Genomic DNA, 41387 nt, shown 5'->3' with positions numbered 1-41387 from the left:
CATATTGGTGAAGCAATGGGGATTGGGGTGAAATTGTATCGGTTTTTTGTATATTTACTGGCGAGCTTGTTAATTACAAATGCACTTGCTGTGTCCAGGTTTTATTTGGGTGATGGTAAAAGTGCCATTATGCTTTTGGGTCATGATACTTATGCTTACTCAGGTTATGGTCAAAGGCAAACATCGTTGCGTATTGATAGGGAAAAAAGAGGTAATGCGCTTGTTTTTGGTTATGATAAGGAGTATCTAGATCCTTTAACTTTGCAGATTTATTTGCGGGCACGTGATTATAATGTTTTTCTATCACGCTTTAATGTCAGAGACAGTAAGACGAATGAATGGAATAAGTATAACTTTGCCAATGCAAACCCTGTTTTAAACATTGATCCAAGCGGGCATAAGGCTTTAAAAAAATGGGCTAAAGGTCTTATAATTACGGGTGCTACATTGGCTGCTTTAGCGTTTATGGGTATATCTTTTGGACTCGAATATTACTACTTTGGTAAGAGCCTTTATAGAGAAGCAGAAGATTTAAAGCTTTCTCTGGTAAATGTTTCAGAAAGACTACAAGGGACAGAACAAATAGAGGTAGAACAACAATATTACGCACAAGGAGGGTTATATGAAAGGCTAGCACGTTATAAAAGAGTGAGTAATAGGGTGGGTATTGTGAAAATAATAACTTCTGCACTTGGATTTGGAATTACTGGCACAACAGTTGGGCTTAATCTAACTAAAACACATGATATGCTAAGTGCTGAATTTTTATTAAGTTCTATAGGGTTGTCCTCCAGCCTTGGATCAATTGCGTTTTTGTACTATGTCGGTTGCAGAGATATTCCTATGATGCTTAGGGTTTATGGTGCTTTAAATATGTTAAGCGCGCCACTACTTGCTTCAACCTTGATTAAACGTTATAGCGAGGATGGCACAAGTTAAAACTTAATTGTATAACGCCTATAAAGCTGTTTTGTGAATTATTGGACAATAGTTAGATTTAAATATCTACATCCAATAATTATTTGTTGTAACAACAATTGATATATTAAAAGAGGAGTTTATATCTATGAAAAAACTATCGGCAATTTTATTGTCATCCGTGTGTCTACCGTTTTCTGCACAGGCTTCAACACGTCACTTGGAATATATACATAACTATCTGGCAGTACCTATTAAAATAGGTCATGGTCCTGCTTGTACGTATAAAGATGTGAATAATTTTGATTTTGGCAGTAATCGGACGCCTTTAGATGATATACAACCAAACACATCAGGCTATACTTGGGGAGATTCAGAAAGTGATATGCCTGATTTCTCTGTAAATCATAGTGGAAGTGGCTCAAAAGAGATTGTCTGTCCTGTTAGTATTGCAATGGGAGATAAGGTTGACTATAAACGTTTCCAGTTTGGGAAAATTGCTTTTGATATGATTGATGGCGATCATTTAGATGTTGGTTATGCTAATAAAGATGATTCACTAGGATTTTACCTTGCGGATGAGAAAAAAATGTCTGGTGGGCATAACAATGGTCATTTTCTTATTAACAAGGTAAATGCTGAGGTTTATCACTTCTATGTATGTGTTTATGAGCCAAATGGTTCTATGGGAGATGAAAACTACTCAGTAACGGTTAACTCTAGTAGTGGTTTCTCTGACAAATTTACGCGCGAAGAATACACCCCGATAATTAAAAGTAACCAAACAGTATCTAATTTTGTGCACTTTTATGCAGGTGATAGTAAAACGATTGCATGTACGCCAACTTTGGGAAGTTTTGCAACAGGTAGTGACGCTTACAATGGAAATGTGAAATTAACAGTCACCATAAAAGACCTCTTAGATGGTTCTGCATACGCGGTTGATGTTGGAGAGCTTAAAATGGCAAGTCCACCAAGTGATGGCACCCCAAGAGATGGTTCTGTCAATTATGTTGATACGGGAACGCCAAAATTTGGTGTTATTAGTAGTGAATCAGATCCAACAGAGTGGACCATTAGTGGATACAATGCAGGGATGAGCAATCAGTCAAGTATTGACTGTCCTTCAGGGTTCTGCCCAAGTGGTTCCCCAATGGGTGATAATGATATTTACTTGATGTTTGAGCGTCCAGGGAGTTAGCTTCAAGAATATATTATTTGCTTTGTTAACAATCAAAACCAACGGGGAAATAAATGAAAAAAAAGCAATACAAGCGCAACTCTGTCTTGCTAGCACTTACCTTGATTGGGTTGTGTAACAGCACAATACTTATGGCACAAGAGAGGGCTTTGACAACGCCAGTAAGCACTGGTGATGCCAAATACTATGTAGCTGGAATAAAAGGTGTGAAACTGCTATTATCGCCATCTGGCCAGTATCAAAGTGTTAGTTATTTGGCTTTTGGGAAAGATAAATCTTCTGGGAGTCAGTTACAAGGGAAAACGGGCGATTTTTTATACAACGGTGAATATCAAGACGCTGCTACGCATTTACAGTATTTAAAGTCGCGGAATTACAATCTACAAACACTGCAACGTTTTCAAACGCGTGACACTAAAGTTAATGAATGGAATAAATATAGTTATACACTGGGAGATCCAAATGACTTTAGTGATCCAAGTGGCCATAGCTTTGGACTTTATGATGGCGTTAATATCGCTTTTGGGCTTGGTACCGCGAAATCAATTTATGGCACAGTTCGAGGTTTGCTTACATTGAGTGTAACAGGCCTTGGAGTATTTGGCCTGGTAATGGATGCAACAGCTTTAGCTGCTATTGGTTTAAGTGAATATGCAGAACATAGCAAAAATGACCCCTACTCAAATGCACAAGCAGCATCACTGGCTGCTAATATTCTATTTGGTGTGAATATGGTAGGTCACCTGTCCGATAGAATTGCATTTAGGCCAAGACTAACAACAGATGGTCAACAAATATATCGAAAATCATGGTTGTTTGGTAATAAGACGAAGATAGGGGATATACTTGGTCTGGATGAAGAAGAGTATGAATATAAATATGACAAATTTGGTCAGGTAGATGAAGGTAATCTAAATGAAGATGTGCAGGAGGATGAGGCTAAAGAAGAGGTAGATAATTCACCACCGAAAAATGATGATCAAGCGGATGAGCAATGGCGGGAGAATTTATTAACACAAATGATTAGCGGATTCGAGAGAAATCTAGGAAAATTTAGCTTGAAATCTACTGAATATGGAGAGTGGATTACTCAGGAAGATAGCATGAGAATGACGGTAAAAACGCAATATGTTGGTGGTAATACTCAATATGAGAATTTTAAGTTCACGAAAAAATACGTTCTACGTGTGGTTAAGGAAAACGGTGATTGGACGAGCTATTTAACAGAATCATACAGCACGTGATGTTTGGCAAATTTTTAAACGAGGGTAGTGATATGAGAAATAAAAAAATTAAGCTATTATATATAGCTATATTAGCGACATTTAGTGTTAATATGGCTAGTGCAGCATCCACAAAAGTGGAGCAAAATGCCAGCACAAGCCAAGAGAAATCAGCCTATAAAGGTTCTGAAGCAGATAAGAAATCAATTAACTTTTTATCCGAGTCAGTTAACCCAGCGACAAGAACTTTTAATATGTCTTTGCCTATTGTTACCTTGCAAGGCTATATTTCGCAAACAATTAATATCAGCTTTAATGCTTATAGTCAAAATGGAATGTTAGGTCTGCCAGATGGTTGGCAATATAATATTGATTATATTGTCCCTGGGAAATCAGTCACTATAGATGGCAATGCCTATAGCATGGACTTTAACTGGTCTGATAATGAGAATTATAAGTCGGGTTTGCGATATATGAATCAACATGGGATAAAGTTTTCTGAAGGAAATACTAACCAGAAATTGCCTGATTTTGTTAACAATGACTTGCGTACTTATCGCTATATATTAGCATTGCCTGATGGTTCAAAAGAATATTTTGATGCAACAGGGAAACTTTTAATTAAAGCAGATCGCTTTAATAATTATATTTCTTTTTACTATACAAATCCACAAATTGGTGTCACTGGTAACAGGCTTGATTATATTATTGATTCTTTAGGACAGAAGTATCAGTTTGATTATAAATCTAATGCTATTATGCTGACATTAGTAGACAGCCAGGGCGTAATGCATAGGCAAACACTAAATTATTCACCAGATATGGGCTCAGGTTCTTATCTGACTAGTTACGTTGATGCGCTTGGAAAGATAACATCGCTTGACTATCAAACCATAAATAATATCAGGATGGTGAGTAAAATAGATTACCCAACGGGGCTAGAAACCCAAATTAGTTACGAGAACTTGCCATACTATGTGCTGAATAACGCAACTCATCAAAAAGTACGTCAATATTTAAACGTTGTTCAATCATTAAAGCATGTTGATGCAAATACGAAAAAGCTTATCTATGCTCAGTATTATGAGGGGGTGAGTGATCGAAATTATACAGGTTATCCAAGCTATGCATTAAGCAGCAATGGAAATGATAATTTAATGGACAGTAACAGCAGCAGTTTCAGTTATGGTGTGTTGTCTTATCAATCAGGAAATAACCCAGTAACAGGCCAGTTAGAAAAGCACCAGGTTCGTGTGCTTTATGATGCAATGAGCCGACCAAAAGAGTCAGACATCTATCTTGCCTCTGATACACAAAATCCAATAAGCAAAACGCTTTATACTTACCCTGACACAAAAAACTATCATGCCAGAACAGTAAATTATTCTCAGCCTATAGAAACGGACCATTATTTAAAACTAAGTGCAAATAATACTTACCGCTTAATGGCAAAAGAAATTAATAGTTATGATGATTATGGCAATAAAATTTCTGTAGAAAATTATGAGTATGATCCTTTATCAAAATCACTTGTTCAGGTGGAAAAATCAACAACAAACTATGATTATCATTATAATTTGCCAGTTAAAACGGTAACACAAAGCTACAACCCATTAACTAATAGTTATGATGTTAAGGAAGTTGATAATAGCCTGTCTTCAGATAATAAAAATATTGTTCAACAAGCCACATATTACAACAGCGCCCCATGGAAATTAGAGCGTATGAGCTATGATAGCCACGGACTTGAGAGTTCTACAGTCCTTAGTTGGCTTGGAGATGTGAAGCATAATGGTATTAAAAGTGTTACTACCAAAACGAATTATAGTTTTGATCCAGAGACTAAAAAGCTTACTGTTCTTACTACTGATGCCAATGGTGGTGTTAGTAAGAAAGTGATGGACAGTATAACAGGAGTAACGCTCAGTGAAACAACTGCTATGGGCTATACGACTAACTACACTTACGATCAGGATGGCAGAGAGGTTTCACAAAAGCTGCCAGATGGAAGTATAATTAAAACAGAGTATCTTGATAATCTCAATGATGCCAACACTGTAATTCGCACAACGCCAATGGGGTATAAATCAAAAACAGTTTATGATGTTTCTGGGCGAGAAGTGGCTGATTATGCAACAACCGATCCAGATGATAGTAGTAAATATGTTTTACAAGGCACTAAAGCTTATGATGCATTTGGTAATGAAGTGAAAGATACTGATAAGTTTGGTAATGTTACGACTACACAATATAATAGTTTGAAGTTGCCAATTGCTAAGACTGATCAAAATAATAATAAAACAACAATCAGCTATGATTATGCTAACTTATCTGCATCAAGTGCGGTCAATGGTGATTTGACGACACGGGTTTTATATAATTTTGAGCAAAAACCACTTATTAGCATCCATTATCCAGATCCAAATAATGTCAGGGGAAATGATTATGCATTAGCGCAACAAAACCTTTATGATGGTGCAGGAAACACGGTTAAGACTATCAATTACCAGGTTAGTACAGCAGCGTTACCCGTGGCACTCGGGGACAGTAAGAAAGTTCTAAATGTGCAAGAAACAAGTTACGATGCAGATGGCAAGGTTAGTTTAGCCAAGATGCAGCAAGATGGTGTAACAGAAAGTATTAGCTTTGAAAGAGACTTATCTGGTCATTCCATGCTGGCTACAAAAGATATCGACAATGGAGGAAACCGTTATAGCACGCAAAGAGATAAATTTGCTTATGACGCGATGGGAAGCTTAATCAGTGATACTGATTTTGGGACAGTTACTGAAAGTGATGGCAGCTCTCATGCTGGCGTGATTAAATTTGCCTATGATAAAGATGGCAATATGATTGCTAAAACTAGGCGTGATGGGACCGTAATTCATGATGTATATGATAATGTTGGTAATAAGGTAAAAGAGTATTGGCAAGATAAAATGGGCAAAACCCATACGATTACCTATCAATATGACCAAGATGCTAATTTAATTCAAAGCACACTTGATGGTGCTGTTATGAAAATGAGTTATGATTTAGCTGGTAACCAAACCTCAAAGAGCTACCCAGATGGAAAAGTAAGTACCACCCATTATAATGCACAAGGTTTGATTACCTCACTTACTGATGTTAATGGCCAAACAACTAACTTTGTATACGATAAACAAGGCCGCTTAACGCAAGCTTCAGCAGGGGATAACAAGGTGACTTATTCATATGGCGATGATGATAATGGTATTCACGGCGCTGCCGTAACAAAAACAGTAGTAGGTCAGTATGTAGAGAAAACGCATATTGATGGATTAGGCAATGCTGTTGAGCTAGTGCGTACAACTCCTGATGGTAGCAGTTTACTTGATATTACACGTAGGTTTAATGCGCTTGGTATGTTAACGGAAATTACCAGCACCTCTGGGCTTTCTCCGAATGATCTAAATTTGAACCAAATTAAAGACTATACCTATGATGGGTTAAATCAGTTAACAAAAGAAGCGACCTATGCCAATACATCAACCTCAGGCAACAAACAGGCACTGATTACCTCAACGACCTACAGTTATGATGGCAATGGTAATATTTTAACTAAGGATGAAGACGGTAATATTACCACCTATAAATATAATAATATGGATCAATTACTAAGTATGGTGAATAATGGTAAAACATATAATTTCACTTATAACGTTAATGGTGATGAGATAAATGATGGCAATGGCACACAGTATCAATATAATGAGTTAAGCCAATTGATTGGTGTTCAGAAAGATCAACAGAATATGAAAGTGGCTTATAGTTATTACCCAGATGGGCTAAGAGCAACTCGCCAAGTAGATGAGAGTAATCAGAATCCATTAGAAAATACCTACTATTATAGAGATAGTGATATTAGTGCTATTGATGATGATAATGATAAAAATAAAAATATAAGTTATCTGATGATAGGGAAGGATAGAATTGCTGCGTTATCTAATACATAAAATATGCCTTACACTCAGGGGGGAGTGTATGCTAGGCCTGATTTTACATCAGACTTTTTGACAAAATTAGGCTTAGTATTGGTTGGACAGTGTATTAAAACCAGATCGTGTTTTGCATGTTTTATCCCGTGTGAACTATGAATGGAAAGTAGAGCAAATAATGATGTTAGATTATTTGATGTTTTTGCCCATGAAACGGGCATTTGTCTTAACAAATTAATAAATATGGGGAAAAAATTGAGAATAATAATTTATGCCTTAACGTTGGGAGCGACTATTAGTAGTGCTATAGCGCATAACTCAAGCTTGTGCTTATATAATGCAACACAGCAGAGCATACATGTAAACTGGGGGGGGAGTACAGTAGAAATTGCATCGCTATCAAGTTACTGTAAGGATAATATATCTACAGATAAAAAGGAGACGTTGAATATACTTTCTCCATACAAGGGGATAATAGAAGTAGATCAAAGCCAAAGCAATCACAAAAAAAGGTTAACCAGTCTTGTCCTACCTGAATCAAATGGAGTGCTTATGTATGATCAGGAGTCTGGTAATTATACGAATAGCTACACTATTTACCAGACTGCTAAACCATTGATTCTATCAATGAGTAATTGGATGTCTAAACTTTCTAATACATTGATGCTAAATCAAATTGTTATACCAGGCGCTCATGATGCAGGAATGAGTGAAACAAGAAACTGCACTTTTTTTGTTAAACCAAGTTGGACAAAAGCGCAGCGTTTAAACATATACGACCAAGCTGCGGCTGGGGTGCGCTATTTTGATATACGTGTTGATTATGATCATGGAAAATTAACAACTTTTCATAGAGATAGCATGGGTGATGGTTGCTCAGGGGAATCATTAAAAGATGTACTAGATCAGGCCATTCAGTTTTTACATGATTACCCAAGTGAGTTCTTAATCTTAAAATTTTCACATACAAGAAGCAATGAAGGACATAATGCGGCTGACATTGATACAAAAGTTGTGAATTTACTTAAAGCCAAGCCATACGACAACTATCTATATAAACCAGTAGTGTCAGAAAATCTGGCCTATACTGATATTAGCAAACTACGTGGGAAATTAGTCGCTGTATTTAAACATACGGACGATAAGCATAATCGTGGTTTTGATGATAAAGGTTATGCTAAGTATATTAACTTTGCTTTAGGTATTTTGCCTTATCAAGATTCTGAAAGCAATATTCAAGGTATTGATATTAGTGATAACTATGCAGACAAAGCTGATTATGATGAAATGCTAGCGGATCAAATAAAAAAGTGGAAGCAGTTTGCAAGCTTAGGATTGCCTTATCAGTTTTTACTGTCGTTTACTTTAACAGGTGAAGCTGGAAAAGCTGACATTGAGCAACTTGCAAACACAGCAGATGCACATTTACCAGGTGTATTATATCAGATGATAGAAAATGAAAGTTATAATAAGCCGAATATTATTTACTATGATTTTGTTGATGCGAAGCTATCACAAAGTATTGTTCAATATAATTTTTTATAACCTATATCATTATAAATTGCTGTTGCTTTTAATTCTTGGTATGTAAAATTAAGGATAAGTACTATGCTCTTGAACAAAAAGATATTTTTAGCTGTAAATATAATATTATGTATTTTATTTTCTATTGATCTATATGCTGAACAGGTAAGCTATTTCTTTACTAAAGGTAAGAGCAATAGTATGGTAATAAACTACTCTAATAACCATCTTCAAACAGTTGAAAGCCAGGACTATACTCCGTATGGTATGGTAAAAAATAGACCAATGAATAGCGTGGGGTTAAATTTTAATTACAACCAAGAGTATCAAGATAATAAAACAAGCCTAATCTACATGCGCTCACGTTCATACAACCCGGCTCAAGAGAGATTTGTTGAGCGTGATGGAAAACTCAATGAGTTTAATAAATACGCATTTGTAAATGCCAATCCAGTTAACTATGAGGATCCATTAGGGCGTGCTTCGATAAATAGCACTATCTTAGCAGGAGGTATTGGAATCGATGCTTTTATTTTAGCTAGCTTATTTAAAGCTATTCATACGCCTGTGACAGATAAGATTTCCATCGGGTTTCAAGTTATTTCAACACTAAGTATTGGCGCTTTATCCGTCGCTAGCGATGGGGGTGAAGAGACAGGTGACGCTCTCTATAATGACCTTGGGATGAGAAATATTTTTGGCATTTTTACGTCGACAACGCTTGCATCCAATGCAGTGCAAATTGCGACGGATAAGAGTTATAGAAGTAGTCGTGGTATATTATCTATGGGGTTGTCTGATATTGCCTCACTTGCTGGGACTATCGGTTTTATTAAGCCTGGTCAAGCGGCATTTTTTGGGGCAGTCGACAATGGTATCGAAGGTGCTGCTAATGAAGTGCTAAATGATCCTGACGGTATTAGCACTCAATCTGTTATTGCAGGCATATTATCAGGTAGTATATCTGGCTATATAGGAGGATATCTTTATGGGAATATAATCTCTCCGATGTTAGCAAATTCTGCAGTAAATGCTATAGGATATTTAAAATCAATGGGGCTATTTGCTGCAAGAGGTGCTTTAATGGAGGCAAGCAGAACGCTTTCTTATAATTTGTTGACTTCGGGGCAGGTAAATCCTGGTCGTCTAGGAAATAATATCGCTGTTGGCGCAGCAGGAACGGCGCTTGAAGGTCCTGGTGTATTGATGATGCAAACAGACAACCCTTTAAATGGCTATATTGTATTTAATATAGGTGCAAGTGTTTTTCAGCTAGGTATCCCATGGGTGGAAAGTGTTATAAATAAGGATCAAAATTAGGCATATTGCAGCTTTGACAGGATAGAAACATTATGAGATTGTATATTGAATTGATTTTTTTACTACTGCTTATGCTTGTAGCACAAGGTTATGCACAAGCAGCAAGCAGTATATATTATTTTTCTGATGGCAAAAGTAATATTGCAGTAGAGCACTTAAGCAAAAAAGATATTAAGGGGATGAATTACAACGCCTATGGCAAGGCGTATGCTAAGCATACTTTTTTTGGTTATAATCAGGAGTATTGGGACAATTTTAGCTTGTCAGTTTACTTAAGGGCACGTAGTTATAAGCCAGATACTCAGCACTTTCTTTCTCGTGATAGCTTTCCGGTATGGAATAAATATAATTTTGCTAATGCAAACCCTGTTTTAAACATTGATCCAAGTGGACATATATCAGCTTTGCAGACATATAACTTAATAGGGAACGGTGCTATGTTTGTACTTCTTCCCGTACATGCTTCTTTGAATATTCCTGAATTTCTTTTTTCCCTGCAGGCGTTTTCCAGTGTATCCGGCATATTGACAGGGGCGCTTCAAATTACAGATTCAGATACAAAGGCCTTTACCATTACATCTTTAGGCGCCAATACAGCAGCTACTGCTGCATTTCTATTGGGCCTTTACAAACAACACGTTCTCATCTCTAAAAGGTTTTTGCTGTGGGTAAATAGAAAAGACCCTGAGCTAAGATATAATCCTGGGTTGAGAAGCCATATACTATATAGTGATCGAGTATCTGCTGGTATTTTCAAGACAAAACGTCGTTTTATTCAGTTATTTGATGCTCAAAGACTCGAAAATTTTGATGCTCAAAGACTCGAAAATTTTGATGCTCAAAGACTCGAAAATTTTGAGATTCTAAGACCCGAAAATTTTGAGGCTCTAAGAGTCCAATATAAACTAATTCTAGAAGATAAAATACAACAAAATACAGCATTAGCCGAGCAACAGCTTATTCCGCAGATCCTAGAAATGATAGGAGAAGGTAGGCAGGTACAGTTAGAAAAATCTATGGAAGAAATATCTAGAGGTTTTTTCAAACATACGTTAAATCATCTAGGTGTTTTATCGGATGAGCCAACAGGTCCGGTGTTTGGTGAGATATTAGAATTTTTAGAAATGGAAACATTATGAGATTGTATATTGAATTGATTTTTTTACTACTGCTTATGCTTGTAGCACAAGGTTATGCACAAGCAGCAAGCAGTATATATTATTTTTCTGATGGCAAAAGTAATATTGCAGTAGAGCATTTAAGCAAAAAAGGTATTAAGGGGATGAATTACAACGCCTATGGCAAGGCGTATGATAAGCATACTTTTTTTGGTTATAATCAGGAGTATTGGGATAATTTTAGCTTGTCAGTTTACTTAAGGGCGCGTAGTTATAAGCCAGATACTCAGCACTTTCTTTCTCGTGATAGCTTTCCGGTATGGAATAAATATAATTTTGCTAATGCAAACCCTGTTTTAAACATTGATCCAAGTGGACATATGAGTGCAGTGGTAAAATGGAGTATTATAGGTGGAGCGATTGTAGGAGCTACGCTTGCAGGGTTTGCCGCTCTAAGGTATCGTCCTGCCTCTTATCAGGAGACAGTCAAAGAGATGCTTACCATAGAAGATGATAAAGGGACACTACATGATGCCTTAGAGCAGTATAAAAAAGACGTCAAGAGAATGTCAAGTCGTCAATATCAAAGAGTTAATGATCAAAATCTTGAGGGTATTTCAGATAAGGAGATGGCGTTTGTCAACCAAGGGATGGCACGGGTAACTTGGGTTTTAGCAGAGCAAAAATCTGATCATCTTCTCATTGATGCTTCAATGCTATATGACGGTGAAAAAGCATATGCTATTTTTTCTTTTATGAGTGATGATGGCAAAATGATAGGAGGTGAGATAGAATCACTCAGTTCCGAGTTAGGGGATAGCAGATTTGAAGGAATATCTATTAAAGAAAAAATAAGGTTTCTCAAGAAAGTTGCAAGAAAACGTAAGATAGGGTTTTCAGAAATGGAATTGCTTGATGCCAACGGAGAGAAGGATCAAAGTCAGTCTGCTTATATCCGTTTTTCATATACACTCAAGGTGTCTATTGTTGATTATTCGCGAAGTCAATTAGGATATTACTGGGGAAAATTTGCGAACTTCTGGCGTTAATCAATTAATTGTTTATTTAACCATGTAAATTTTCATCGAAAATCAAATTAGTGCTTGACAGTTTTTGAAAAGCTCTCTACAATGCACCGAGTTTCTGGCGATTACTAAGTAAAAGCTTTAAAACATTATTTTGTTTTACTTTGCGTCCCCATCGTCTAGAGGCCTAGGACATCGCCCTTTCACGGCGGTAACAGGGGTTCGAATCCCCTTGGGGACGCCAAGATTCAAAGGCCGCAGTCTGCGGCCTTTTTTATTTTTCTTAAGTATCGTACTGGTTGTTTTAGGTTTATGGTATACTGGCAAGATCAATTTTTGTAGATAATTTTAAGTAGGATAAACCTTCATGCTGACGAATAAGAAAGTCATTATTTTGCTGATGGATTCCTTTGGTATCGGTGAGGCAGAAGATGCTGCAGATTTTGGCGATCAAGGCGCTGATACTTTAGGGCATATTGTGGATTATAAGGCAAAAACAAAGCATAAGCTGTTGTTGCCAAATTTGGCTAAAAGAGGTCTGCAAAAAGCGGCTGAGCTAAGCCGTGGTCGTGCTTTAAATGAAAATCTAGCCGATGAAGAAATCAATATTGATGCGCAATATGGTTATTGTGTGGAACAAAGCCTTGGTAAGGATACACCAAGTGGGCATTGGGAAATTGCTGGGGTTCCGGTTGATTTCCATTGGCATTATTTCGATAACAAGGATGATGCTGGTTCAGTATTTCCATCCTCATTTCTCACAGAGTGGGTGAAGCGATCTGGTTTGTCTCAAGGGTATTTAGATGCAGGTCATGCCTCAGGCACAGAAGTTTTAAAAGAGCTGGGTGTTGAGCATTGTCTCACTGAAAAACCAATTATTTATACCTCTGCAGATAGTGTTTTCCAGGTGGCTGCACATGAAGAATACTTTGGCTTAACGCGTTTGTATGAAATATGCCAGATTGCCAGGGAACTGCTAGATGAGATGGGGTTGGTTGTTGGACGTGTTATTGCTCGGCCATTTGTTGGCGAATCAGCAAACCAATACACTCGCACAGGTAATCGCCGTGATTATTCTGTATTACCGCCACATAAAACCTTGCTGGATAAAATAAAATCCCAAGGTGGTGAGGTGGTCTCCATCGGTAAAATTGCTGATATCTATGCCGATCAAGGGATTACGCAAAAAATCAAGGCAACCGGTATTGATAAGCTTTTTGATGCGACGATTGACGCCTATAAAAAAGCAAAGCCTAATACGCTTATCTTTACAAATTTTGTTGATTTTGATTCAAGTTTCGGACATCGCCGTGATGTTAAAGGCTATGCCGAGGCTTTAGCCTATTTTGACTCGCGCTTGCCTGAATTAGATCATGTTTTGGATGATGATACGATTGTTATCATTACTGCTGATCATGGCTGTGACCCAACCTGGGAAGGAACGGATCATACACGTGAGCATATTCCGTTTTTACTTTGGGGGAAGGGGATTAAAACAAACGCATTTGGTAGGTGTGATACTTTTGCCGATATTGGGCAGACGATTGCTGATTATATGGGGATATCCCCTTTATCGTATGGGCGATCTGTTTTTAAAGAGGTAACATCGGCATGATATTTGATAAAAGCCTTATCGTCTCGCTAATGGATTTAACTTCATTAAATGATACCGACACAAATCAGACGATTACAACGCTTATCGATAAGGTGAAAACGCCTTTTGGGCCAGTGGCAGCTATTTGTGTTTATCCGCAATTTATTGCTTATGCCAGGCAGCATTTATCTAAAGATATAAAGCTTGCAACTGTGGTGAATTTTCCATTTGCTGATCATACACATGAAGAAGTTTTAATGCAGACCAGGCAAGCGATTAATGATGGTGCTGATGAAATTGATCTTGTAATCCCTTATCAAGATTACTTGAAAAAGGGACAATCACAAGATGCATGTACTTTAATTAAGCTGTGCAAGCAGGTTTGTGGTAATAGGAAGCTTAAAGTCATTATTGAATCAGGGAGTCTGTTAAAATCAGCGCTTATTGAAAAGGCAAGCTGTGATGCCATCGCTAATGGTGCGGATTTTGTAAAAACTTCAACGGGGAAAGTGCCAACAGGCGCAACAATAAAAGCGGCACGCGTAATACTTAATGTGATAAAGGATTCAGGCAGAGATGTTGGTTTTAAGGCTTCAGGTGGCATTAAAACGCAAGCGCAGGCTACTGAATATTTAACTTTGGCCAAAGAAATCTGTGGTGAGAGTTTTATCAATCCAGAAACTTTTCGTTTTGGTGTCAGCGGCCTTTTGGATAATTTATGTAGTGATGTAATAACAAAAAGTGTGTACTGACATGGCAAAATTTATCGCAATTGAAGGCTTAGAGGGTGCAGGTAAGAGTACGGCAATACAAATAATCAAAACATATCTTACAGATAAAGTGGCAGATGTAGTGTATACACGCGAGCCAGGCGGTACTTTTTTAGCTGAGAAAATTCGCCGAATTCTAATCACCCCATACAAAGAAGAAGCACTTTGTGCTGAAGCAGAGCTTTTGCTGATGTATGCCTCAAGAATGCAGCATGTCAACACACTGATAAAACCTGCGCTTTTGCAAGGAAAATGGGTGGTCAGTGATCGATTTAACTGGTCAAGCCTTTCCTATCAAGGTGGTGGGCGAGATTTGCCCTTTGAGCAGGTCAAACAGTTAAATGATTTACTGTTGGGTGAATTTACACCTGATCTAACCATATATTTGGATATCCCGCCTGAAATTGGTTTAAAGCGAGCACGTCAGCGTAATACGTTAGATCGTATTGAGCAAGAAGAACTCAGTTTTTTTGAACGCGCTCGTGATATTTTTCTCTCATTAACAAAGAATACATCCACAGCATTTTTAATTGATGCATCACAGCCACTTGATAAAGTGAAAAAAGATATAGAGGGGGTTTTAGGTAACTGCTTTCACAAATAAGCCAAGTGCGAAACAACACCTTTATCTAATATAAAGTGGTGATGACAATTACAGGTTGCTTACTCAGGTGCGATCCTCATTAATTTGAGTAAGGTACTTTTCAAGTAGTTGATAGTTTGTGCTCTTGTAGGATAGGTCTGTAAATACAGAGAGTTTAGTGCCTTCCTTATTTTCCCCTTGATGATTAATACAAAAGTTATACGACCAGTAACCATTGTAGCCATTGGAGATTGTTAAGCCCCAGCTGGTATCACCGATGAGGATGTAGTCCCCATTATTTTTTTGATAGAATATAGGGCCTCCGCTATCACCATGATCGGTTGGTTGTGCAGAGCAAGTAGCAAACATATTAGATTGATCATAAAGACTTGTAGCAGAGCCAAGGTAAACCTGATAGTTTGATTGCTTATATAGCCAGTTAACACCATTATTAACCGTTGCTAAAGCATTACTATCACTTGTTGGAATTACATGGCCGTACTGAAGGTTACTTTTGTAATTATACCCATCCTTATTTAAGTCAATACCATAACCTGTTGTTAGTAATTTATTCTGGTCGGTAACAATGCTATTACGATAGAGGGTGGATGGTGCCAATTTAATAGTAGGAACATCTTGTTTGGTGTTGTCAATTTGAAGGACTGAGAAGTCATGGCTTTTACCATCATAATCAGTAAAGACCTTAGTTACTTTATATTTAGACTTTCCATTGGAGCTGATGATAGTATAAACACTAGGGTCCAGTTTTGCATTGTATTAAAGTCAATGGCACAGTGCCCTGCTGTGATAATTGCATTATATTGAATCATTGTCCCTGTACACAAACTACCATTAAATAATACTTTTACAACACTGTTATACGGTGCAATTTCAACATTACTGACCAGTTGACCATTGTCAATAAAAGCAACAGGGGAAGTCGCAGTAGTTAATAAGCTTGGCGATGCGGCATATAGTGCTGCACTTGATCCTGTTACACCTAAAAAAATAGCTGAAATTATTTTTTTCACTTGATTTTCTCCTGTTTTTGATGATGTTAAGTCATTGAAGTAATCTTCATTTCTGTGGTAAAGTTTTTTTAAGTAAAAGTACTATGCCGTTTCGCACCGAGCGTTTGGAGGTTGTGCTGTATGCGTGTGCTTAGAAAAATACCGCAACCTACAGCAATGGCCACTAATACCCAAGAGGCAATAAACATAATCTTTAATATTGTTTTTCTCATCATTTCCTCCTGTATGCTCACCAGTGCAACAAAGCAATAATTTGACTTGTATATAATCAATATAAGGATTGTTTGTTTCATTAATATTTCATTAATGTAACTTTTTGTAACAATATAAGCGTGTTGAAGTACGTGTTAAAGGGAAATGTTTTATCTACTGGGGTGATTGATATTTTTCTTATTGTGAAAAAACAAATAGTCATGCATTAATTTGCACACAATCAAGGCATTTTTTGTTAAAATGCCTGTGCAATTAAGCAAAGAGTAAAAAATTATGTGTGGTGTTGTCGGTATTATTGGTGAAGATTTCGTAAATCAGAAATTATTTGATGCATTAACGATGTTACAGCATCGTGGCCAGGATGCTGCAGGTATTTTAACCTGTGATGGTTATCATATGTCATTAAGAAAAGCCAAGGGGCTGGTGGTTGAGGCAATCCGTACAAGACATATGGAGCGCTTATCAGGAAACCTGGGTATTGCCCATGTACGCTACCCTACAGCAGGATCAGACAGTGAATTTGAAGCACAGCCTTTTTATGTAAACTCACCTTATGGTATCGCATTGGTACATAATGGTAATCTGGTCAACACGGATATAATCAAAAAAGATCTTGTAGAAAAAGACTACCGCCATATTAATACGACATCAGATTCGGAGTTATTACTTAATGTGCTAGCTGCTGAAATGCATAAAGCACAAGTATCCTTAAAAGATTTTTCTGTTGAAATTTTCTTTGATGCGATGACAAATTTATATCAGCGTTGTATTGGTGGTTATGCTGTTGTAGGTGTTATTGCGGGTGTTGGGCTTTTTGCCTTTCGTGATCCTAACGGTATTCGCCCATTAGTGATTGGTCAAAAAACGATTGCAGGTAAAGTTGAGTATATGATTGCCTCTGAAAGTGTCGCCTTAGATTGCGATGGTTATGAGGTTATGGGTGATATTGGTGCTGGAGAAGCTATTTTTATTGGTCTTGATGGTGTTTTGCACCGACAGGTTTGTGCACCGAATGCCGTGTTGACACCTTGTATTTTTGAGTATGTTTATTTAGCAAGACCGGATTCTGTGATTGATGGGGCTTCTGTTTATGCAACACGCTTAGAGATGGGGCGTAAGGTTGCAAAGAAAATCCTGCAAAGCTTGCCTGATCATGATATTGATGTCGTCATTCCAGTGCCTGATTCTGGTCGACATGCAGCTTTGCCTGTCTCACGCGTTCTAAATGTGCCTTATCGTGAAGGGTTTGTTAAAAACCGTTATGTTGGCCGGACATTTATTATGCCTGATCAGCAACAGCGCACCAAATCTATCCGAAAGAAGCTTAATACGATCGATCATGAATTTGCTGGGAAACATGTTTTGCTTGTTGATGATTCAATTGTCAGAGGAAACACTTCTAAACAAATCGTGCAAATGGCAAGAAATGCAGGTGCTAGAAAAGTTTCAATTGTATCAACAGCGCCACCCATCCGTTACCCAAATGTTTATGGTATTGATATGCCAACCCATGGGGAGCTTGTTGCTTATGGCCGGCACAATCAGGAAATTGCAGATTGGATTGGTGTGGATCACTTATTTTATCAAACACTAGATGACTTAATTGCATCAGTAAGTTCTCAAGCAGCAGGCTTAACGCAATTTGATACATCTGTTTTTGACGGGCAATACGTTACAGGGGAAATCAGTGAGGCCTATTTTGCCGCTTTACAACAAACACGCCATGACGGTGTGCGATCTACAGTTAAAAAGCAAGGCAATGTTGACCTGCATAACCAGGAGTAAGCAGTTCAATGTATTATGATTACCAGACTATAGAATCTTTTTTACCCTGTAAAACGCCACAAGCCTGGATTGATAAAGCATTGCTAAATCAGGAGGTTTTACTTTTAGATCATGCCCATTGTGAGAAAAAAGCCGCCTCTGCTGCAATAAGTTTTATGTATAAAAAGGCAACGGAATATCCTGATTTATTGCTACGAATGTCTAAGATTGCACGTGAAGAGCTGGTGCACTTTGAGCAAGTTTTGACAATTCTTAAAAAGCGTAACATCGCTTACCGGTTACTAAGTGAGTCTCGTTATGCGAAAGCATTGCGTCAACATATGCGCACCTGTGAACAAGGAAGGCTTGTTGATACGTTAATCATTGGCGCTTTTATTGAAGCACGTTCTTGTGAGCGTTTTGGTGCGATTGCCCCATTTTTAGATGATGAGCTGTGTAAGTTTTACCAAGGGTTACTGGCATCGGAAAAACGCCATTTTACCCTTTACCTGGACTTTGCAAGAAAATATTCATCACAGGATATCGCTATACATATTGCGCGATTTGCAGAAGTAGAACAAGACTTGATTGAAAGCCCAGATAAGCAGTTTCGTTTTCATAGCGGCATTTAGCGCTGTATATGTTGGCATAAGCGTCTTAATCTTCTGTTTTTAACTGGGAGAATTACCCCCCAAGATAAAAAACTTCCACAATTGATGCACTTTGTTACAATGGTAAAACATATATTTTAGGCTAAAGAGAATAAATGAGCACAGGTGTTGGGAATTTCTTTGTATCTGCCAGTTATATCCCAGTGATTTTTATGGCGATTTTAATGCTTGGCTTTATATGCCAGTGGTTGGCGTGGCGGTTAAAGTTGCCTGCGATTTTATTTCTACTATTGGTTGGTATTTTGTTAGGTCCTGTGTCACAAATGCTATTCGGGGCTAAAATGCAGCTTTTAGATCCTACATCATTGTTTGGACCAATTTTATATCCGATGGTATCTTTATGCGTCTCTATCATCCTATTTGAAGGATGTATGAGTCTGAAATTCCGTGAAATAAAAGGCTTGGGTGGAACTGTTCGCAACATTATTACGATTGGCTTATTGATTACCGCCATATTAACCGCACTTTTTGTGCATTATCTGTTTGATATTTCTTGGAAGGTATCGGCATTAATTGGTGCGATATCATCAGTCAGTGGCCCGACGGTTGTTGTACCAATATTACGAAGTGTGCGTCCAACAACTAAGCTTGCGAATATTATTCGTTGGGAAGGCATGTTGGTTGATCCAATTGGTGCGCTTTTGGCTGTAATTGTATTTACGGCAATTACAGCTTCGCAATATGAGGCGTTTTGGCATATCAGTGTCCATATTTTATTTGTTTTAACCATCGGGGGTGGCGGCGGCATATTGGCTGGGTTTATTTTGGGGACAATTTTAAAGAAGCAATGGGTTCCTAGCTATCTAAATAATATGTTTGTCTTATCTTTTGTCGTGACGATGTTTGTGATTGCTGAGCACATCGTAGAAGGTGGTGGGTTATTGATTGTTACAGTCATGGGTATTCTTGTTGGTAATATGCCTAATGCACATATTGAAGAAATCCTGGATTTTAAAGAATCGTTAAGCCTTATTTTAATCTCAAGTCTGTTTATTATTCTTGGTGCGAATGTGAGCTTTGCTTATTTATCTGAAATATGGTGGAAAGCAATTATTCTTATTTTGCTTTTGCAATTTCTGATACGTCCATTGGCAGCAAGCATTTCGACGATAAACAGTGATTTAAACTGGCGAGAAAGGCTTATGTTTGCATGGATTGCACCACGAGGTATTGTAGCGGCAGCTGTGGCAGCACTTTTTTCTATCAAGGTCATTGAAACGCTTAATGCACCACAAGAAGGAGAACTTTTGGTTTTAATTGTTTTTATGATTATTTTAGGGACGGTTATTATCCAAAGCTTAACTGCCCCGACATTGGCAAAAATTTTACATGCCTCAGCACCAGAGCCTCGAGGGTTTTTAATTATAGGAGGCAATTCGCTAGCTCGTGCAATCGCAAAAGCGTTAAAGCAGAATCATATCGGTGTCATGCTTGCCGATACCAGTTGGCAAAATGTACAGGCCTGTCGTTTAGAAGGATTAGAGTGCTATTATGGTTCCTCTGTGTCTGAACATGCTGATTGGCATTTAAACTTAGTGGGGATTGGGCGAATGCTTGGTTGCTCCAGTAGTGAACAGATGAATACATTAGCAGCCGTGAAATATTATCGTGAATTTGATGGGCGTGCCAGTGTTTTCACCCTACCGACCTCACAAAATAAAGCAAATTCAAAATTAACCTATTTAACCAAAAAATACAGTAAGCGACTATTTAGTCGGGATTTGTCTTATCATTCATTACGATCAGCTATCAAGCAGGGTGGACAAATTAAAACGACGAATTTAACCAGTGAATTTACCTGGGACTATTTCTTATCAAATAACCCAACTGCCATTCCACTTTTTTATATTAATAATAAAAATATGGTGCATGTCGTTTCACCGGATAGTCAATTTAACCCACAAAGTGGCTGGAAGGTTATTTTTCTGGTGCCACCGGAAGGTTGGGTAGCTGAAACAGATGTGGAATAAGTGGGAAATATAGATAAAGGATTATATTATTTTTAGCAATACCAAGGCTTTTTGCAAGTAGCCATTGATATTGTATAAGCTGTGAGCGGTATAATTGTTCTTGATGTGCGATAAAGTCATTGTGTGATTGATGGTTGTTAGGCTCAATAAATTTATAATCAACAATGATAAAATGGTTATTATCTTTTTTAATGATACGATCAATGGTATATCTTTGTACTTTTTGATGCGATAGGTTACTGATATCCTGTTCGCTATAGCCTTGAGCTGTAAAAAGCCATGGCTGGGTTTCTTGTGTGCTTTCAATGGCTTTTTGTGCCATTTTCCAGGTTTTGTTTTGTAGTGCAAAGGGTAAGCCATAGTGATGGCACATAGCATTAAAGTAGGTTTTAAGATTGGCCGTATTACCTTGATGATTGGTTAGATAATGAAAGACGGCATGCAATATTGAACCAATCAAGCGTTCATCATTATAGACGATATCAGTAGCATCTGGTTGATTAAGTTGTCCGTCAGCCTTAGCATTTTGTTTAGTTGTTTGGTAGGTTGTGTGATTAGCGAAATAAAAATTTTGAATTTGTTGCACGACAGGCTCAATTATGTTGTTTGATGCTTTATCATTTACAGCATCTTGTATAGTGGGCGTTATCATTTGAATATCAATCTTTGCCAATGTAAGTAGTGACCAAAAACTATTAGCAGGTGGGGATTTGGCTTCCCCATTATCTTTTTGTTGCAATACACTTGTGCATAACAATTTAGATTTAGCACGCGTGGCAGCAACATATAACAGGCGCTGAAGCTCAAATTCAGCACGTTTTTTCTGAATTAACTGCACGGCTTTATAAAGTGAAGGTGTTTGTGACTCCCAACTATGCTTCATTGGGCTTAAAAGTAAATGTGGTTGAGCATCTTCAAGCTGATATTGTTCATAAAGAAATAAATCTGGGTCATCACTTTTGCCTGTTTTGTGTAATTGTGGCAAGATAACAAAATCAAACTCTAAGCCTTTGGCTTTATGAATCGTCATGACTTTGATATGTGTTTGTTGGGCACTGGTTGCATAGCTGGTTTTGAGCTTTTCAATAAAACCCTGCTCATCAATAATTGTTGTTTTATCAGGGCTTAGGTACTGATCGATCAGTGGCATGAAACTTTGATAAAAGATTTCATCCGTATGAATATAAGGACCATCAAGCTTTTGCCAGAATATCTCAATCCGCTTTTTTAAATCACTTCGTTTGTTGTGAAATTCAAACTGATTTAACCAGTGTGTGAACTGCAGCGCTTTTTGTTGATGTGGCTTTGTATGATTTTTTTGTAAATACTGGCATAAGCGCTCATAAAAGCTTGTTTGCTCGTATTGTTGTATCGAGAATATTTCTTGTAACGTAAAACCAAATAATTGTCCTTGTAGTAAGCTTACCCAGTCATGTGTACTTTCAATATTATTCAATATAAGGCTTAAAGCTAATAAATCCTGAATAAGTGGTTTGTGATAAAGTGTATCAATCTCATCTTCACTTAATTGAAGCCCTTGAGCCTTCATCTTTGGTATAAGCGTTGCTAAATGACTTCGTGCGCGCACTAAAATTGCAATACTATGCGTTGGATGTGTTTTTTGGTAAGTTTGTATTGTCGTGATAATTGTTTGGATTTCAGTTTGATCATCTTTAAAACCTAAGCATGTGACTGCATTTTCATATATTGTGCTTGAAAGCGTGGTGGAAGATGTATAACTGATGCCACCAAAGTTTTTTTGATGTCTTTTGGGGAAAATGCACACAAAAGTTTGGTTAATCCAATCAACGATTGATTTGTTTGAACGAAAATTGCAGCTAAGCTGTAGAAACTTAGGATGTAAGTTGTTGATGCCTTGATCTTTAACTTCTAAAAACAGGTTAACTTCAGCCTGGCGAAAACGGTAAATTGATTGCATGGGGTCGCCAACGATAAAAAGCGTTTTTCCATCACCTGGTAGCCATTGTGATGTGAGTGTTTGTAGTAGCCGGTATTGAAGCACTGATGTATCTTGAAACTCATCAATCAAGATATGATTGATTTGATAGTCTAAATATAAAGCAAGATCTGTTGGTTGCTCGCTTTGACCTAAAGCAGAAAGCGCTTGTAAAGCTGCTTCATTAAAATCAATCTGGCCTTCTTTATGGAAAGTAACCTTTAAAAATTGTGCTGCCAATATTGCAAGCTCAATGATATAAACAAGTGTTTGCCACTGCTGTTCATCGAAAACAAGTGTATCAAAAACAGATAAATCATTGGCTATTGATAAAATAGTTGAAGTTTGCGCATCATCAAATTGTGTAAGATAATCATGGTTGAGCCATTGGCTGTAGGCTTTTGCCGTTGGGTCTTTTGCAGGGAGATTTTGTGCTTTAGTAAAAGTTGTGCGAAATTTTTTATTATCCTTGGTAAATAATAAATTAAGAAGCAGTTGCCAGTTTGTTAAATTGGCAACATCTGGAGTCAAACAGATAGGTTTACCTTGATTGCAAAAATGTAAAATTTCTTCTAATTTGTGCTGATATTGTGAAAAATTTAAGCAATTGTGAAGCTGTCGTAAGAGATCATTGGCAATTTGGTGAAATCCTGATTCAATCTGCTTTTTATTATGCTCACGATCAAGTGAAGTGTTATCAGTAAACCCAAGGCCTAATACGATTGGCAGCCACTGCTCTCGTTTTTGTAATAAGTTAGATAATAAATCAGTTAATCGCTCTATATTGTTATCCAGATGTAGTAAGAGATGTGCTAAAGCAGGATAATATGGACTTTCTTCATCAATGTGGTTAATAAGCGCATCAACTGCTTGTTGATATAAAGGCTTTGTTTGATCTGTTGTCTGTGCATTAAATACATCATCGGTTTCATAAGTAAGCCTGTTAGACAGATACTGGCAAAAAGCATCAATTGTCATAATGCGAAGACGTTTTGGGTTGTCAAGCAATTGCCAATTACATCGTTGGCTGTTTTTTAATGCTTTCGCTGCAAGCTCAAAGGTTTGCTTTTTATGAGGCTCTTTTGGTGGTGCTTCATTTTGTGTCATTAACAGCGATGTATAAATTCGCTGACGCATTTCATTAGCGGCTTTATTGGTGAATGTCAGTGCAATAATTTCTTCAGGGGCATTGACATGACTTAATAATTTTAAATAGCGCTGCGTGAGCGTTTCTGTTTTACCAGATCCCGCAGGTGCTTGCATAATAAAAGAGTGATTTGGGTTGAGTGCCTGTTGGCGCTGATCAAAATCTTCTGGTTTTATCATATGCGGCTTAAATAAAGAATTAAAACATATATAAATGTGCTGGAGCAAAAAAAGACAAATGCACAGATAATGCTGTTGAACACATAATCCTTTTTAGATTTCAGTAATTTTTTTTGACTGCTGATTCGATATAAGAATCGTGCAGCTAACCATGAGATACCCAGGCCAGTAATAAGCGCAATAACAAATGCAATAAGCATAAGCAGATACAAGATAAATTTGGTTTGAGAGTATCGTAAAGGTTTTGATCACAAGGGGCAAGTTATAATCTGATAACTTTTGCTTCTCCTTAAGCGCCGCCCCTTGCAACCGGGGGAGTTTTGTTGCTTACAAGATCTATTCTCGCGAATTTAAGTTTATAAATATATAGAGAATCACGGTTTTTTTGTAGGATATTGACGGTATATGATGCGGACATTTCTTTTATAGCACGCTAAATATTCCGGTTTAGTTAGTGTCTATTAGTTGAGCATACGCTTGGTTCTATGAGCATTTTGATATGTCAACGGACAAAACGATGAAATTTTTTTGTTAAATTAACAATAATGTGTTGACTTGGTGCTTTTTAAAAAATACTCTAAGAACAATTGTTCAAAACACCTTTTAGCACAGTCAATATGGGGAATGACAAATGAAGTCTAAATACAAAAAAATTTATATTACAACATTATCGTTAATTGCAATAACGGGTACAGCGCATGCAGGTTGTCACTTAGATAATGTAGTTGAAGGTTGGACATCTGCGATCACATTTCATTGCGATAGCAAAACAGATTTAACAAAAAATCCGATTAGCTTTACCTTATCAAATGGTGTCACCGCTCGATCAGCTTGGAGCAGCAATGGAAGTGTTAATGGCTCTATTAGCGTGGGAAAGTCAGGCAATAAAACAGTATTTCAAATTGGTCAGATGTGGTGGCCAAAGGATGACTATGTTTTATCTGCTAATGATAAAGCGGTTATTAATTTTTCACCTTCAAGTGATCAATTTAAATTGACCGATTTTCAGGTAGGCTCTGTGCCAAAAACGCAGGCGAGCATTAAATTCATTCAGGATGCAAAAAGTGACAATATTCCAGATAACGCAGTGATTACATTAACTGCTATTTCTAATAATCAAGCAGGTTATCAGTTTAATTGGAAAGATGTGAAATCTGGAAATTTATCAGAAATCAAAGCAGGTCAATATCAAATATCTGCTGTTTATGATGGTCAGGTCATTGAAACTGTGCCAGCAGAGCTTATGGCCCAGACAGGCAAAAGTTATACCATTACCCTGGATTATAAAAAATATGCAGGTCAGCTTGCTTTCTCAACAAGTTTTCAGCGACCAGCTAATGCAGGTGATATTGCTATTAAAATTGATGATAAGCATACAGGGCAAACCAATCAATTAAGCTTACCCTGGAGCGAGCAAACAGCTATTTTAAAGAACATTCGTCCAAACCACCAATATACTTTTTCGGCAGCAGATATATTTGCTGGTCATAATCGTTATCAATTCTCATTTGATCCAGAATCAATTACAACAACAGCACAGAAATCAAATTATAATATTGTATTGCAAGTTAAAAGCATGCCAGTGGTCAGTTATCAGGTTGATTTTACGATATCTGGATTGCCTGGTGATGCACAAAGTTCAATAACCCTGACAAACAGTGATAAAGGTATTCATATTACAAAAGTGGTGAGAAATGGCGATATAAGACTGAAACTGCCAGCTGGTAACTATCAATTAAGTGCCCAGACGCTTATGAAAGATGGATATCAATACCAATATAATAATGGCGATGCAAAAACGATTACGGTTGGGAAAGACCAAGATAAAGTTGCAATTACTTTTTCAAAGCACAAAATAGGCGGCCTTGTTCCTGGATGGCCAAGCTATCTTTCAATGGGGGCAGTGACAGATGGCACCAATACTTTCTCCAAAGATAAGGTTGATGCGATTTTCAAATACGCAGGTAGTGGCGGGAATGGCGATCCAGGGGTAATTACGATGCCGATTTTCACGCAGGAAACCGTTGATGTAGCAAAAAATGCAGGTAAAGAAAATCAGCATCCTATCGTGCCGGTGATTGTTGTATATACATTACAGATGAGTGGAGGTACGGCTTATGGTGATTTATCTGATAAGGATAACGTATTAACAAAGCATTTTGTTAATCTGATGCTTTATGCACAAGTATTACAGAATGCAAAGGATAAAGATGGCATTACAGGGTCAATAGTGCTTAATCCAGATCTTTTAGGGATGATTCAGCAACAGCATTTATACAATGCTGATACCAAAGAGCTTGGTAATATGACAGAAGTCAAGGTAAATCAAGCCTTACAAAAAGCCTATTGGTTTGTGAATCAAGCACATAATTGGACCTTTACACCTAATTCTGGCTCAGCATTTACTGTAGAAGGTAAAACACCATTGCAAGTCTTTGAAGCTGCTGAGTCAGGAGCCTATAAAAAGCATAATATTTATTCTGCATGGGACCTAAAGCGTGCTTGGGAAGGTGATAATCGTAGTGAGCTAAAAGGTGAGGCAGATAAAATTCTTGAGACAGCACCAAGTGATCTACATGCAGATATTCCGACTTTTACTGATAATTTCAATGGTTGGGTTCAGGCAACAAATTGGGCAATTCATAATACAGGGCCGAGTATTCCTTTTGGTTGGCAAGAAAACGTATGGAATATTACTAGTGCTAATTGGGTGCATAGTCGTGAAACAACAACAGAAATTGAATCCAAAATCACTGATCCAACCTACAAATTGATTGATCAGCTAGGTATTTACAGTGGTCAATATCAGCCTAATTTCCTGGTTTTTGATAAATATGAAAGAAATGCTAATGCTGCATTAGGATCTGGTTATTTATGGAATGGGCAAGACTGGAATAACTATATAACCTATGTTTCACAACTAAGTAAAAAATTCAATAATATCCCTGTAATGTTGTGGCAGATTCCTGGGGGGCATTTGCAAACAAATACAGAAACCGACAACACAACCAATACTTTTTCTACCGCACCAGATTACTTTTTTGGAGATAAATCTGTTGGTAAAAGCCTGGGTGATGTGAAGGATTTTATTTTAAATACACCTTTAACAGGTGGTGGTATTTATCCATGCAAGCGTGGTTCATGCACAGTTGGGCAATACTTGAATGAAGGCAGTTATAACTGGCAGAAAAGCATGCTTCAAAATGCAGCTTCTGGTAATGTATTTGCTATTTTATGGGGTGGTGGTTCTACGACAAGTGTTAGTAGTTTCCCTGATAAAACAGTCAACTCAACATGGCTTGCAGCAAAAGTTAATGCTTATGAGCAAGCACCAGTTTATCTAAATAAAAGCAGCGATTGATGCCTTAATGGATGGAACAAATTGTTTTTAGATTTTTTTACAACGATCTTACCAATAGTCACAAGGAGAAAAACATGAAGTTAAAGAAGATTAGTAAGGCTTTAGTTATTGCAACAGGCGCAATTACAGGCATGGCAGGTGTTGCATATAGTAATTCCGTCACAAGTAAACCCTTTGTAATGGCTTATTATCCCAATTATGCAGGCTATTTTAATAACAATACCGTAAGCCAGGGCTTAACAACGGCTGGTCACCCAATTCCTGAGCCATCATATGTTATTCCTGGCATTACCGTAGGCTATCCGGCGTTTGACAACAATTCGATTGTGATCCAACACCAGTCAACGGACAATCGACATTTAACTGATACCACAGAAGGACTAAGTGCCTTAGTCTACGGCTTCTTCCAGCCACAAAGTGATGGTACTTTCCGCTTCAGTGATTCATGGGCAGATTTTAAAAACTCTGATCTAAAATCCGATGGCCTTTGTGGCAGTCAAATAGCAAATTCATTGAAGATTTGTTATCGAGATGGTAAACCACCTTTTAGTGGCGGTGGGACAAGTGATACGCAATGTTGGGGGAATGTCTGTTATGGTGGCTTTGATGCATTTTTGCAGTTAGATAATAAAAAAGACAGTTTACAGCACTATATTAGCATTGGTGGTTGGACTTACCGTGGCATTATGGATGATCTTGTTGCACAAAATGGACAGATTAATGATGAAAATATTACTAACTTTATTAAGACATTGACTTACTTAAAAGGCCGTGGGTTGCAAGGTGTTGACTTAGATATTGAATTTGATAACAGTAAAACAGGTTATCAAAAGAGTCTCTTGTTTAAAGCGCTTGCACAGAAACAGTTGGTGAAGAAAATTAAAGATATTGGGCTTGATATTGCGATTACAATACAGGCAAATCCAGTGATGTTAAAAGGCTTGATGGATAATGGATGGCTTAGTGCTTGGTTTAGTCAAGGATTGGATCATTTAAGCCTTATGACTTATGATTTTCATGGTGCTTTTGATGGCGTGGGTAATGCTACAGGCTTTCACTCAAGTCTATTTGCCTTACCTGATAGCCCTTACGGTAAAAATGAATTCTCAGTTAATAAAGCGATTGAGGCTTTAAGTGGTTTGAGTACCGTTGATATGGCAAAAGTGAATATTGGAATCCCGGCATATGCGCGCGCAGCATTAACAAACATTTCTTCTGATAATCATGGACTATTCCAAAAAATCACGGATAAAACCACCATTGTCCCTGGGGATTTGGATGCCACCTACTGTGAGACCTCCTTAACGCCGACAGATCCAAATAAACAATGCAGTGGAACGTTCTCTTATATATACATATTAAAAAACATGTTATCACCTAATGGACCTTTTACCACAACAGACTGGCAATATACCGACCCTGACAGTGGTAAGACATATTATGTTGGTAGTACGCTTTATGCAAAGAGCTGGAAAGCAACAGCCTCCAAGGTTATTTATGATGGTGATAACCCAACAGCTATTGAACCCTCAACCAATAACCAAAAGACATATTCTGATGTATTTATGGCATATATTTCGCCAAAAGACGCCTATTCCTATGGCGAGTATGCAAAATTAAAAGGGCTTGGCGGGGCTATTGTCTGGACTGTAAACTCTGATGATAATTATCAAAATCAATCTACCTCGCTTATTTATAATTTCGAACAAGGTTATAAAGGTACAACGCCAGTCAAAAAGCCAGAAATTCAATGGAACAGTAAAGGCGCACCTGCTTCAGCAAACTTGACAGGTGGCCAGTTTACAGCAGATGCAAAACTGATCAACGCACCAGATGGTGATGCTTTGAATTATACTTGTAAGGATCAAACGACAACCTCGGCAAGTTGTCAGATTGAAAGCCAGGGTAAATTTAGCTTATCAGGAGCAAAAGATCAGGACCAGATTATTGTCACTGCTGAAGATTCAATGAAAAAAGCAGATGCGGTTGATAGCGACCCCATCACGGTAAAGGCAGATAAGCCTAAAACACCAGATATTCAGTGGAATAGTAAAGGCGCACCTGCTTCAGCAAATTTAACAGGTGGCCAGTTCACAGCAGATGCAAAACTGATCAATGCACCAGATGGTGACACTTTGAATTACACTTGCAAAGATCAAACGACAGCCTCGGCAAGTTGTGAAATCCAAGGTCAGGGTAAATTTAGCTTATCAGGAGCAAAAGACCAGGATCAAATTATTGTCACTGCTGAAGATTCAATGAAAAAGGCAGATGCGGTTGATAGTGATCCAATTACGGTAAAGGCAGATAAGCCTTCTGGGAAAGTTGATGTAACACTTTATGGCACAATTCAGTATTACCAGGTCTATGGTCCTGGAACTATTCAAAGTAGAAACTGGTATACCAATTATAGTCTTGGAGAGCTTGACTTGAGTAAAAATCCAGTTCGTTTAAACCCATGGAATGCAGGTTTTGATATTTCACAAGCGATTACCTGTCCGCTTCCAACTGGGGATGAAAAAAATATTATTTATCAAATCCAGGGAGATGCAAACCATATTACTTGCACAATAAAGCAAGGTGGCTCAAGTGCGCAGAAAAACTATGTAACGCCAACTTATCCTGATCAGAATGATCAGGTGAAAGCATGGGAATCTGGTGTGCAATACGGACAGTGGAATAAAGGCAACTTGAAATCGCGGGTTAAATATGATGGGCAGGAATGGGTGTGTTGTTCATGGATTAATGACACAACAAAAAACCCGGAAGAAACATATAAAACCCAAGGTTGGAAAATATGGGAAAAATTTGATCCTTCTAAAAACGTTTGTAATACCTAGATAACAGCTTCAGCAATATAGGTAAGGGTTAATATTAACATAGAAACAATATAACAGGAGAACTATTTAGTATGAATGGAAAAACCAAAAAACCATTGATAAAAAAGCGCCATGTTTGCTTTGCCATTATTAGTGTTTTATCATCAACAGCAGCTTATGCTGACTATGAGCTAACGGTTAACAATAATTCGGTTGTCCCTTTAATTATTGCGCCACAAGGCAAAAACAAGATCAATGTGCCTGCAAAAAAGTCGATGAAGCTTTCATTATCAACAGGACGCAATGTTGCCATCCAATATCAGCAGTCAGGCTATATGGCGCAGAATATGGCCTATCTTGACAGACCAACAACCACTTTTGGCGTACAAGGAACGCCATTTGAGACCTCAGCGCCTGGCAGGCAAAGTTTAAAGGTTAAAATCAATGGCGGAAAAGGTTCGTTCATTACTGGTCCTGGTAATCATTTAAGTGGGATTTGTAAGGCAGATGGCGCAGGGTTTTGGTGCCCAACAAATACATCAGATCATGGTGGGGCGCTTACTTTAGATGTCAGTGGTGGTCAGCTGCCACCACCAACACCAAATTATGTAACGCCAACTTATCCTGATCAAAATGATCAGGTGAAAGCGTGGGAATCTGGTGTGCAATACGGGCAGTGGAATAAAGGTAATTTGAAATCACGGGTTAAATATAATGGGCAAGAATGGGTTTGTTGTTCATGGATTAATGACACAACAAAAAATCCAGAAGAAACATATAAAACCCAGGGTTGGAAAATATGGGAGAAATTTGATCCTTCTAAGAATGTTTGTAATAACTGATTTTTACTTTCTTGTACTATCTATAAGCTTTCTCACAGACTCTTGCTTTACATATTTATACATCTTTATACATTTCACGTGTATGCCCATTTTCATCAATTTAAAATATTATTTTTTTGTGTATTTTTTTCGTGACAATCGTTCATGAAAAAATTAATCTGATTAGACGGAAGTAAATTGAGTAGGAAACAAAGGGGAAGGTTATGCAATATAAAAGAATTATTGGGCTTGGCTTAAGTCTGTCCGCACTATTGGTATTAGCAGGCTGTGGGGGGCAGGATGCTAATAAAGATAAATCAACTCATGCAGTCACACAGTATGCGCCAAAGGGTAAAGACACATTTGTTCGTGGGAATGGCTCAGAGCCTGATTCACTTGATCCGGCACACGCACAAACTAATGTTGCTGCTGGTATTTTGTATGATATCGGCGAAGGGCTTTTAAGCGAGAACCAAGCCAATGAACCAGTACCAGGCGTAGCAAAATCATGGAAAGTCTCTGATAATGGCTTGGTTTATACTTTTTATTTACGGAAAGATGCTAAATGGTCAAATGGTAAGCCAGTTACAGCTGAAGACTTTGTTTACGCATTAAAGCGGGCGGTTACACCCATGACAGCCTCAGAGATGGCCTATAAATTAGCACCAATTAAAAATGCACAGGCGATTATGGATGGCAAAAAGCCCGTATCAAGTCTTGGTGTAAAAGCCATTAACGCACATACACTTCAAATCACTTTAGATTATCCGGTTTATTATTTCTTAAGCATTATGACTGATCCGGTGTCCTATCCTGTATATAAGCCAGGCGTTGAGCAATACGGTGAAGGGTTCTTTAGCCTGGGTAATGGCAAATATGTGACAAATGGTGCTTATTATTTGAAAGAATGGATCCCTAATGGCCATGTAACAGTAACAAAAAACCCTTATTACTGGGATGCCAAAAACGTACATATTAAGAATGTCAAATTCTTACCGATTACTGATCGCATGGCGGCTTATAATGCCTACAAATCAGGACAGATTGATTATGTTATGTATGTCCCAACGACAAATTTAGATGCGATCAAAAAGGAATACGGTGATCAATTGCGCTCGGCACAGTGGTTGACAACGGAATATCTTGATTTCAATTTGACTAAGCCACCATTTAAGGATAATGTAAAACTGCGTGAAGCCTTAAATCTTGTTATTAATCGCAAAGACCTGGTTAAGTATGTAACAAAAGAAGGTGATACACCAATTTATAGTTTCTTCCCGCCAACAATAGAAGGGGGTATTTATAAAGATATTGCTTATCAATGGCATAATTGGCCGATGGACAAACGCATTGAATTAGCGAAAAAGCTTTATAAAGAAGCCGGTTATTCCACAGCGAATCCTTTGAAAATATCGCTTGAGTACAACACCGATCCACTGCATAAAAAGGTCATGGAGGCTATTGCACAGATGTGGCAGCAAACCCTTGGTGTTGAGACATCTTTAGCAAACTCAGAATTTAAGGTCTTTTTAAAGATTCGCCAGTCTCATAGCTATGATGGCGTTGCCCGTGATGCTTGGGTTGCTGATTTTAATGCGATGGATAATTTTGCAAACATGTGGATGTGTGATAATCCGCAAAATAATCCAGGTTATTGCAATCCTGAATATGATAAACTAATACGTGAAGGGCAAAAACAGCTTACCGCACAGGCAGCTAAGCCTTATTATACAAAAGCTTTAGAGCTTGCTATGGCAGATTATCCGATGGTGCCGCTGTATTCTAATGCTGTTGTGCACCTGGTAAAACCCTATGTCGAAAACTATCAAATGAAGACAAACCATTTAGATCATGTTTATGATAAATGGTTTTCGTTTGACTATGGCAATAAGTAATAACTAAAAAGTAATGATCTACATTTACCAATGATGGTTTAATATAGCTGTGCTGAAAATAGCACAGTGCATAGATGGATTTGTGAAGATAAGCATTATAAAAGCGGGAGAACAAAGTGTTCAGTTACATTATCAGGCGCCTTCTAGGGGCGATTCCAACTGTTTTTGCGGTGGTTTTAATCAGCTTTTTGATGGTGCATTTAACCCCTGGGGACCCATTTGCCACCGAGCGTGCGTTATCACCTGAGGTTTTAAAGCAGCTGCATCATCAATACCACTTGGATTTACCGCTTTGGAAGCAGTTTATTTATTATTTAAATGATTTGATTCATGGAAATTTAGGTTATTCATTTAAATACCAAGGTCAATCAATAAACCATCTTGTTTTTCCAGAAGGTGGCCAAGGTGGTTTTTGGGTGTCGGTGCAATTAGGTTTTTTTAGTGTATTAATTGCAAGTATTCTGGGTATTATCTTTGGTGTTTTTTCAGCGCTAACACGAAATACAAAACTTGATTTTATTGATCATGGTATCAGCATTATTGCAATGCTTTTTATCTCAACGCCTATCGTAGTCACAGCACCGATTGCTGTTTTGGTCTTTGCGGTGATGCTTGGCTGGTTTCCAGCCGGTGGCTGGGGAGACTGGGAAGACATGGTGTTACCAGTGATTGTTTTGGCCATCCCTTATATTGCTATTATCACGCAAATTGCGCGTAGCAGTTTGATTGAGATTCTAAGCTCACCATTTATTCGCACAGCCAAAGCAAAAGGCTTATCAATGCCAAGAATTGTTTGGAAACATGCGCTGAAACCTTCGTTAATGCCGGTGGTATCTTTCTTAGGTCCTGCTGTTGCAGGGATTTTAACCGGTTCAGTTGTGGTAGAAACGGTTTTCACCATTCCTGGTATCGGAGTGCAGGTTGTCCAAGGGGCAACCAATCGTGATTATAACCTCGTGCTTGCATTGACAATTATCTATAGCCTTTTAGTGATCTTGTTTAATTTGATCGTTGATATTGTCTATGCCTTTCTAGATCCAAAAATTCGTTATTAAATTGAGGTGAACAATGACAAAAAGCTATACGCTTGTGCAAAAACAGAAAAACGCAGATTTTTTGGAAGATGTGGCCAGCCAGTCACATCAAGAAGCCTTTAAGGGGAGAAGTCTATACTATGATGCATGGCAGCGATTCAAAAAAAACAAAATCGCGTTGATGAGTTTATGGTTACTTATTTTAATCGTTTTGGCTGTTATCCTTTTACCCTGGTTTTCTCCTTACACTTATGCGCATCAAGATCTATTACAAGTCTATCAGGGGCCAAGTGCTGAGCACTGGTTTGGAACAGACAGCCTGGGAAGGGATGTATTTACACGTGTCATGGTTGGTGGACGGGTAACCCTTGAGATTGGCTTTGTTGCCACCTTTGTCAGTGTGGTAATTGGCACATTGGTCGGTGCGACAGCAGGCTTTTTAGGCGGGAAGATCGATAGCATATTAATGCGTATCGTGGATATTCTTTATGGTCTGCCTTTTATGTTTTTTGCGATTTTATTGGTAACGCTCTTTGGCCGGAATTTTATTTTAGTATTCGTGGCTATTGGTGCAGTCAGTTGGCTTGATATGGCACGGGTTGTTCGTGGGCAGACGCTAGGGTTAAAAAATAAAGAATTCATTGAAGCCGCGTATGTCTGTGGTGTTAAAGAGCGTACGATTATAACACGCCATATTATTCGTAACCTTATTGGTATTGTTGCTGTCTATATCACATTAACAGTCCCTGTTGTGATTATGACAGCCGCATTTTTAAGCTTTTTAGGCCTTGGTATTCAGCCACCAATGACTGATTGGGGTGGATTGATCAGTGATGGTGTCCAGGTGATTGCTTTTAACTATTGGTGGTTGTTGATCATTCCGTCAATTTTTCTCACATTAACATTACTATGCTTTAATTTTGTTGGGAATGGTTTAAGAGATGCCTTAGATCCAAGAGAGCAACGCTAGGTATTTAATGGGAGAGAAATATGACATTATTAAAAGCAACTGATTTGGAAGTGAAGTTTAAAACAAATGATGGCTTAGTCAGTGCCGTCAATAAAATTAATTTTAGCCTTGATCATAGTGAAACACTAGGGATTGTGGGTGAGTCAGGCTCAGGAAAAAGCCAGACGGTTTTAGCATTGATGGGGTTATCAGCTTCTAATGCTGTGGTTTCAGGCTCTGTGAAATTTGATGGTCAAGAATTAGTTGGTTTACCCGTTAAGGCATTAAATACAATACGTGGTAATAAAATTTCCATGATTTTTCAAGACCCTATGACGTCTTTAAATCCTTATATTACTGTGCAAGCACAATTGTGTGAAACAATGATGATTCATCGAAACTGCAGTAAGGCAGAGGCAAAAAAGCAAGCACTGGCGATGCTGGATGCCGTGCATATTCCTGATGCAAAAAATCGAATTAAACTCTACCCACATGAATTCTCAGGCGGTATGCGTCAACGGGTCATGATTGCAATGGCTTTAATGTGCAAGCCAAAGTTGTTAATTGCAGATGAACCAACAACTGCCTTGGATGTAACGGTACAAGCGCAAATTTTAAAATTACTCAAAGAGCTTCAGCATGAGTTTAAGATGGCGACGATCCTGATTACACATGATATTGGTGTTGTCGCAGGCGCGTGTGATCGTGTGATGGTGATGTATGGTGGCTGCCCTGTTGAAAGCGCTAAAGTGGATACTTTGTTTGGTGCACACTCCCATCCCTACACAGAAGGGCTAATGCTGGCAACACCACGTGTTGACTTGCCAAAGTCGATGTTGCAGTCGATTCCAGGAGAGCCACCGGATTTATCCAGTTTGCCACCAGGATGTGCCTTTGCACCAAGGTGCCCGCGTGCAACGCAAGTATGTGTGGACAGCATGCCAAAGTTGATGCCAATTGCTGATTGCAATGAACACCTTGCTGCCTGTTATCATCCAAGAATACCCACATCGGAGGCATGCTAATGGAAACCGTTTTACATATTGATGATTTAAAAGTACATTTCCCACTGAAAAAATCCTGGCCATGGCAGAAAACGCGCTTTGTTAAAGCGGTTGATGGCGTATCCTTTGAAGTAAAAAAAGGTGAAACGCTAGGCATTGTCGGGGAATCAGGCTGTGGTAAATCAACTTTGATCCGTGCGATTGTTGGCTTAGCAAAAGCAACCAATGGTAAAGTTGTCTGGTCTGGTAAGGATTTAACAGCATTAAAACATAAAAAGCAGTGGCAGCCTGTACGCAATGAGATTCAGATGATTTTTCAGGATCCATTGGCATCACTAAATCCAAGGATTACGATTGGTAATATCATCGCTGAACCTTTAAGGGTGCATGAGCCTCACTTATCTAAAAAGCAAAGAAGTCAGCGTGTTGAAGAAATGATGCGGATGGTTGGTTTGTCACCCAAGCATATTAATCGTTATCCTCATCAGTTTTCAGGTGGGCAGTGTCAGCGAGTGGGTATTGCCAGAGCACTTATACTTAAGCCTTCCATCTTAGTTTGTGATGAGCCGGTTAGTGCTTTGGATGTTTCTATTCAAGCACAGGTGATTAACCTATTGAAAGATTTGCAAAAAACACTAGGCTTAACAATTTTATTTATTGCACACAATCTAAGTGTGGTCAAACACATTTCAGATCGAATTATGGTGATGTATTTAGGTCATGCGGTTGAAATAGGTGAGGCAAAGTCACTATGTAACGAGCCTAAGCATCCTTATACTAAGGCATTGTTATCTGCGGTACCCCTCCCGGATCCTGATGCTGAGCGCAATAAGAAAATCCAAATATTAGAAGGAGACTTACCGTCTCCAATTAACCCGCCATCAGGTTGTGTCTTTCGTACACGTTGCCCGATTGCTGATATGCAGTGTGCACAAAAGAAGCCACTTTTAAAAGCGGATGAGAACACGCGAAAAGTTGCCTGCTTAAAAGTCTAAGCATTAATGTAAAAAGGAAAAAACAATGGATAAACGAGTTATCAGGAAGTTTTATCGATATTTAGCCGCAGGTTTATTAGGGCTTATAGCTTTGATGTTGTTTGGTTGTGATAATACGCAAAATAAGCCTGTGGATAATGCAAATAAAACGTTGGTGATTGGTAATGGTGCCGGGCAAATTCCAACGCTTGATCCAGGTAAGTGGAGTGATAACACATCACTAAGAGTCATTCATGACTTATTTGAAGGCTTAGTGTTTGAAACACAACAAAATAAGATTATTCCAGGGTTAGCAGTTACCTGGGCGGTTTCTGAGGATAAAAAGACCTATGTCTTTTATTTACGTAAAGATGCCAAATGGTCCAATGGCAAGCCAGTGACAGCCTATGATTTTGAATACGCGTTTAAACGCAATGTAGATCCAAAGACAGGCGGACAACAAGTCGATGTTTTTCGCCCTATCGTTAATGGAAACGAAATTATTGCTGGAAAGTTGCCATCAAGCGCACTTGGTGTTAAGGCATTAAATGCAGATACATTAGAGATAAAGCTTGCTTACCCTTACCCATTTTTCCTGGAATCTTTATTAAATCCAGTGACTTACCCATTATATAAACCTGCAATAGAAAAATATGGTGATGCATGGACCCAGGTTGGGAAAATGATCTCAAATGGCCCTTATATGCTTAAAGAGTGGGTGCCAAATGGCCATATCCTCGTGAAAGAAAATCCATATTATTGGGATAAAAAAGCGATCCATATCAAACAGGTGAAATATTTACCGATGAGCTCACAGACCGAATACAGTCAGTTTCTCGCAGGTCAGGTGGATATGACATATACGGTTCCATCAGGTTTTTCAAAGGTACAATTTGAAAAGCGCTTTGGTAGCGAATTTATTAATGTTCCAATGCTTGGTACTTATTTTTACTGGTTTAATATGAAAAAGCCGGGGGTCAATAATGTTGCAGTACGACAAGCCCTGACAATGGTGGTTGACCGAAATGCTATCGTACAAAGCATTCTAAAACTTGGGCAAACACCGCTATATGGACAGGTTCCGAATGATTTACAAGGTGGAATTTATAAAGGTTTATATCTTAAGCTGCCTAGTTACCAATGGGTAAAATGGCCAATGAATAGGCGGATTGATTATGCAAAATCGCTTTTAACAAAAGCAGGGTTTTCAGCAGAGCATCCGCTGATATTAACAATTAGCTTTAACACTCAAGAATCACATAAAATGGTTGCAGAGGCTATTGCGCAGATGTGGATTCGTGCCTTTGGCGATCTGGTGAAGGTAACGCTTAATAATCAAGAGTGGAAAGTCTATTTACAGGATTTGCAAAATGGCAATTATGATATTGGGCGAATGGGTGGTATTGCAACTATTAATGAAGCAAGCAACTTTTTAGAAAGTTATTTGTGTGGCAACGTGAGTAATTATGGACAGTTTTGTAACGATAAACTTGATAAGTTTTACTATCAGGGAATGGCCTCATTAACAAAGAAAGCATATGATGAGAATATGGAAAAAGCACTGCTTGTCGCCATGAAAGCCTATGTCACCTTGCCCATATATGATTACACTTATAGTCGATTTGTCAGTAACAGAGTAGGTGGATATGATCCACAAAAAAACTATATGGATTCTGTTTACTCTAAGTGGTTTTATTTTAAATAATGGTGTCAGATGTTACATTTTTTCATTAACTGCAGTAGGTTACGCTATTTGTAATTTTAGGGACATGGAGATGCAATTCATAATGCGCCCAGCAACACCTTTAAATCATCACCCTACGCCAAGGCTTCGGGCTGACAGGCGAAAAATAACATTCTAGCATCACCTGAAGCACATAATTTCCATATTTAGCCTTATTATCGAAACCTATCATAATCGATAATAAGTCAAGTTTTTAATTCTAAAGGTGGTGATAACCTTTAACCCTATTATCTGTTTTACACATTTTCGATAATAATGTAAGTTTACTTGTTGTATGCCTCTACAACGCTTTTAGCATCACGCTCAATGTCACCATTATCGGAATTTATAGTAAAACTAGCCACCTCAGCGAACCAAGGATTACGTTCTTTTTGCAATCCATCCAATAGCGCTGAATAATCAGCAACAGGCAGTAGCGGCCTATAATTGCTCATTCTCTCAGCTTGAACTGAGGTGCTTACCTCAATATAAACGGTAAATTCTGACTTTAATATTTCACGAGCTTTTGGATCACAAGCAACATTCTCATCTGTGGTAACCACGATGTTTTCCTGAGTAATCTGGTGTTGCAGGATTTCAGTTAATGTTTGATTGAATTTATCTTCACTGCCAGCACCAAATACATCGGTAACGCTGCGACCAATAGATGCAACGCTAGCTAAAACGTCTGCATTAATAAACTTCCAACCTAATTGCTTAGCCACTTCTTCTGCCACTACGCCTTTGCCAGCACCTGATTGGCCAACAATAAATATTCTTTTCACTTTGCTCATATACGCCTCCACACGTTTTGTCATCAACCCAGTTAAAATTATACTGGTTTTTGGCTGAAATATATCTTTTGGATCTAACATGTCCTTTAAGTGTCATATTTTGCTACTTTTAGGACATGCTATACACGCACTATTATCGATTTACGTAAAACATGATAACATACTTCAATCTTATTCTCACCTTTGGAATTAAAAACTTGACTTATTATCGAATATTGATATTATCGAGAATAAAGGCTATACTTAAGTCTAGAAATCAAGAGGTTTAAAGCATGGATATACAACAATCATTATCAGGCAAAGTGATTAAATCACCCAAGGGCTATAATGCCTATGTGCCTAATCCACTACCTCCGGCAATAGAATGGACCAACCAACTGGTAAGCACACTATCGCGGGCTGATTACTTGCTGGGTAAACTGGCTCGAGAAGGTAGCAAATTACCGAATCCTCATCTGCTAATGCGCCCCTTCATTACCCGTGAGGCCGTATTGTCCAGTAAGATAGAAGGTACCCATGCTACAATCGGTGAAATTTTAGCTCATAATGCAGGTGTATCCGTTAATCAGAATCCAGATGATTTGCAGGAAGTACAGAACTACATTACTGCTTTAGATTTTGGGTTAAAGCGCCTTGATGATCTACCTCTGTCCTTACGGTTAATAAAAGAAATTCATGAGCAATTAATGCAAGGCGTTAGAGGCTCACATGCCACGCCTGGTGAATTTAGAAAAACACAAAATTGGATTGGGCCTCCTGGTTGCACATTAAATACAGCCAAGTTTGTGCCACCACCAACAGATAACTTAGCAGATTGTTTAGGTGATCTAGAAAAGTTTTTACACGATCGTCAATTACCAGCCCTAATTCATATAGCGCTGTGCCATTATCAATTTGAAACAATCCATCCATTTTTAGATGGCAATGGTAGAGTTGGGCGTTTGCTAATTACATTGTTATTAATTGAGCAAAAGATGTTGCCATCGCCACTGCTTTATTTAAGTGCATTTTTTGAGGCAACACGAGATGAATATTATAGGCAATTATTTAACGTTAGCAGCAACAACACTTGGCAGGACTGGTTAATTTATTTTTTAAATGGTGTCGCTGTTCAATCAGAAGATGCTTTATCACGTGCTGAAAGGATTAATAACCTACTTAATAAATGGAAGCTGCAAGTTGCAAGCGGTTCATCTAGCGTTCCTGTAGACATTGTTGATCATTTTGCAGTGAATCCATACCTAACCATCAAAAAAATAGCTGAAGAGCTTGAGATTGCTTATAGCACTGCTGAACGTGGTGTTCGCAAACTGTTAGGCGAGAATATTATCAGCCAAGTCAATGATGGCAAGCGTGATAAAGTTTATTGCGCCACAGAAATATTATCCATATTAGAAGAACCAGCAAAAATTCATGCTGATGTTGAGGAAGAATAATATGAGTGCGCCAAGCAAAGCTAAGGCAATCAAGCTGGACAATCCAGCCCAGAAAAAGGCTAGCCACCAGTCTGGAACCGAACTACACATAATGCAAGGTAACGAACATTATGAAGCTGTAGTAAGGGCGGTCTATCAGCCACAACGCAAGTGAAGGTATTGAGCCCCGTAATATATCATCGTCGCACCTGATCAAGGTTTTCATTTGCCTGAAATCAGCACTACGCAATACGTAAAGGCGAGTATGCGTGGAGGTGCCGGGGTCTGAGTCCGTAGCGGGTAGATGAACTGATTGCTTTGGAACTTGGGAGAACCTTGCTATTTCTGAATGCTTATCTTGGAGCCTAAAAAGCTAGAGGTAAGTTTAGCAAGGTAGTCGGACTAGCTCGTAGTAGAGGTGTAAATAGGGT

The 41387-nt window shown here is 38.2% G+C and carries 30 protein-coding genes and 1 tRNA gene; 26 read left to right on the top strand and 5 right to left on the bottom strand.

Features of this window, described 5'->3' with window-relative positions; all coding sequences use genetic code 11:
- The 12 genes from DNK84_RS04255 to tmk form a co-directional block, all read left to right on the top strand.
- A partial coding sequence (locus DNK84_RS04255) for an RHS repeat-associated core domain-containing protein (RefSeq protein ID WP_208123252.1) occupies positions 1–939 on the top strand: 939 nt, incomplete at its 5' end.
- A gap of 127 nt (positions 940–1066) precedes the next feature.
- Positions 1067–2119, top strand: a complete 1053-nt coding sequence (locus DNK84_RS04250) for a hypothetical protein (RefSeq protein WP_119343329.1) — start codon at positions 1067–1069, stop codon at positions 2117–2119.
- A gap of 53 nt (positions 2120–2172) precedes the next feature.
- Entirely contained in the window at positions 2173–3363 is a 1191-nt protein-coding gene (locus DNK84_RS04245) for an RHS repeat-associated core domain-containing protein (protein WP_119343328.1), read from the top strand.
- Between the two features lie 32 nt (positions 3364–3395).
- Positions 3396–7319 carry an RHS repeat domain-containing protein gene (locus DNK84_RS04240; protein WP_162902210.1) on the top strand — a complete coding sequence of 1308 codons (3924 nt, stop codon included), beginning with the start codon at positions 3396–3398 and terminating at the stop codon, positions 7317–7319.
- Positions 7320–7556: 237 nt separating this feature from the next.
- Positions 7557–8846, top strand: a complete 1290-nt coding sequence (locus tag DNK84_RS04235; protein ID WP_162902209.1) for a PI-PLC domain-containing protein — start codon at positions 7557–7559, stop codon at positions 8844–8846.
- Between the two features lie 63 nt (positions 8847–8909).
- Positions 8910–10145, top strand: coding sequence for an RHS repeat domain-containing protein (locus tag DNK84_RS04230; RefSeq protein ID WP_119343325.1), 1236 nt, complete (start codon positions 8910–8912; stop codon positions 10143–10145).
- 32 nt (positions 10146–10177) lie between these two features.
- Complete coding sequence (locus DNK84_RS04225) at positions 10178–11284, top strand: RHS repeat-associated core domain-containing protein (protein ID WP_119343324.1); 1107 nt, start codon at positions 10178–10180, stop codon at positions 11282–11284.
- A complete protein-coding gene (locus DNK84_RS04220; RefSeq protein ID WP_119343323.1) occupies positions 11281–12312 on the top strand; it encodes an RHS repeat-associated core domain-containing protein in 1032 nt (343 codons plus the stop codon). Before DNK84_RS04225 ends, DNK84_RS04220 begins: the two co-directional genes overlap by 4 nt.
- Before the next feature lie 144 nt (positions 12313–12456).
- Positions 12457–12532: transfer RNA gene (locus DNK84_RS04215), tRNA-Glu, on the top strand.
- Positions 12533–12655: 123 nt separating this feature from the next.
- Positions 12656–13903, top strand: a complete 1248-nt coding sequence (locus DNK84_RS04210; protein WP_119343322.1) for a phosphopentomutase — start codon at positions 12656–12658, stop codon at positions 13901–13903.
- Positions 13900–14634 carry a deoxyribose-phosphate aldolase gene (deoC, locus tag DNK84_RS04205; protein ID WP_119343321.1) on the top strand — a complete coding sequence of 245 codons (735 nt, stop codon included), beginning with the start codon at positions 13900–13902 and terminating at the stop codon, positions 14632–14634. The genes DNK84_RS04210 and deoC overlap by 4 nt, the downstream gene beginning before the upstream one ends.
- 1 nt (position 14635) lies before the next feature.
- Entirely contained in the window at positions 14636–15256 is a 621-nt protein-coding gene (gene tmk / locus DNK84_RS04200) for a dTMP kinase (RefSeq protein WP_119343320.1), read from the top strand.
- Between the two features lie 63 nt (positions 15257–15319).
- On the opposite strand, the gene DNK84_RS04195 is transcribed toward tmk, so the two are convergent.
- The 3 genes from DNK84_RS04195 to DNK84_RS14215 form a co-directional block, all read right to left on the bottom strand.
- Complete coding sequence (locus tag DNK84_RS04195) at positions 15320–15976, bottom strand: trypsin-like serine protease (RefSeq protein ID WP_268876884.1); 657 nt, start codon at positions 15974–15976, stop codon at positions 15320–15322.
- Positions 15943–16266: a trypsin-like serine protease gene (locus DNK84_RS14895; protein WP_119343318.1), complete on the bottom strand. Its 324-nt coding sequence runs from the start codon at positions 16264–16266 to the stop codon at positions 15943–15945. The genes DNK84_RS04195 and DNK84_RS14895 overlap by 34 nt, the downstream gene beginning before the upstream one ends.
- Positions 16267–16334: 68 nt before the next feature.
- Positions 16335–16478: a hypothetical protein gene (locus DNK84_RS14215; protein WP_162902208.1), complete on the bottom strand. Its 144-nt coding sequence runs from the start codon at positions 16476–16478 to the stop codon at positions 16335–16337.
- A 274-nt stretch (positions 16479–16752) separates the two neighbouring features.
- Between DNK84_RS14215 and purF the strand changes: the two genes are divergently transcribed.
- The 3 genes from purF (at position 16753) to DNK84_RS04170 (ending at position 20884) form a co-directional block, all read left to right on the top strand.
- Positions 16753–18264 carry an amidophosphoribosyltransferase gene (gene purF / locus DNK84_RS04180; protein ID WP_119343316.1) on the top strand — a complete coding sequence of 504 codons (1512 nt, stop codon included), beginning with the start codon at positions 16753–16755 and terminating at the stop codon, positions 18262–18264.
- 8 nt (positions 18265–18272) lie between these two features.
- Positions 18273–18875, top strand: coding sequence for a MiaE family protein (miaE, locus tag DNK84_RS04175; protein ID WP_119343315.1), 603 nt, complete (start codon positions 18273–18275; stop codon positions 18873–18875).
- A 134-nt stretch (positions 18876–19009) separates the two neighbouring features.
- Positions 19010–20884 carry a cation:proton antiporter gene (locus DNK84_RS04170; protein WP_119343314.1) on the top strand — a complete coding sequence of 625 codons (1875 nt, stop codon included), beginning with the start codon at positions 19010–19012 and terminating at the stop codon, positions 20882–20884.
- Here the strand turns inward: DNK84_RS04170 and DNK84_RS04165 are convergent.
- Entirely contained in the window at positions 20832–24167 is a 3336-nt protein-coding gene (locus DNK84_RS04165) for a UvrD-helicase domain-containing protein (RefSeq protein WP_119343313.1), read from the bottom strand. The two genes, DNK84_RS04170 and DNK84_RS04165, sit on opposite strands and share 53 nt — an antisense overlap.
- 631 nt (positions 24168–24798) lie before the next feature.
- Between DNK84_RS04165 and DNK84_RS04155 the strand changes: the two genes are divergently transcribed.
- The 9 genes from DNK84_RS04155 to DNK84_RS04115 all read left to right on the top strand — a co-directional run bounded on the left by DNK84_RS04155 (position 24799) and on the right by DNK84_RS04115 (position 38729).
- Complete coding sequence (locus DNK84_RS04155; protein ID WP_119343311.1) at positions 24799–27528, top strand: hypothetical protein; 2730 nt, start codon at positions 24799–24801, stop codon at positions 27526–27528.
- A gap of 74 nt (positions 27529–27602) precedes the next feature.
- Positions 27603–30368, top strand: a complete 2766-nt coding sequence (locus DNK84_RS04150) for a glycosyl hydrolase family 18 protein (protein WP_162902207.1) — start codon at positions 27603–27605, stop codon at positions 30366–30368.
- Positions 30369–30439: 71 nt separating this feature from the next.
- Positions 30440–31189, top strand: coding sequence for a hypothetical protein (locus tag DNK84_RS04145; RefSeq protein WP_119343309.1), 750 nt, complete (start codon positions 30440–30442; stop codon positions 31187–31189).
- A gap of 203 nt (positions 31190–31392) precedes the next feature.
- Positions 31393–33063, top strand: a complete 1671-nt coding sequence (locus DNK84_RS04140) for a peptide ABC transporter substrate-binding protein (RefSeq protein WP_119343308.1) — start codon at positions 31393–31395, stop codon at positions 33061–33063.
- A gap of 116 nt (positions 33064–33179) precedes the next feature.
- A complete protein-coding gene (locus DNK84_RS04135; RefSeq protein WP_119343307.1) occupies positions 33180–34118 on the top strand; it encodes an ABC transporter permease in 939 nt (312 codons plus the stop codon).
- 13 nt (positions 34119–34131) lie between these two features.
- Positions 34132–35067 carry an ABC transporter permease gene (locus DNK84_RS04130; protein ID WP_119343306.1) on the top strand — a complete coding sequence of 312 codons (936 nt, stop codon included), beginning with the start codon at positions 34132–34134 and terminating at the stop codon, positions 35065–35067.
- 20 nt (positions 35068–35087) lie between these two features.
- Positions 35088–36071, top strand: coding sequence for an ABC transporter ATP-binding protein (locus DNK84_RS04125; RefSeq protein ID WP_119343305.1), 984 nt, complete (start codon positions 35088–35090; stop codon positions 36069–36071).
- The gene (oppF, locus tag DNK84_RS04120; RefSeq protein ID WP_119343304.1) at positions 36065–37045 is read left to right on the top strand and encodes a murein tripeptide/oligopeptide ABC transporter ATP binding protein OppF; all 981 of its coding nucleotides are present in this window, start codon (positions 36065–36067) and stop codon (positions 37043–37045) included. The genes DNK84_RS04125 and oppF overlap by 7 nt, the downstream gene beginning before the upstream one ends.
- Positions 37046–37070: 25 nt before the next feature.
- Complete coding sequence (locus DNK84_RS04115) at positions 37071–38729, top strand: peptide ABC transporter substrate-binding protein (protein WP_235826819.1); 1659 nt, start codon at positions 37071–37073, stop codon at positions 38727–38729.
- Positions 38730–39031: 302 nt separating this feature from the next.
- Here DNK84_RS04115 and DNK84_RS04110 read toward each other — a convergent pair whose 3' ends face one another.
- Complete coding sequence (locus DNK84_RS04110) at positions 39032–39541, bottom strand: shikimate kinase (protein WP_162902206.1); 510 nt, start codon at positions 39539–39541, stop codon at positions 39032–39034.
- A gap of 272 nt (positions 39542–39813) precedes the next feature.
- On the opposite strand from DNK84_RS04110, the gene DNK84_RS04105 reads away from it, so the two are divergent.
- On the top strand, positions 39814–40977 hold the full coding sequence (locus tag DNK84_RS04105; protein ID WP_119343302.1) for a Fic family protein: 1164 nt from the start codon (positions 39814–39816) through the stop codon (positions 40975–40977).
- A 1-nt stretch (position 40978) separates the two neighbouring features.
- Positions 40979–41131, top strand: a complete 153-nt coding sequence (locus DNK84_RS14210; protein WP_162902145.1) for a hypothetical protein — start codon at positions 40979–40981, stop codon at positions 41129–41131.
- Positions 41132–41387 lie beyond the last annotated feature (256 nt).

Source organism: Facilibium subflavum, from assembly GCF_003574485.1.
Lineage (GTDB): Bacteria > Pseudomonadota > Gammaproteobacteria > Francisellales > Francisellaceae > Facilibium > Facilibium subflavum.
The sequence above is the reverse complement of the archived record's forward strand: the minus strand, read 5'-3'. Positions and strand labels throughout refer to the sequence as shown.

Excerpts from the sequence above, each read along its gene's own strand:
- DNK84_RS04105 (WP_119343302.1), top strand. The coding sequence starts at position 39,814 with ATGGATATACAACAATCATTATCAGGCAAAGTGATTAAATCACCCAAG.
- DNK84_RS04150 (WP_162902207.1), top strand. The coding sequence starts at position 27,603 with ATGAAGTTAAAGAAGATTAGTAAGGCTTTAGTTATTGCAACAGGCGCA.
- DNK84_RS14215 (WP_162902208.1), bottom strand. The coding sequence starts at position 16,478 with ATGAGAAAAACAATATTAAAGATTATGTTTATTGCCTCTTGGGTATTA.
- DNK84_RS04125 (WP_119343305.1), top strand. The coding sequence starts at position 35,088 with ATGACATTATTAAAAGCAACTGATTTGGAAGTGAAGTTTAAAACAAAT.
- DNK84_RS04245 (WP_119343328.1), top strand. The coding sequence starts at position 2,173 with ATGAAAAAAAAGCAATACAAGCGCAACTCTGTCTTGCTAGCACTTACC.
- deoC (WP_119343321.1), top strand. The coding sequence starts at position 13,900 with ATGATATTTGATAAAAGCCTTATCGTCTCGCTAATGGATTTAACTTCA.
- DNK84_RS04165 (WP_119343313.1), bottom strand. The coding sequence starts at position 24,167 with ATGATAAAACCAGAAGATTTTGATCAGCGCCAACAGGCACTCAACCCA.
- DNK84_RS04140 (WP_119343308.1), top strand. The coding sequence starts at position 31,393 with ATGCAATATAAAAGAATTATTGGGCTTGGCTTAAGTCTGTCCGCACTA.
- tmk (WP_119343320.1), top strand. The coding sequence starts at position 14,636 with ATGGCAAAATTTATCGCAATTGAAGGCTTAGAGGGTGCAGGTAAGAGT.
- DNK84_RS04250 (WP_119343329.1), top strand. The coding sequence starts at position 1,067 with ATGAAAAAACTATCGGCAATTTTATTGTCATCCGTGTGTCTACCGTTT.
- DNK84_RS04110 (WP_162902206.1), bottom strand. The coding sequence starts at position 39,541 with ATGAGCAAAGTGAAAAGAATATTTATTGTTGGCCAATCAGGTGCTGGC.
- oppF (WP_119343304.1), top strand. The coding sequence starts at position 36,065 with ATGCTAATGGAAACCGTTTTACATATTGATGATTTAAAAGTACATTTC.
- DNK84_RS04115 (WP_235826819.1), top strand. The coding sequence starts at position 37,071 with ATGGATAAACGAGTTATCAGGAAGTTTTATCGATATTTAGCCGCAGGT.
- DNK84_RS04130 (WP_119343306.1), top strand. The coding sequence starts at position 34,132 with ATGACAAAAAGCTATACGCTTGTGCAAAAACAGAAAAACGCAGATTTT.
- DNK84_RS04225 (WP_119343324.1), top strand. The coding sequence starts at position 10,178 with ATGAGATTGTATATTGAATTGATTTTTTTACTACTGCTTATGCTTGTA.
- DNK84_RS04230 (WP_119343325.1), top strand. The coding sequence starts at position 8,910 with ATGCTCTTGAACAAAAAGATATTTTTAGCTGTAAATATAATATTATGT.
- DNK84_RS04220 (WP_119343323.1), top strand. The coding sequence starts at position 11,281 with ATGAGATTGTATATTGAATTGATTTTTTTACTACTGCTTATGCTTGTA.
- purF (WP_119343316.1), top strand. The coding sequence starts at position 16,753 with ATGTGTGGTGTTGTCGGTATTATTGGTGAAGATTTCGTAAATCAGAAA.
- DNK84_RS04210 (WP_119343322.1), top strand. The coding sequence starts at position 12,656 with ATGCTGACGAATAAGAAAGTCATTATTTTGCTGATGGATTCCTTTGGT.
- DNK84_RS04145 (WP_119343309.1), top strand. The coding sequence starts at position 30,440 with ATGAATGGAAAAACCAAAAAACCATTGATAAAAAAGCGCCATGTTTGC.
- DNK84_RS04170 (WP_119343314.1), top strand. The coding sequence starts at position 19,010 with ATGAGCACAGGTGTTGGGAATTTCTTTGTATCTGCCAGTTATATCCCA.
- miaE (WP_119343315.1), top strand. The coding sequence starts at position 18,273 with ATGTATTATGATTACCAGACTATAGAATCTTTTTTACCCTGTAAAACG.
- DNK84_RS04240 (WP_162902210.1), top strand. The coding sequence starts at position 3,396 with ATGAGAAATAAAAAAATTAAGCTATTATATATAGCTATATTAGCGACA.
- DNK84_RS14210 (WP_162902145.1), top strand. The coding sequence starts at position 40,979 with ATGAGTGCGCCAAGCAAAGCTAAGGCAATCAAGCTGGACAATCCAGCC.
- DNK84_RS04155 (WP_119343311.1), top strand. The coding sequence starts at position 24,799 with ATGAAGTCTAAATACAAAAAAATTTATATTACAACATTATCGTTAATT.